Source organism: Streptomyces sp. NBC_00775 (assembly GCF_036347135.1).
GTDB classification, from domain to species: Bacteria; Actinomycetota; Actinomycetes; order Streptomycetales; family Streptomycetaceae; genus Streptomyces; species Streptomyces lutosisoli.
Genome location: NZ_CP108938.1, coordinates 1 through 57,671, shown reverse-complemented (window position 1 = coordinate 57,671; position 57,671 = coordinate 1). Strand labels below are relative to the sequence as shown.

36 protein-coding genes, 1 pseudogene and 1 CRISPR repeat array (1 of these 38 running past the window's edge) are annotated in these 57,671 nt (G+C 68.1%); of the genes and pseudogenes, 15 read left to right on the top strand and 22 right to left on the bottom strand.

What is annotated here, in order from left to right; genetic code table 11:
- A protein-coding gene (locus OIC96_RS00185; protein ID WP_330309914.1) for an nSTAND1 domain-containing NTPase crosses the window boundary here: on the bottom strand, nt 1–3,878 show its 5' portion. 283 nt of this gene lie to the left of the window's left edge; the window shows 3,878 of its 4,161 coding nt (coding positions 1–3,878); its start codon is at nt 3,876–3,878; the stop codon falls past the left edge of the window.
- Nucleotides 3,879–3,882: 4 nt separating this feature from the next.
- Nucleotides 3,883–4,197: a CU044_2847 family protein gene (locus tag OIC96_RS00180; protein ID WP_330309915.1), complete on the bottom strand. Its 315-nt coding sequence runs from the start codon at nt 4,195–4,197 to the stop codon at nt 3,883–3,885.
- Between the two features lie 256 nt (nt 4,198–4,453).
- Between OIC96_RS00180 and OIC96_RS00175 the strand changes: the two genes are divergently transcribed.
- Nucleotides 4,454–5,041, top strand: a complete 588-nt coding sequence (locus OIC96_RS00175) for an N-acetyltransferase (RefSeq protein ID WP_330309916.1) — start codon at nt 4,454–4,456, stop codon at nt 5,039–5,041.
- Nucleotides 5,042–5,108: 67 nt separating this feature from the next.
- On the opposite strand, the gene OIC96_RS00170 is transcribed toward OIC96_RS00175, so the two are convergent.
- The 3 genes and pseudogenes from OIC96_RS00170 to OIC96_RS00160 all read right to left on the bottom strand — a co-directional run bounded on the left by OIC96_RS00170 (nt 5,109) and on the right by OIC96_RS00160 (nt 11,669).
- Nucleotides 5,109–6,533 (bottom strand): DUF2637 domain-containing protein, encoded by a 1,425-nt coding sequence (locus tag OIC96_RS00170; protein ID WP_330309917.1) that lies wholly within the window; start codon nt 6,531–6,533, stop codon nt 5,109–5,111.
- Nucleotides 6,530–7,057: pseudogene (locus OIC96_RS00165) on the bottom strand (bacterial transcriptional activator domain-containing protein); the annotation flags it as partial. The pseudogene OIC96_RS00165 and the gene OIC96_RS00170, both read right to left, overlap by 4 nt.
- Nucleotides 7,058–7,464: 407 nt before the next feature.
- Nucleotides 7,465–7,796: direct repeats of the CRISPR family, unit length 26 nt; unit sequence GACAGACCCCCACGCGTGTGGGGAAG.
- 171 nt (nt 7,797–7,967) lie between these two features.
- Entirely contained in the window at nt 7,968–11,669 is a 3,702-nt protein-coding gene (locus OIC96_RS00160; protein ID WP_330301547.1) for a hypothetical protein, read from the bottom strand.
- 1,228 nt (nt 11,670–12,897) lie between these two features.
- Here OIC96_RS00160 and OIC96_RS00155 point away from each other — a divergent pair.
- From OIC96_RS00155 to OIC96_RS00115, 9 genes are all read left to right on the top strand, one after another.
- Entirely contained in the window at nt 12,898–15,087 is a 2,190-nt protein-coding gene (locus OIC96_RS00155) for a CRISPR-associated endonuclease Cas3'' (RefSeq protein ID WP_330462111.1), read from the top strand.
- A gap of 167 nt (nt 15,088–15,254) precedes the next feature.
- Nucleotides 15,255–15,779, top strand: a complete 525-nt coding sequence (locus OIC96_RS00150) for a hypothetical protein (protein WP_330462110.1) — start codon at nt 15,255–15,257, stop codon at nt 15,777–15,779.
- A 495-nt stretch (nt 15,780–16,274) separates the two neighbouring features.
- Nucleotides 16,275–17,828 carry a type I-E CRISPR-associated protein Cse1/CasA gene (gene casA, locus OIC96_RS00145; protein WP_330301545.1) on the top strand — a complete coding sequence of 518 codons (1,554 nt, stop codon included), beginning with the start codon at nt 16,275–16,277 and terminating at the stop codon, nt 17,826–17,828.
- 56 nt (nt 17,829–17,884) lie between these two features.
- Nucleotides 17,885–18,595: a type I-E CRISPR-associated protein Cse2/CasB gene (locus tag OIC96_RS00140; RefSeq protein WP_330301544.1), complete on the top strand. Its 711-nt coding sequence runs from the start codon at nt 17,885–17,887 to the stop codon at nt 18,593–18,595.
- A 1-nt stretch (nt 18,596) separates the two neighbouring features.
- Nucleotides 18,597–19,799: a type I-E CRISPR-associated protein Cas7/Cse4/CasC gene (gene cas7e / locus OIC96_RS00135; protein ID WP_330301543.1), complete on the top strand. Its 1,203-nt coding sequence runs from the start codon at nt 18,597–18,599 to the stop codon at nt 19,797–19,799.
- Nucleotides 19,796–20,587: a type I-E CRISPR-associated protein Cas5/CasD gene (cas5e, locus tag OIC96_RS00130; RefSeq protein ID WP_330301542.1), complete on the top strand. Its 792-nt coding sequence runs from the start codon at nt 19,796–19,798 to the stop codon at nt 20,585–20,587. The genes cas7e and cas5e overlap by 4 nt, the downstream gene beginning before the upstream one ends.
- The gene (gene cas6e, locus OIC96_RS00125) at nt 20,584–21,294 is read left to right on the top strand and encodes a type I-E CRISPR-associated protein Cas6/Cse3/CasE (protein WP_330301541.1); all 711 of its coding nucleotides are present in this window, start codon (nt 20,584–20,586) and stop codon (nt 21,292–21,294) included. Before cas5e ends, cas6e begins: the two co-directional genes overlap by 4 nt.
- Nucleotides 21,295–21,334: 40 nt before the next feature.
- On the top strand, nt 21,335–22,921 hold the full coding sequence (locus OIC96_RS00120; protein WP_330301540.1) for a Mu transposase C-terminal domain-containing protein: 1,587 nt from the start codon (nt 21,335–21,337) through the stop codon (nt 22,919–22,921).
- Entirely contained in the window at nt 22,918–23,790 is an 873-nt protein-coding gene (locus OIC96_RS00115; protein WP_330301539.1) for an ATP-binding protein, read from the top strand. The genes OIC96_RS00120 and OIC96_RS00115 overlap by 4 nt, the downstream gene beginning before the upstream one ends.
- A gap of 813 nt (nt 23,791–24,603) precedes the next feature.
- On the opposite strand, the gene OIC96_RS00110 is transcribed toward OIC96_RS00115, so the two are convergent.
- The 7 genes from OIC96_RS00110 to OIC96_RS00080 all read right to left on the bottom strand — a co-directional run bounded on the left by OIC96_RS00110 (nt 24,604) and on the right by OIC96_RS00080 (nt 33,698).
- Nucleotides 24,604–26,712 (bottom strand): KAP family P-loop NTPase fold protein, encoded by a 2,109-nt coding sequence (locus tag OIC96_RS00110; RefSeq protein ID WP_330301538.1) that lies wholly within the window; start codon nt 26,710–26,712, stop codon nt 24,604–24,606.
- Nucleotides 26,713–27,048: 336 nt separating this feature from the next.
- Nucleotides 27,049–29,214, bottom strand: a complete 2,166-nt coding sequence (locus tag OIC96_RS00105) for an HsdM family class I SAM-dependent methyltransferase (RefSeq protein ID WP_330301537.1) — start codon at nt 29,212–29,214, stop codon at nt 27,049–27,051.
- On the bottom strand, nt 29,159–29,923 hold the full coding sequence (locus OIC96_RS00100) for a class I SAM-dependent DNA methyltransferase (protein ID WP_330301536.1): 765 nt from the start codon (nt 29,921–29,923) through the stop codon (nt 29,159–29,161). The genes OIC96_RS00105 and OIC96_RS00100 overlap by 56 nt, the downstream gene beginning before the upstream one ends.
- A gap of 406 nt (nt 29,924–30,329) precedes the next feature.
- A complete protein-coding gene (locus OIC96_RS00095; RefSeq protein WP_330301535.1) occupies nt 30,330–31,817 on the bottom strand; it encodes a UvrD-helicase domain-containing protein in 1,488 nt (495 codons plus the stop codon).
- Nucleotides 31,818–31,900: 83 nt separating this feature from the next.
- On the bottom strand, nt 31,901–32,206 hold the full coding sequence (locus tag OIC96_RS00090) for a hypothetical protein (RefSeq protein ID WP_330301534.1): 306 nt from the start codon (nt 32,204–32,206) through the stop codon (nt 31,901–31,903).
- 180 nt (nt 32,207–32,386) lie between these two features.
- Nucleotides 32,387–33,274, bottom strand: a complete 888-nt coding sequence (locus tag OIC96_RS00085; protein WP_330301533.1) for a DUF6083 domain-containing protein — start codon at nt 33,272–33,274, stop codon at nt 32,387–32,389.
- A 160-nt stretch (nt 33,275–33,434) separates the two neighbouring features.
- Nucleotides 33,435–33,698, bottom strand: coding sequence for a helix-turn-helix transcriptional regulator (locus tag OIC96_RS00080; protein ID WP_330301532.1), 264 nt, complete (start codon nt 33,696–33,698; stop codon nt 33,435–33,437).
- Nucleotides 33,699–33,863: 165 nt separating this feature from the next.
- Between OIC96_RS00080 and OIC96_RS00075 the strand changes: the two genes are divergently transcribed.
- Nucleotides 33,864–34,934, top strand: coding sequence for a hypothetical protein (locus tag OIC96_RS00075; RefSeq protein WP_330301531.1), 1,071 nt, complete (start codon nt 33,864–33,866; stop codon nt 34,932–34,934).
- A gap of 395 nt (nt 34,935–35,329) precedes the next feature.
- On the top strand, nt 35,330–36,757 hold the full coding sequence (locus tag OIC96_RS00070; RefSeq protein ID WP_330301530.1) for an AAA domain-containing protein: 1,428 nt from the start codon (nt 35,330–35,332) through the stop codon (nt 36,755–36,757).
- On the opposite strand, the gene OIC96_RS00065 is transcribed toward OIC96_RS00070, so the two are convergent.
- The 9 genes from OIC96_RS00065 to OIC96_RS00025 form a co-directional block, all read right to left on the bottom strand.
- Nucleotides 36,735–39,509, bottom strand: a complete 2,775-nt coding sequence (locus tag OIC96_RS00065; RefSeq protein ID WP_330301529.1) for a protein kinase domain-containing protein — start codon at nt 39,507–39,509, stop codon at nt 36,735–36,737. The genes OIC96_RS00070 and OIC96_RS00065 overlap by 23 nt on opposite strands.
- Nucleotides 39,510–40,530: 1,021 nt before the next feature.
- Nucleotides 40,531–42,945 carry a CRISPR-associated helicase Cas3' gene (cas3, locus tag OIC96_RS00060; protein WP_330301528.1) on the bottom strand — a complete coding sequence of 805 codons (2,415 nt, stop codon included), beginning with the start codon at nt 42,943–42,945 and terminating at the stop codon, nt 40,531–40,533.
- A gap of 7 nt (nt 42,946–42,952) precedes the next feature.
- Entirely contained in the window at nt 42,953–43,612 is a 660-nt protein-coding gene (gene cas5, locus OIC96_RS00055; protein ID WP_330301527.1) for a CRISPR-associated protein Cas5, read from the bottom strand.
- Nucleotides 43,609–44,640, bottom strand: coding sequence for a type I-B CRISPR-associated protein Cas7/Cst2/DevR (cas7i, locus tag OIC96_RS00050; protein WP_330301526.1), 1,032 nt, complete (start codon nt 44,638–44,640; stop codon nt 43,609–43,611). The genes cas5 and cas7i overlap by 4 nt, the downstream gene beginning before the upstream one ends.
- On the bottom strand, nt 44,637–46,061 hold the full coding sequence (locus OIC96_RS00045) for a hypothetical protein (protein WP_330462109.1): 1,425 nt from the start codon (nt 46,059–46,061) through the stop codon (nt 44,637–44,639). Before OIC96_RS00045 ends, cas7i begins: the two co-directional genes overlap by 4 nt.
- Nucleotides 46,058–46,624, bottom strand: coding sequence for a CRISPR-associated endoribonuclease Cas6 (locus OIC96_RS00040; protein ID WP_330301524.1), 567 nt, complete (start codon nt 46,622–46,624; stop codon nt 46,058–46,060). Before OIC96_RS00040 ends, OIC96_RS00045 begins: the two co-directional genes overlap by 4 nt.
- A gap of 714 nt (nt 46,625–47,338) precedes the next feature.
- Complete coding sequence (locus OIC96_RS00035) at nt 47,339–47,494, bottom strand: hypothetical protein (protein WP_330301523.1); 156 nt, start codon at nt 47,492–47,494, stop codon at nt 47,339–47,341.
- Between the two features lie 951 nt (nt 47,495–48,445).
- Nucleotides 48,446–49,705, bottom strand: a complete 1,260-nt coding sequence (locus OIC96_RS00030) for a helicase associated domain-containing protein (protein ID WP_330301522.1) — start codon at nt 49,703–49,705, stop codon at nt 48,446–48,448.
- 178 nt (nt 49,706–49,883) lie between these two features.
- On the bottom strand, nt 49,884–50,303 hold the full coding sequence (locus OIC96_RS00025) for a hypothetical protein (protein WP_330301521.1): 420 nt from the start codon (nt 50,301–50,303) through the stop codon (nt 49,884–49,886).
- Between the two features lie 744 nt (nt 50,304–51,047).
- On the opposite strand from OIC96_RS00025, the gene OIC96_RS00020 reads away from it, so the two are divergent.
- The 3 genes from OIC96_RS00020 (at nt 51,048) to OIC96_RS00010 (ending at nt 55,698) form a co-directional block, all read left to right on the top strand.
- Nucleotides 51,048–51,719, top strand: a complete 672-nt coding sequence (locus OIC96_RS00020) for a hypothetical protein (protein WP_330301519.1) — start codon at nt 51,048–51,050, stop codon at nt 51,717–51,719.
- The gene (locus tag OIC96_RS00015; RefSeq protein ID WP_330301518.1) at nt 51,716–53,665 is read left to right on the top strand and encodes a hypothetical protein; all 1,950 of its coding nucleotides are present in this window, start codon (nt 51,716–51,718) and stop codon (nt 53,663–53,665) included. Before OIC96_RS00020 ends, OIC96_RS00015 begins: the two co-directional genes overlap by 4 nt.
- Before the next feature lie 62 nt (nt 53,666–53,727).
- The gene (locus OIC96_RS00010) at nt 53,728–55,698 is read left to right on the top strand and encodes a hypothetical protein (protein WP_330462108.1); all 1,971 of its coding nucleotides are present in this window, start codon (nt 53,728–53,730) and stop codon (nt 55,696–55,698) included.
- Nucleotides 55,699–56,681: 983 nt separating this feature from the next.
- On the opposite strand, the gene OIC96_RS00005 is transcribed toward OIC96_RS00010, so the two are convergent.
- Nucleotides 56,682–57,017: a hypothetical protein gene (locus OIC96_RS00005; RefSeq protein WP_330462107.1), complete on the bottom strand. Its 336-nt coding sequence runs from the start codon at nt 57,015–57,017 to the stop codon at nt 56,682–56,684.
- Nucleotides 57,018–57,671: the final 654 nt, after the last annotated feature.

Sequence of the window (57,671 nt, the reverse complement as noted above, 5' to 3'; positions counted from 1 at the left end):
TCTGCGCTGGCGGAGGCGAGGGTGCGGCCGTTGGGACTGAAGGCCACCGCATCCACAGCGCCGGTATGCCCGATCAGGACTGTGTGGAGCTTGCCAGTGCCCACGTCCCACAATCGCACCGTGTGGTCAACGCTGGCGGTGGCGAGCGCGCGGCCGTCGGCACTGAACGCCACCGAATCCACTGCGCCAGTGTGCCCCGTCAGGGCAGTGGTGTTAAGTCTGCCAGTGCCCAGATCCCAGAGCTTCGCTGTCTGGTCGGCGCTGCCCGTAGCGAGGGTGCGGCCGTCAGGACTGAACGCCACCGCATCCACGGCGTCGGTGTGGCCGGTGAGGACGCTACGGGTTTTGCCCGTGCTGACATCCCACAGCCGAACTGTCTTGTCAGCGCTGCCCGTGGCAAGCGAACGCCCATCGGGACTGAACGCCACCGCATCCACGGCGTCGGTGTGGCCGGTGAGGACGCTACGGGTTTTGCCCGTGCTGACATCCCACAGCCGAACTGTCTTGTCAGCGCTGCCCGTGGCAAGCGAACGCCCATCGGGACTGAACGCCACCGCATCCACCCTGTCCGTGTGCCCGGCCAGTGTGACGCGGGTCGCACCGGTGGCGACATCCGAAAGCCGCACTGTGAGGTCGGCGCTGCCGGTGGCGAGGGTGCGGCCGTCGGGACTGAACGCCACGGCATCCACAGCGTCGGTATGCCCGGACAAAATGGTGCGGGTCGCTACAGCGCCCAGGTCCCAGAGCTTCGCTGTCATGTCGGCACTGCCCGAGGCGAAAGCGCGCCCATCAGGACTGAACGCCACCGAGTACACCTCGCCTGTGTGCCCGGCCAGGGTGGTGCGGGTCGTACCGCTGGCGACATCCCAAAGCCGCACTGTGAGGTCGGCGCTGCCGGTGGCAAGCGTGTGGCCATCAGGACTGAACGCCACCGAGTACACCACGCCCGTGTGCCCGATCAGGGCTGTGCGGGTCGTACCGCTGGCGACACCCCAGAGCCTCACTGTCTTGTCGGCGCTGCCGGTGGCGAGGGTGCGCTTATCAGGACTGAAGGCCACCGAATACACCGGGCCGAAGTGCCCGATCAGGGTGCCGATGGGCTTGCCAGTGCCTACATTCCACAGCCGCGCCGTGGAGTCGGCGCTGCCGGTGGCGAGGGTGTGTCCGTCGCGGCTGAACGCCACCGAGTACACCTCGCCCGTGTGGCCCCTCAGGATCCTGATGAGCCTGCCAGTTACAACATCCCAAAGCCGCACTGTGTGGTCGGCGCTGCCGGTGGCGAGCGTGTGGCCATCAGGACTGAACGCCACCGAATTCACTGCCCCGGTATGCCCTTTCAGGTTTCTACGGATCTCGCCAGTGTGGCCATCCCACACGCGTGCGATGTTGTCCCAACCGCCGGTAGCCACCGTCCCATCGCGGTTGAACGCCACCGAAAGAATCCCACTCGGGTCTCCCATCAGACTGATGACGGGCTTGCCGGTAACCACATTCCGCAGCCGCACCGTGTCACTGACGGTGCCGAGGATACGGCCGTCCGGACTGAATGCGACCGAATCCACCGAGTAGTCGCTGCTCAAGGGCCGATTCGGCGGGAGCGCCGCGGCAGTTTGCAGGACTGAGATGGCTTCGGAAGTGGGGCTCGTGCGGTAAGCCTGAATGGCCAGCAGCGAAGCGAGCTCCGGGTTTGTACTGATCAGCCCAGTGGACTGGGCGGCAAGCTGTTGGGACAGGCGGTGCAGGGCGGCCTGTCGTTCGTCGACTGCCGTCCGCCATTGCCAGAGGACGCCCGCTGCGGCGATGAGTGCGATGACCAGGAGGGACGCAAGGACCGAGTTGATGCGTCTGGTGCGCCGAGTGACGGCCTGCTGGCGTTGCTTGCTGGCTGAGAGGAACGCTGCGACGTCGCCCGGTACTCGACGCTGCCGTGACCAGTCAAGGCCTTCCGCGAGTGCTGTTCCGCCGAGCAGGTCTCCCGGGTTCTTTTCCGCAGCCCAGCGGGCCTGCCGGTCGCGGGTGCGGTTGAGCCAGTCCTGGAACCGGTGGTCCTGGTCGACCCAGGCGCGCAGTGCGCCCCAGTCACGGATAAGAGCCTCATGGATCAGTTCAGCCGCCGGCCGCCCGCCAGGCTCATCGACGTCCTCGGACGTGCGGAGGGTTTGAGTGGTGATGATGCGATGGTGTGTGAGGGCGGCGATGACGTCGTCGACGGCTTTGGCGCCGCCAGGTGTGTGACCGGGGTCGGTGGCCAGGTCGCGCAGGTCGTTGATGGGGACCTGCGCACGTACGGGGGGGACGTTGCGGCTGGGGTCGGCCGGGTGCACAAGTGAGATCAAAACCCGCCGGGCGATGGGCCGGTGATCGGGAGCAAGTTCAGTCAGCGCGCTGTCGCACCAGGTGGTAATGCTGCCGCTGACCGCTCCGATGCGCCGGTAAGCCTCGTGAGTGAGGAAGCCGTCCTTCCGTCGGCGCCACAACTGGCGGAGCGTCAGCTCCAGCAGGGGCAGCGCGGTGACGGAGGCCTGACGGGTCACGGCCGCCTCCGGGGCGCTGGCCAGGACGTCGGTGATGATCTGTTCGGGTAGTCCTGGCTGGAAACGAAGTCCCACGTCGCGGGAGGGCAGGGTGATGATGTCGTGCAGGTCGTGCTGGCTCAGGGTGCCGGGTACGTTCAGCAGCCCGGGCATTGCCAAGTCCAGCAGCTTGGGTGCCAGGGCGGCCAGTTGGGGATAGAAGTCGTCGCGCATGACCAGGATCACGCTGAGCTTGGCGTCCGATTCGGTCGCTGCGGTGATTTGGTCGGCGGCGGCCATGCGGAGCTGCAATCGACTGTTGGTCGTCTGGATGAAGAGTTCTTCAAACTGATCGATGACCAGCAAGATGCGCTGATATGCAGGCTCGGTCGCCAGTCTGCGGGTGGCTGCCGCGGCGATCCCGTCGGCGGCGGCCCCGGGGAGTCCGGCGCGCCCGACCTCGGCGAGCAGATCCTGCCTGGGCCGCACGAGGACGGGCAGCCACAGGTCGCTGCCCGGCAGCTCCCCCTCCGCCAGGGCACGAAGCACCCCGGCCTGAATCAGGGACGATTTGCCCGATCCGGATGGCCCGAGCAGCAGAGTCAGCCGTCGCTGCAGGGCCAGGTTGGTCACAACCTGCCGTACTGCGTCCTTCCGGCCGTGGAACCATTGTGCGTGGTCGGCGGTGAACGGCTCCAGTCCCAGGTAGGGGCATACCTCCTTCTCGGCCAGTTCTGGGATGATCTGCCGCAGGACCTGCGTCGGAGTGACGTAGGCAACCCCCTGTCCCCGCTCGTATGCGTCCGGGGCGGTGATCTCGGTGAGCATGCCGAGGACCAGGCCAGTCACCTCATCCAGCACCGGCCCGCCACTGAACCCAGTCGTGAGGTCATTGGCGTCGGTCAGCTGCAGATGCGCGCCTCTCCTCGCGGAGGCCGGCAGCAGTTCCCCCGCCTTACCGAAGCCGTAGTGTCCGTCCGACGGGGCCTGGGCGGGAAACCCGAACGAACGCACGTCGTGACCCCGGCACCCCTTGGCCGAGCCCAGCGGCAGCGTCCGCATGCCGGGCAGCGTTCTGCTCAGTCGGACGACGGCGACGTCCTCGTCCTCGGGGACACGCCAGAGCCGGTCCACAACGAGCCCCTCCAGCCCGTCTGCACCCTCCACGTGAGGGAACGCCAGCCGCACCTGCTGCCCGGGCCCGCCCCCCGCGGCCTGGACGACGTGCGCACAGGTGACCAGCACGCCCTCGGCCACCAGAAACCCGGCACCGGCCGCTCTGCCGTCCGGCCCGAGGACCTTGGCCACGGCAGCGGGCAGATCCGACGTCATGCCGTCGTACGAACTCTCTTGCGCGCCGTTCATGGGATCAGGCCGGGCTCTTCCAGGACACGGTCACCTTCCGGTGGCAGCCGGCCTGGCTCCTAGTGATCACGGCCCCGGCCGCGAAGGCGAGGTCGACCCCGAACTCGACCGTCACGTCGTCGGGCCGGGCCTTGCGCAGCCGGTCCAGTGCCGCGCCCGCAGCCTCGGTGACCGGTTCCAGGGCTTGCTGCAGAGTGCCCGTTGCCTCGTGAATGGCATCGCCGATACGGCCGGCCTTGACCGGCCCTTCCACTGCTGCGGGTGCCTCGACCAGAACGCAGCCGCCGCCCTCCAACGGAATACGCATTAGCGGTGCCAAGACGCCTCCTCCGCCTGTCGTGCTGGGTCACCAGCGATCCCGGCCACCAATCTCATGTCTGACATATGCCGCACCGAGCGCTGTACGACAGCAGTGCCGCAACGAAAGCGAGGGCCAGGCCTTGAGTGGGAGTCTGACCACATCGAATGTCTTATCCGATCACGCATGAAACAGCGATGCCTGATCGTTTCTCTGTGGTCGGGTCCACTCCCCTGGCTGCATGACGCCCTGTCTGAGCCCTTCTGGCGCCCCGGTTATGACTCGCAAGGAGAATGCCGGCCTCCCACAGAGTCCGCCGCCGAAGGCCGAGCGGCGCCCCGGTCCCGCTCCTCGCTTTCGGCGGCGAACTGTACTGGGACGGCCGCTTCACCGCCTGCCCCTGAGCCGACCACGGCTCGGTGCGGACTTCCACAGCGTCGCGCGGTTCGACGAGCGGCTCGGATGGAACACCGAAATACCCGGCTTCGCCGCTGTCGTCGGCTACCTCGACGACAGCCCGATTGGCTACGCCTACGGTTGCACGCTGCAGGAAACCACTCGCTGGTGGAGCGGCTTGCGCACGCCGGCCGCCGATGGTGCGACCAGCGAGACCGGGGCCCGGACATTCGCGCTCTCTGAGCTCATGGTCGTCGAGAAGGTTCGCGGTACCGGCGCCGCACGACAGATCCATGACGAGCTGCTGCAGGGGCGGCCCGAGGAGCGGGCGACGCTGCTCGTTGAGCGAGACCATCCCAAGGTGCGCGCACTTTACGAGGCTTGGGGCTACGCGTGGCTCGGTGAGGTGCTGCCCTTCCCGGACGCGCCACTGTACGACGCTCTCGTCCTCCCGTTGGTCCACAGATGACGAAGGGCCCCTTCTCGCACACGTGAGAAGGGGCCCTTCGTCCAGTGTCCGGTCGTACAGGGGGAGATCAATATGTGTGTTGGCGGGCGGTGAGTGCCTGCCAGCGTCGTTCGAAGCTGCTGAGGTGTCTTTCGAGGTCGGTTGCGTGGATGGGTTTGTTGTATTGGGCGGTGATGCCGCGTTGGGTGAGTTCTTTGACGAGTTGGTCGATGGATGGATTGTCGGTGATGGTGCGGTGCTGAGCCCATGTTGTGTAGATGCGGAATTGGAGGAAGTAGCGGGCTAGCGTTCTTGGTTTGATCGGCTGGTCTTCCCGGTCCAGAATCCCGTCTTGTGTGAGGCGGGCGGACAGTTCGCTGCCGTCTGGTTCCCTTTGGTGCTGTTGCTGGAAGTCGTGCCAGGCCACGTAGTAGCGGTCGACCGGGCTCAGTTCGCCAGCCTGGGCTGTCTGCTGGTCTTCGCGCGGGTTCTCGATGGGCGCGAAAGTGTCCTCTTTTAGGCGGGGTTGCGGTCTCTGCTGGGCGGGCAGAGCCCGGGCGGCGGCGGGTGCTGTCTGCCGACCATGGGTGTGAGGGGGACCGGCCGTGGCCGGGTTGTTGTGTTCGCTGGCGGGGGAGTGGGGCAAGCGCGGGGATGTCAGGGACAGGTGATGCTCCGCCGGCCGCGCTCGGCTGTTGGTGGGGGAGTGGCTGTGCTGGGGTGAGCTCGCTGCTTCATGTGCCGGGCTGGGCAGGGGGTTGGGCTTCACGGATGGGGTGTTGCCGCCTGCTGTGGGCGGGGATGCGCCGGCAACCAGTACTGGTTCGATGCCAGCCGCCGCCAGGCCCGAGGGGGCCGTCTCCGCCAGGGGGACGCCGTAGCGTGCCAGGCGCAGGGGCATCAGGGACTCCACCGGGGCTTTGCGGCCCCATGCGCGGCCGAAGCGGGAGTGGAGGCGGGCCTGGTAGACGAGACGGTCCTGCTCCAGCTTGATGACCTGCTCGTAGGAGCGCAGCTCCCACAGCTTCATCCGGCGCCACAGCAGGAACGTCGGAACCGGGGAGAGCAGCCAGCGAGTGAGGCGGACACCCTCCATGTGCTTGTCCGCGGTGATGTCCGCGATGCGGCCGATTGCGTGGCGGGCCGCCTCGACCGAGACCACGAACAGGACCGGGATGACGGCGTGCATGCCGACGCCCAGCGGGTCCGGCCAGGCCGCCGCGCCGTTGAACGCGATCGTCGCGAGGGTCAGCAGCCACGCCGTCTGGCGCAGCAGCGGGAAGGGGATGCGGATCCAGGTGAGGAGCAGGTCCAGGGCCAGCAGGACGCAGATTCCCGCGTCGATACCGATCGGGAACACGTACGAGAAGTTCCCGAAGCCCTTCTTGATGGCGAGCTCACGGACGGCGGCATACGAACCGGCGAAGCCGATTCCCGCGATGACGAGCGCACCGGCGACGACCACGCCGATGAGAATGCGGTGCATCCGTGTGAGGCGTACTGGCTTGGTCATAGGCCGTGTGCTTGTCTGCCGTCGGTTGGGTGCAGGACGTGGTTGATGAGTTGTTCGGTCTCGAATTCCAGTGAGACATCGAGCGTCCGGTTGACCTGCTGGATGCGGGAGATGGCCGTGTGCAGCCCTCGCCGGTTTCCGGCCGCGTGTTCGATCCGGAGCCAGTCCCGGTACAGCAGCTCCGCCGTGTCGTCGACGTCGAGACCGGTGGCGACGGCCTGGCGGGCGGCGGTGAGGTCGTGGTGCGGTCCCGCGGGAGTGCGGTAGGTGGCCACGGTGTGTGTCACGTCGATGATCCGCGTGACCATCTCCTGCTGGTAGGGCTCAGCCCACGGCAGGGGTTTGCCCCCGAACGGCTTGCCCCGCACCAGAGTGAGCGCCTTCTCCAATTCGCTCAGGCCGGCCGGTCCTTGGGGCAGCGCGCGTTCGACGAGCTGCAGGAAACGGGTCCAGTCGCAGCGCACGCCGTCGGAGAGCCGGTAGGGGTCCTCGCCGGACCTGCGGCGCGGCACGTAGAGGCCGCCGGCCTGCGGCTTCTCATTTTGGTGTCACCAGTGGTTCTCATCTGGATGTCGTGCATCTCTACTGGTCAGAGCGCAGAAGTGGTGACATCAAGTGAGGAGTCTTGGTGACATCGTGTGAGAATCCCCAGCGCACTGAAATGAGAAGGCCGTAGGAGTGGCTATCTGACCTGCTATTTTGTGCTTTGACCTTGCTAGGTGAGAGCCGTGCGTGATGGCTGAGAAGCCTGATCCCCAAGGACCGCCGCTGGGGGCGAATGAACCCGAGCGCTGTGACCGGGCATTACAGGTTGCTGTGTCCGTCCGCCGGCTGATCAGCCATCACCGTCCCGCTGAGGGCCGGGACGAGCTCACGGGCCGGGACCGAGTGAGAGTACGCAAGCACAGTGCTCCGACGGTTTGTCCGTAGTGACAGACCCCCACCTGTGTGGGGAAGACGACGCCGCGAAGGCAGAGCTCTCCATCGACCCGGAGAGACCCCCACGCGTGTGGGGAAGACGAGCTGCGACTTCAGCCCCATCACGTCGATGTCGACAGACCCCCACGCGTGTGGGGAAGACGTCTTCCCTCTGGGGCAGGGGGTGTTGAGCCGGGGACAGACCCCCACGCGTGTGGGGAAGCCCAGCCGGGCGGCGTCGACCAGGACGTCACCATGGACAGACCCCCACGCGTGTGGGGAAGACTCCTCCTATTCCGGCTGCAGGCCGGCCACGCCGGACAGACCCCCACGCGTGTGGGGAAGACCCTTGCTCACCTGTGGTTTTGGAGACCGGTAGGGCATTTTTTGGTCACTTTACATGACTTGGCCGTGCTGGTGAGAGCCGCTGCCTGGCGGCGGTTGCCTTTGGTGGTTCGGCCTGAACTGCCCGATCGGTAGGTGGATTTGGGATCGCCACTAGCGCGGTAGTTGCGCTCACCTGTGGGGTTTCTTCCGTTGGGCGCGGGTTGACCGGCGGGGTTGCTGGCGGGCTGTAGCCGGCGGCCGGTGCTGAACGGAGGGTGCGAGCTGGAGGTGGACGGATACGAGTCCTGCGGCGAGGAGGCCGTTGTCGCTGGCGCTGTTGATGTGGCGGCCCAGTTCGGCGGGTGAGGCCATGAGTCGCCGGTGCGTGGGGGAGTCGTGGAGGGCGAAGCCGTAGCCGAAGTAGACCACCGCGCTATGGCGGGAGCGGGCCGCCTGTCGCCATTGGCTGGAGGCCTGCACGGTCGCGCGGGCGATGACGGTGCCGTCGTCGTGTTCGAGGGTCAGCTGCTGGCCGGTCAGCATGAGGGTGAGGTGCTGGGGTGAGATGAGGGTGGGCTGCGGTCCGGCCAGTCGGCGCAGGCCCTTGTCGCAGGCTCGGTGGACCTGGAGCTCGATGGACTTGCCGGTGTTGGGGGAGGTGGCGCCGACCATCTTGTGGGGTTGCAGGATGGCCAGAGCCTTCGGGCCGGGCAGGAACTTTCGGGCTTCCGGCAGGAGGAGGTCGATGGTGGAGCGTCCGGCGAGGCTGCCGTAGACCGGATCTGTGGACAGCGACAGCACCGCGTGGCAGCGGGCTGCCTCGTAGGCGTCTTTGACTGTTGGATCCCGTTCGAGCGAGGGCAGGTCGGTGGCCAGGATGGCGTCTCCCTCCTCCTGGTAGTGGCGGTGCACCGTCTCACCCATCACGGCCGCCAGCCGCGGCATCAGTCCGGAGTAGATCCGCTCCCACACGTTGTCCGGGTCGTAGGGTTCGGTGAACGTCTTGTCGTTGAGCCGGCTCATCTGCTCCAGGAACCCTTCGTCCTGGGAGCTTCCGTTCATGGCCCGCCAACTGTCGTGCACCACCTGCAGCAGGATGAACCGGGCCTCATCGGTGGCCGTCTCGAGCGCCGGATTCTCGGCGATGCTGGTTTCCTTCAGCAGCCGTCCCAGCAGTTCCACTGCACGCTGTTCTCCTTGGGTCACCCACGTCCAGGCGCAGTGGCAGCCGACGTTGTGCACCAGGTGGTGCAGGGCGAATCCGTACAGTGTGCGGGGGCCGGCATAGGGCAGGAAGTCGCTGAGCGCGGCATCGGCCTGCTCCCACTTGTCCTGTAGGACGAGCGCCTCGATGAGGAGGCGTTTGAGGTCGGCCGTGGCCCGCGACCATGGATCGGTGCTCCTGGTCAAGGCTGTTGCTGCGGCGTGTTCGGCGCGTTCGCCTTTGCTGTGTCCCAACAGGTCCTGGATGGCGAGGAGGTCTTTCGTCGCCTGCGTTGACTCGGTGGGGGGCAGTGCATCTGCCAGGACACGGAAGTCCTCCAGCAGCTGCGCGAGCGCAGGGTCCGGCTCGTCGCGCAGGTGCCTCTGCAGGATCCGCGATGCCTCGGCTGCGAGGTGGGCGACGGGCTCGGGCGGCGGCCCGTCGAGCCGGCGGAGGTAGGACAGCACGGGCAGCAAATGGGCAGAAATGCGGTGGCCGGCGTCGGCCTGCTTGCGCAGCTGGGTGAGGTGCGCGAGCAGGGTGTGCGTCTGGGCGGCCATCCCCTCGTCCGGGTCGCCAGCTCGTGCCAGCCATTCCAGCTCAAGCTCCAGCAGGGCGTGGGCGGCGTCGTACTGGCCGTGAGCATGGTGAAACGCTGCCAGATTGCCCATGAGCAGGGCCGTGTACCCGTCGGCCGTGTGTGTTGAGCGGATGTGCCCGACCAGCGCGGTGGCGTGCTGGGCCAGTTCCCAGGTCCGTTCGGCCTGCCCGGAGAGCAAGGCCCCGCGCAGCCAGCGGTCGGTGTGGCAGGCCACGTGCGCCAGACCCGCAGCTACGTCTGACTGCGACAGCCCCAGGTGTCGGGCCAGGATGTCCTGCAGCACCGCGTTCATCGACACGGTGTCCTCACTGCCGGGAAATGCCTCCTTGCGGGCTGGTAGCGGCTCGTCGTACCGGACAAGGGAGACATCGGTCAGTTCGCGGATGACCTCGCGCACCGGGACCTGCGCCTCGTCGAACACCACCCATCCGGGAGCCGGCGGCAGGTCTGTGGGGCCGACGAACGTGCTCGCCAACGCTAGATGCACCGGTGCCCGGCGCGGGGCGAGCCAGCACAGTGCGGCCACCGTGGCCAGGGTTGGCTGTAGCAAGCCACGGGAGCGGGCACTGCTGATCAGACGCTCGGTGCTCAGCGCGACGGCCGCCGCCAGCGTCCGCGGATACCCGGCAGGCACCAACCGCTCATCGTCCGCGGCCCGGTGGATCAGCGTATTCGTGTAGGCGGGAAGCCGGTCCAGGCCGATACCGCAGGTGACCAGATAGCCGCAGGCCACCTCGATCGCCAGCGGCCAGCACTCCAGGACCTGGGCCAGCCCGGACAGCGACGACGCGTACTGCTCAACCTGGCCCTCACTCAAGTCCAGCCGCAGCTGCACCAAGCGGAGTGCTTCCTCGCTGCTCATCGGGCTCAGATCGATGCGCCCTTGCACACCGTGCCAGTGGCCGCCCAGAGTGGTGACAATGATCCTGCCCCGCCCGCTACGTGGTATCCAGGCACGGGCAACGGGCGCACTGGCGTCGTCGAACACCATTAGCCACGGCCCCGGCAGGGACTGCAACTCGGCATGCACCCGCTCGCGCACCAGCCGCGGATCCCGCACCTCGGCCGGTTCCTCACTGCCGGTCAGATGTGCCAGCACGCGGGCAAACGACGCGACCAAGGCCTCCTCGCTCTCGGCGTCTACCCAGAACACCGCGTCATAGCGGAAGGCCTGATCAGCGATGTGTGCCGCGGCCAGGCTCGACTTGCCCAGTCCCGACAGCCCGGTGATGACACACGTTCGGATGCCCACGGCGCCGTCCCCACCGGAAGAGAGGATCTCTCCGATTCCATCGACGAGATCCGCGCGCTCAACCTCAGGAAGGGGCGGCATCTGTCCGTAGACGATCCCGAGCTCGTGCCGGCCGACAGCTGAGGTCAGTTCCTCGTCGCTGACCAGCACCGACCGGCGAAACTCCCGCACGTCCCAGTGCGCCAGGTCAGGGTCGGCCGCCCGGCGCATGACCTCGGCCACCAAGTGGCCCAGCACCAGCCCCCCGGCCCTGTGCGACAACCCCTGCCCGGCATGCTCCCGTTCGGTGCGCAGCGCATTGTGGAGATCCTCACGCAACTGCCCGTCGCTGCGGCCATCGAACTCGATCCCCGCACGCCCCAGACGTTCCCAGTGCTCCTCGGACAAAGCCTGACAGATACCCCACGCGGTCGGCGCCCGAACCAGAAGCTCCCGCAAGTCCGCTTTGAGCAGAGGAACATCACCGCCATGACGGCGCAACACCTCAGCCAGCCGCAGACATCCTTCGTCCGGCGCAGCCGAGGTGATCAACCGGTACTGCTCGGCCTCGAAACCGGTGACCAGATGCACCAGCACCGTCACCGCCTCTCGCGCCCTCACAGTCCGCCCCGCTCCGGCGCTCTTCACCTGTACCGCCATCAACGAGCGGCCAGCGGCGTCGGCCAGATCGAAATCGACCGAATCCACATGCTGGAGCGACACCGCGTTCCCAGGCCCCTCGATACGGCACCCAGCTGCTTCGCCGTTCCGCACACTGGCCAGCAGCGCTTCCACCGTGCGCAGATACTGGTACTGGAATCCGCGAGCAGCAACCCGCCCACCGTCGAACGCCACGCAAACCCCCTGCGCTGAAGCCGACTTGTCGCCGTAAGACTAGGCACGGGGTCTGACAACGGGTGTCCACACAGCAGGATCTGCGACGGCTTTCGGCCTCAGGTCGCTGCAGGCTCACGCGCTATGGATAGGCCCCCAACTGTGCGGGGAACACGCGGTGGGCTGGATTGGGTGGGCCCAGTTCACCGATAGACCCCCACGCGTATGGGGAAGACGGCGTGAGGGTCAGCCGGTAGGGACCGGCGTACGAAAAACCCCCACGCGTGTGGGGAAGACTAACGACAACTCCCGATTCGTCGACGAGGCCACGGAAAGACCCCCACATCTGTGGGGAGAGCAACTCGCGCAGGCAGGTGTTGACGGCCAGGGTCGACAGACCCCCCACGCGTGTGGGGAGCCCTCGCTGCGGCCACACGGACGGAGGGGTCTGGTGGAAAGACCCCCACGCGTGTGGGGAACCCCAGTTACCCGCCCTCACGCCGTAGATGGCCGGGGAAAGACCCCCACGCGTGTGGGGAACCCAGATCGTGCCGGCCGTTGAGCCGGGCGGCCTCGAAAAGACCCCCACGCGTGTGGGGAACCCCCTCATTCACCTGCGAGTTTGAAGATCAGCCAGCCGATTTTTGCCTACTTTAGCCGAGTTGGCGGGACGACAAGTCCCTGGACTGTCTCCCACGTGCGTGGGGAGAACCTGAAGAGCGTGCTGCTGGCCTGGGCCTTCGTGGACAGACCCCCACTGGCGTAGGGAAGGCCGCGCATCGCTCAGCTCGCCGCCCTGCTGTACGGCTGACCCCCACGCGTGTGGGGAGCGCCCTCGCCCGCCTGCAGGTTCAAAGATCTACGGGACGAGTTGCTCGCTTTACCCGGGCCGATGATACCGGGGTAGCGCGCCTGTGAAAGTGCTTTGCCCCGAGCGGTTGCAGTGCGAGAACGAGGTTTCGGTCGAAAGTCTTGTGGCGTTCGCCTATGAGTTCGCATGCCATGCCGCCGCGCGCGGGCCTCCTATGGGGCAACCGCTCGTACGTGGGGAACGGTGGGCACATGCACGATGGCGTCATGACCAGCAGTAATAGATCCTCACGGAGTGGGGACGTCTCGCCCCGGAGAGACTCCGGCACCGTGGTCGAAGAGCCCGCCCGGGCGGCCGGTGGCCGGGGTGGTGATCACAACAGGGCAGGATGTCTTAACGCAACGGTTCTAGGCGGTAGTTGGAGTGCGGAGGGTGATTGTGGGGGTACGGGAGGACGCCCGGTTCGGTGGGATTGACCTGACGCCGTGGGGCAAGTTCGACCGGGGTCTGCTGGCGGTGTATCCGCTGTTGTTTCACCTGCTGGATACCGCGGCGATCGCTGGTGAGGTGTGGGACCGGTTCTTGACGTGCGGGCAGCGGCAGTTGATTTCCGCAGGGCTTGGGGTGGCGGTGGCGGAGGCCCGCTGCCTGGTGATGTTCATCGCTGGCCTGCATGATCTGGGCAAGCTCTCTGCTTTCCAGGAGCAAGAGGAGCATCCGTGGGCGCGGGTGAGCGAGGCGCTGCGCGCGGACACTGCTGGCTGGCGGCGCATGCGGCATGAGCGGGCTTCCATGCACGGTGTGCTGCAGCTCCTGGCGGAGGCCGGTTACCCGGTCGGCACCTCGGACAGCCCTGGGGTGCGGGTGGCGCAGATGCTGGGCGGCCATCACGGCCGGTTCCTTCAGCTCGACCTCGACGGTGCGGCCCAGGCGGCGCGGGTCAATGGCGCGTTGGGCGGCCCGCTCTGGCAGGACCTGCGGCGCCGCTACTTTTTCCTCCTGCGGCACCTGACCGGTGCCACCGCGGTGCCCGCCAGGGTCTCGGTACCGGCCGCGGTACTGATCACCGGTGTCGGAGTTGTCGCGGACCGGCTGGCCAGCCAGCGCCACTACTGGCTGCCCAAGGCGCAGGCGCCCGCCTTCGGTGCCGGCGAGCACTACGCCCAGGCCGTCAAGGATGCCGCGGCCGTGCTCGACCAGTCGGGTCTGGCCCGCATCACCCTGCCCGACACCTCGTTCGCCCAGGCCCACCGCGGTGTCGCGCAACCGAACGACCTGCAGGCCTCCCTGATTCGGCAGCTCACCGCCGTCGTGGGGGAGAAGGGGCCGGGCATCGTGGTGGTCACCGATGCCACCGGTGGCGGCAAGACCATCACCGCTCTGGAAGCCGCCCGTATCTTCAACGCCGGGGGCGATACGGCTGGCATCGTCTGGCTGCTGCCGACGACCGCCACCACGGACGCCGCCTACGACGTGCTTGAGGCGTATGTGGCCGCGCACCGCCCCGAGCATGCCCCGGTCTCCCTGGTGCACAGCTACGACTATCTCAACACCGCCTACACCGACCACCGCCTCGCCGCCCACGAGCCGTCCACCACCGACGAGTTCTGGCCCGACGATCTCGGCGGTGGAGAAGGCGACGGGGAGGGGACGGCGCAGCGGCCCGAGAAGCGGGTGACCGTGCCGGACGGCTGGCTGCGCGGCTGGGACCGCGCGCTGCTGGCCCAGTTCACCGTCGCCACCGTCGACCAGGCCCTCATGGCCGCGCTCCCAGTCCGCTTCAGCATGCTGCGCCAGCTGGCTTTGTCCGGGCGGACCGTCATCGTGGACGAGGTGCACGCCCTGACCCCGTTCATGCAGCAGATGCTGGGCCGCCTGCTGAACTGGCTGGGGGCACTGGGCTGCCCCGTCGTCCTGCTGTCCGCCACCCTCCCGGCCCGCACCAGCAACGAGCTGGTGCGCAGCTACCTCGCCGGAGCAGGCCACTCCCGCACCGTGCTCGCAGACCGGGACTGGACGCCCGCCTACCCGGGCTGGCTGTTCGCCGCGGCCGCCGACGCCTCACTCACCCGCATCGACCCGCAGGCGGCCGACGAGCATGCCCGGCGCTTTCGCCGCACTGCTGAGATCCGTCTCTACCCGGTACGCCACGACACGCAGACCGACCCCGGCAATGCGCCCGCCCGCGAGAGCCGACTCGAGCGCATCACCGCCGAGATCGCGCCCGTCGTTGAGAACGGCGGCTGCGCCGTCGTGGTGTGCGCGACCGTGGCCGACGGACAGCGCACCTACCAGCACCTCCACGACATGCTGGACTGGCAGGGCGGACCTAACGACCAGCTGGTGCTGCTGCACGCCCGCCTGCCCGGCCACCAGCGAGAGACCCTTACCCGCCATATCCGCAGCCGCCTCGGACGCACCGGCGAACGCCCCGCCCGCCTCGTCGTCGTGACCACCAGCCTTCTCGACATGAGTCTCGACGTCGACGTCGACGTCATGGTCAGCGACCTCGCCCCCTGCACACCCTCCTGCAACGCCTGGGCCGCCTCTGGCGCTTCGAGCACCTGTGGGGCCCCGCGTCCAGCCGCAGACCCGCCTGGCTGCGCCGGCGCACGCACGCCCGGCTGATCGTCCTGCAGCCCACCGGCCATGAGGGCGACACGCTCCTCCCGGCCGCCTGGCGCACCCTGGACCCTCCCTTCCTGCCCCACGCCACCGCCGCCTACCTGGCCCGCCAGCCCGAGGGCACCCTCACGCTCAACCTGCCCGACGACGTCCACCACCTGGTCGAAACCGTGCATGGCGACGCCGAAGACCTCGCCCGCACCGCACCCGCCCTCGAACACCGCTACCGCGCCTATCAGACCCGACGCCGCGTCGAGGAACACCGCAGCGCCCTGCACCTCATCCCCACCCAACGACACACGCTCGCGCTGGCCGACCTGCACCGACAGCGCCTTAACGCCCGCGACGCCGCCACCCGCCTGGGCATCATGCCCCGCCGCCTCCTGCCCCTCTACCGCACCCCGGCCGGCCGCTTCGCCCTCGATGCGGACGGCGCCCAGCTGCTCTCCCTGGACCGGGAGCCGACCCTCGCGCAGATCCGCACCATCCTGCGGCACACCCTGCCCGTTCCCGCCGCCTGGGTCGCCGACCTGCGCCGCGAACATCACGCCCCCACGGCCTGGCAGAAGCACGCCCTGCTCGCAGACCTGGTGCTGCTGCCGCACACCGCCGCCCACCCCCACGAGGCCGTGCGCTTCGGCCGCCACACTCTGCGCCTCGACCCCGTGCTGGGACTGGTTCACGGCAGGGAATGAATGCCTCGTCGCCGGCCGTGCGAATGTGTCGTCTCTGCCAGACAGCTGACCTGGACGTCCCACCCCGTCCGCCCCGTTCTGCGAAAGCACGTGCGGTCAAGTGCGCACGGAGCCAGGCAAGTTGCGCTCTTGAGCCGGTGATGACGACTCAAAAGAGGTGGACCCGCCGGTAATTAAAAGGTGAACGGTGTGGTTCGGAGAACTGTCGGCGCTGGCTAATATGGAAATGTGGCAACGGGGCGCACGTTTGAACCCGTCGTCACGCATTCCCTCCTGCGCTGCCGCGTTGGTAAGCACCGCACCCCCTGGTGCTCTACCGGCGGCAACTCCGGTCTCCTGGGCGCGACTTGACCGTCGCCTGCATCCTTACCGGACCGGCGGCCTTCTGCTGCTGCCTGGTTGCCGTCACACGACGGACCAGCCCCAGTACTGACAGGGAAACCCTCTCCCTCACCGTTCCCGCCATTTCTTCTGCCCGGCATTTGGAGCGCCTCTGTGCCTGCGCCGTTATACCCAACGGACAAAGAGCCCTGTATTCCCGCCCTGTTCCTCGACGGGCACCAGGAATACCTGGGATGGCGCGAGCTGCTGCTGCGCGCCCACGAAATCGAGGATCTGGCACTGCCCCTGCCACCGGCAGCCTCCGCGGTGCTGCGCCTGCTGATCGCGATCGTGGCCCGCACGACGGGGCTGGACGATCCGGAGATGGGCGTGGGGGAGTGGGCCGCCCGCCGCCGCGCGCTGCTGAAGGAACCCGACGGCTTCGACGCCGACGCGATCCACGGCTACTTCGAGAAGCACACCTGGGACCTGTTCGATCCCGCACGGCCCTTCCTGCAAGACCCCAGGCTGGCCGTGCAGTGCAAAGACCGGGCCGGAGTCAACAAACTGGTCTTCGGCCGCCCAGAGGGCAACAACCTGGCCTGGCTGAGCCCACACACCGACACCGACCCGCAGCCCGTCCCCAGCGCACAGGCACTGTGGCACCTGCTCATCCACCACTACTACGGCGCTTCCGGCACATGCTCCGTGCGCGCCATCGGAGACCGGCGCCTCGGCAACGCAACGGCCGGCCCCTTACGCTCCACCCTCTCCTTCCACCCCCTGGGCCGCACCCTGTACGAAACGCTCCTCGCGGGCCTGCCCAAACCCGCCGACCACTGGCCCGACGCAACAGACCGGTGCCCGTGGGAAGAACCCGAACTGCCGGACCCACTGGCACCGCCGCCCGCAGTGACCTGGCCGGGCCGGCTGCTGACCGGCCGCTCCTGCCACGCCCTCCTCCTGATCCCCTCCGCAGACGGCCGACAGGTCACCGACGCCTACGTGACCTGGGCGACCGAGACCAAACTCCTCGCCACAGACCCGTTCCTCATCCACCACCTCGACACGAACAAACCCGTCAATGAACGCCACAAGCCCCGCCGCGCGGACGCCGACCGCGCCCTGTGGCGCGACCTGGACGCCCTCCTGCTCGCCGGCGACGAAACCTCCACCGTCCAACGCCCCGACGCCTTCACCACTCTCAACGACCTGCCCCCCGACCTGCGCGCCCGCCTCCGTGTCCGCGTCCACGGCTTTGACCAGGAAGGCCGGACCAACAACCGCACCTGGTACACGGCCCTGACCCCGCCGATCTGGCCCTGGACACAGGAACACGACCCGGACACCGCGGAGAGGATCGCCGAATGCCGGATCGCGGCCGAAGACATCGGCACACGCCTGGACGAGGTCTCCCGCCAGGCCTGGCGCACCGTCACCACACCCTCCACCGCAACCCACCGCAGCTCCAGACCCCCCAAACGGCTGCCTGCATGGACGAAGCAAGCCCGCGCCGCGTACTGGCCCCGCGCCGAGACCGTCTTCTGGCGCCTGCTCGAGCACCCCGACCACAACGCACGGGCAGCGTTCGCCGCCGAGGCCGTCGCCGTGCTGCAAGACGTCACCCGCCCGGCGATCACCCAGCACTTCCTCACCGCCCGCGCGGTCGCCGCAGCGGTAACCGAACTGCGCCGCCCGCCGCACCCCACCCCCCGCCGCACCTCCTGACACCCCCTGCCGGCCACCGCCTTCACCAGACGCCCTCCGCACCGAGGAACTCCCCTTTGCCCACGCTCACCACCGCGCAACGCCGCGCCCACTACGACGACTTCGTCGCCGAGGTCATCGAGCTGTGCTCCCTCAACGGCGTCCGAGCCGACCTCGCCTCCGGCCGGGGACGCCCCGTCGAAGAATGCGAGCGGATGCAGAAATACCTCTCCGCCCGGACCGCCCGCTTCGGTGCCCGCCGCGCGCACTACACCGTCGCCAGCCTCATCGCCATGCAGCGCCACCTCGCCCACGAAGACGGCCCCTACACCCCGGAGTCCGCTCACCCCGCCCCCGACGGCCCAGCCGACGATCCGCTTCTGCCGGACATCGAGAACGCCTCCCAGCGGCAGGAACCGCTCCGGGCGCCCGCCCCGGGCGCCACGGCGGCAGACGATCCCGCACCAGGGCAGAAGACACCCGGACCGCACTGGCGGGCCCGCCCGAATCTCGGTACCACTCTGGCCCTCGCCGTGGGCCGCCACGGCTTCAAACAACCCCGCATGGACGACCGCGTCAAAACCCTCACCCGGCTGTCCACCCCGCTGCTGCACCCCCGGCTGTGGACCCTGGCCGCCCACCTGAGCAGCCGTCATGCCGCCCGCCTCGACTTCGCCGTCCTGCTGGAAGACCTGGCCTGGTGGGACGACGACCGGTTGCACACCGCCGCCCGCTGGCGCGATTCCTACTTCCAGACCCTCGACCGCCTCGCGTCCCAGGAAGACTGACATGACCCCCTACGCACCCGCCCGCTACATCGACCTGCACGCCCTGCACCCGGTACCCGCCTCGCTGCTCAACCGAGGGGAGGACGACGAGCCCAAGACACTGCTGCTGGGCGGCGCCGTCAGAGGGATGGTCTCCTCGCAGGCCTGGAAGCGGGCCATCCGCCTCATGCTGGAGGAGGAACTCGACGAACACGCCGCCCGCACCCGCATGCTTCCCCTGCGCGTGGCCGACGCCCTGAGCGAGACCGGCTGGCCGGCGGAGCTGGCCGCCTTCGCCGGCGCCCAGATCGCCCGCTCAGCCAGCAGAGAGGGCCTGAAGACCGAAGAAAACCAAGGCGGCATCACCTCCGCCCTCCTCTACCTGCCGCGCGACACCCTCTCCGACATGGTCGACCTGTGCCAGGAACACCGACCGCAGCTGGAAGAGGCCCGCACCCAAGCGGTCGCCGCTGCCGCCGAGTCCAAGGGCGGCCGCAAAAAGCCCAAGGACAGCACCGTGCCCGCCGTCCTGCCCACCCGCACGGTCGCATCCCTCATCAAGCGACGGACGGCCACCATCAACCTGTTCGGCCGCATGCTCGCCGAGCTCCCCGGCGCCCACGTGGACGGCGCCGTGCAGATGGCCCACGCCTTCACCGTCCATCAAAGCGACCCGCAGCCCGACTACTTCACCGCCGTCGAGGACTGGGCCGCCCCGCACGACACCGGCAGCGCGCACCTGCAGACCGGCTTCTTCACCACTGGCATCCTCTACCGCTACGCCACCGTCAACCTCACCGAACTCACCCGCAATCTGGACGGCGACGACGACCAGGCCCTGTGCCTACTGGCCCTGTTCACCGAGGCGTTCATCGAAGCCCTGCCCCAGGCGAAGAAGACCTCCACCGCCCCGCACACCCTGCCCCACCTGGTCCACTACGCCATCCGCGACCGCCGCCCGGTCTCCTACGCCGCCGCCTTCGAACAGCCCGTCAAACACGCTCGCGGCGGCGGCCACACCCAGCCCGCCGTCCACGCACTGTCCCAGCACGCCGACGCCCTCAACCGGCTACTGGGCGACCGCCGCCGCATCACCCATGGCTACGCCACCCTGCAAGACACCCCCGTCGACCACATCGGTACCGCCCACACCTCCTTCCAGGACCTGACCGACGCCCTCACCAAAGCCGCCGCCCAGCCGTCCCCCTCACGGTCGGCCGCATGAACGGCATCCTGCTGCGCCTGGCCGCCCCGCTCATGGCCTTCGGAGAACACGCCGCCTTCCGCTACCGCGACACCGTCGCCTTCCCCACCCGCTCCGCCCTCATCGGCCTGTTCGCCGCCGCCGACGGCCGCCCTCGCGAACAGGCCCTGACACCCGACCCGGCCACCGGGACTGTCCCCTACGCCGACCTGCGCTTCACCGTCCGCATCGACCGACCCGGCCACCGCCACACCGATTACCACACCGCCGGCGGAGGCCGCCCCCACAAACAGGGCCTGTCTACCAGCAGCGGCAACTACCGCAGCCAGAAGGCATCCACCTTCATCAGCCACCGCGTCTACCTGGCCGACGCCGTCTTCACCGTCGCCGTCCAAGGACCCGACCCGCTCCTGGAAAAGATCACCAGCCGCCTGGAGCAGCCCGCCTTCGCCCCCTACCTGGGGCGCCGCGCCTGTGCCCCCGACGAACCCCTCGTCCTGCGCGGCCCGCATCCCGACCCCGTCCACGAACTCCTGACCCGGGCCCCGCTCAGCCTTCCCGCCCCACCCCGCCCCGAACAGGACACCGTGCCGGCCGACTTCGTCTGGGAGCACCCGCCTGTGCACACCCCTGCCGCCAACGTGCACCGCGAACTCGCCGACGTACCCGTCGACTTCACCCCCACCCGGCGCTTCCACCACACCCGCCGGGTCTGGCGCACCACCGAACAGCTGCCCGCCACCCTGTACGCCGCCCAGCCCACGATCAACGCCCTGGCCGCCTACATCCAGCAGGACACCCCCCGATGAGCCTTCAGACCGAACCCGACACCAGCACAACAACCCTGATCCGCATCCACCTCAACCTCCGCAACCCCGACGTCCGCCGCGACCTGGCCCACCCGGGCAGCCTGCACAAGACGATCATGCTGCTGGCCCCCGAAGGACTGGGCGAACACCCCCGCCAGCAGGCCGGACTGCTCTTCCGCCTCGAACACGCCACCCGCCACACCCCGCCCACCCTGCTCGTCCAGTCCCAGCTGCCGCCCGACCTCACCCGCCTGCCCGCCACCTACGGCAGCGCCGAAACCCGTGACCTCACCCCCATGCTGACGGCCCTCACCCCCGGCCGACGCGTGCGCTACCGCATCACCGCCAACGCCAGCGCCCGCCGCCAATGCACCGACAGCGACCCCTTCTTCGACACCGAGACCAAACCCCGCCACACAGACGTACCCCTGCACGGCGACGACGCCCTCACCTGGTGGAAGCGCAAAGCCACCCACGCAGGACTCGCCCTGCACAGCACCGCCCTCACCCCTGTACGCCGATCCCGCCACCCCGTCACCAGACAGCACGGCGGCGACAAGCAACCAGACGTCTTCCGGCACGCACTGACCCGCTTCGACGGCCTCGCCACCATCACCGACCCCGACCAACTGCGCCACGCCGTACTCACCGGCATCGGCCGCGGCAAGCCCTACGGCGCCGGCCTGCTCTCCCTCGCCCCCGCCTGACCCACCCCCACCCACCACCCCAAGGAAGATCCCGGACCCCGTGCCCGCCACGCCCTCACCCGACGGCCCCTACGACACCACCTCCCTCCGCGCCGCCGCGGTCCGCCGCCTGCTGCGTCTGCGCGACACCGAACGCCTGACCCACCACGACGTACGCACCATCGCCGACGCCTTCACCGTCCACTGGCGCACCGTGCGACGCTGGATGGACAACGCCGGCGCCCACAACGGCACCTACACCCCCCAAGGCCGTCGCCACTTCACCCTCACCCCGGCCATGCACGAAGCCCTGGCCCAATGGCACGGCAACGTGGCGAGCGCCTACCTCGCACTCGTCGCCGACGGCCACCTCGGCACCCCGCCCCGGGCCTCCCAGGCCACCTTCTACCGCGCCGTCAACCGCGAACTCAGCGCCGGGCAGCGCGCCGCCCTCAAGAACGGCGAAGCAGGCCGCCGCCGACACGACGTCCACGCCCTACGCCCGCACGGCAACCGCAACGACGTCTGGGAGACCGACCACGTCGAAGCCAGCGTCTTCGTCAACGTCGACGGACACCGCAGCAAACCGTGGATCACCTGGTTCATCGACCACGCCACCGCCGTCATCTGCGGCCTGGCCATCACCCCCCACCAGCCCAGCCAGGACGCCATCCTGGCCGCCGCCCGCGACGCCATCCTCTGCACCGATCACCACCGGCCCTTCGGCGGCATCCCCCGCAAGGTGAGAGTCGACCGCGGCCGTGACTTCCTGGGCAAGTGCGTAGCCGAGGCCTTCCAGAAGTTCGGCACCGAACTGATCGTCCTGCCGCCCTACAGCCCCCACCTCAAAGGCACCGTCGAAGCCATCAACGGCGCCGCCAAGCACATGCTGTTCAAGGGCCTGCCCGGCTACGCCCACACCCCCCGAAGCCGCCGCGACCGCCGCGGACAGCCCCTGTGGGCCCTTAACGAACTCCTCGACTACGAAACCTTCGTCACCGTCGTCCTCGACTGGGTGGACTGGTGGAACAACGACCACACCATCGCCCGCCTCCACCGGCGCACCCCCGCCCAGGCCTGGCACGCCGACCTCACCCCCATCGACACCCTCGACCCCGGCGACCTGCACACCTACACCCTCAACGACGCCGGGCCACCCCTGAAAATCACCAGCAAGGGCGTCCGCTGGAACAGCGCCTACTACGTCGGCGAATGGATGCACGGCCACGGCAGCGCAGGCGAGATGGTCCGCCTGCGCCACGAACCCCACCACTACCACCGCGTCGAGCTCTACGACGCCGACACCCTCACCTACCGCGGCCCCGCCTTCCGCAGCGACGAGATGAGCCCCCGCCAAGCCCGCGCACTGCGCAACGCCCGCCAGCGCGAAGCCGACCGCTACGCCGCCAAAGCCCGCCGCGCCCGCAAGAACGCCAAACCCCGCTACGCCGCCACCAGCGTCGCCGCCACACCCGAGCCCCTCAACCGGCTCACCGCCAGCCAAGCAGCCGCACAGCTACGTCAGTTGCAGACACCGGAAGCAGACCTGCACATCGAGGCCCGGCCCGACCTCCTCAACCGGCCCACACCCTCCTCCACCCGCTGGACCAAACCCCTGCCCGACCCCAAGCCCCAGGACACCGAGTGACCCACCCGACCACCACGCCCGAAGGCCAGTTGGCCACCGGCCCCAACTACCACTACATGGGCCTGCCCGGCGCCCGCGCCATGCTGACCGACGCCAGCGCAGAGACCTACGCCAACCTCGTCACCACCCTCAACGCCGACGCAGGCAAGGGCGCCATCATGTGCATCCACGGCGGCGTCGGCCTGGGCAAGACCTTCGCCGTCAACAGCCACCTCGACGACCTCGCCCCCCACACCACGCTCCGCATCAAAGTCGGCTCCGCCAAAATCCAGGCCCTGCGCGCCGCCCTGTACAAAAAGCTCGACCTGCCCGGCGAGGCCCCCCTCAACAGCACCCGCTGCGAAGCCATGCTCAAAGAAGCACTGTCCGACACCTCACGCGTCCTGGTCGTCGACGAAGCACAGTGGCTGGACACCCGGACCTTCGAATTCATCCGCGAACTCTGGGACGACGAGGACACCCGCCTCGCCGTCGTCCTGGTCGGAGCCGAAACCTGCTACCAGAAAATCAAGAACCGGCCGGCCCTTGACTCCCGCATCCTCATCTGGCAGCGCTACAAGCCCCTCACCCCCGCAGAAGTCCTCACCGTCATTCCCCAGTACCACCCGCTCTGGGCGGACGTACCCACCGACGAACTGCTGTGGATCGACGACGCCGCCTGCCACGGCAACTTCCGCCAGTGGGCCAAAATCACCTACCTGCTCTGGGAAGAGCACGGCGGCCCCGACACGAAGGGGCACACCGCAGATCCGCCACACCAGCCCACGCCACACGACGCGGCCGCACCGTTCCCTGCCCCTGCCTACAGCCGGAACCTAGTGCGCGCCGTCCTCAGCCGCCTCGACCCCACCCAACGCCACACTGACTGAACGGGGCCAGGGTTGATGACCCCGGAATTCTGGCTGCACCAGCGGTACGGGAATCCCGCGACGCTGACGGCTGCCACGCTCATGCCCCCACTCCCGGTGGCCGTCAGCGTGGGGGGAGTGGCCAGCACATCCATCCGCGGTGCCGGGCTAGGACAGCCCGTCACAACCAGCGCGCTACACAGGCCGGTTGATGCAGATGTCCGGGTGCCGGGCATCAACTTCACTCCTAGTGCAGCGTTTTGACCGACTCTCGCCTTTCCTGTGTTGAGGACCGCCAGTGGGCGGGTGCCGTAACCGGCGGATGGAGACGGTGTGGGAACACTGACTGACGTGACACCAGTACTTGCCGCCGCAGCTGCCGGTCTGGCAGCCCGGCATGTCGGCGGAGCGCACGCGTGAGAGCTTCTCAAGGAAGCGGTCCGCTTCCGCGAAGCGGTGCGAGCTGAGCGGGAACGGCATGCTGGGCTGGTGGCCTTGGTGGAGCGCCTCCCGCCGGGCAACCGTCTCGTCGTGCGACAGGAGCTGGGTGGCCGTCACAGCATGGAGATCCGCACGGAGCCTCGCCCGCCGGCGCCCACTTCGAGAACGGCCTCCTCGTTGAACGAGACGAGACCCTCGCAGTGTGATCCACCTCAACTGATCCACAGGTTTTGACAATTACTCCGACACCAACGCGATGCGCTCTTCTACCGTAGGCCGTCGCGCTGACGGTGCCTTGTGAAGCCGGTGCAAGACCTCAACGGAGCACGGTGAGCAGGCAGTCGGTGACAGGAAGACGTGGCTCGCAAGCCACCACCCGCACATGGTGCGCCGTCACTCCGGGCGCCAGCCTGTCGCGTACTTCTCGTACAGAGCCAGAGCGGCCGCAAGGTCCTCGTTCAGCTCGACCGTCCCCTCCTGCAGGGACTGGTGCAACAACGCGACGGCTTCGGCCAGATACACCTCCCCGCCATAGACACTCACCAGGGAGTCCCACACGAGCCGCTGCTCGGTCCGCACGGCCACACTACCCATCGTCTGGCTGTGCACCGGCGCCACTCCGCTTTCCAGCAGGCGCGCGACCACGCGGGCATCGAAGACCGGCTCAAGGACGGGAGAGCCGTCTGTGTCGGCTGTTGCCACAAGGACCGTCCGCAGCAGCATCCGCTCGTCGGCAAGGTTCTCGGGACGGGCCGCGTGGAGCTGGGAAAGAAGTTCCCGCTTCAGCAACCGGGCGGATTCCTCCGGGATCAACCCCTGCTTGTCTGGACGGCCCGCAGCGATGTCGAGCAGAAGGACCTTCCCGTACAGGCTCGGGATGCCGTGGAAGAGGCTGCGGACGGTGTGGTCGGCCACGTCGCTGCTGAGGTTGCGCAGCAGAACGCTCACCGGGCTCAGCACCGCCCATTCACCACCGAGGGAGTACATGCCCGAGGAGCCCAGCCGGATCCGCGGCAGCTGCCGCACCAGAGCCGCGGCCGTCGGCAGCACCGTTTCCTCAGGTACGTCGCGACAATGGGGCACCAGACGCTTGAGCGTGTCGTCCAGCAGGGCGTCCGGTACCTGCCCCAATGCCTCGTCGAGCATGCTTTCGTTGCCGATGCAGGCCACGACCTGGTCGGTGAATGCAGCGGGTGCCCGTCCGGCCGGCAGCTGGCGATGGAGATAGAAGTCCAGCACCGTGCTGCAGGCGACCCGCCGGTCCCGTTCCCAGGTCGGGATCCAGTCAGAACCGTAATTCTGGCCGCCGAAAATCCTGTCGGCGGCGGGGAACAACAGGCGGATGACCGGCTGGGCGTGGCCGTTCAAGAGGCCGGTGAACTCTTCCACGAACGCTTTCTCACGCGTTGGCCGGTCCGTTCCGGGTCGGTACATCGTCTTGGCTGGCGTCAGCAAATCCGTGGCGGTATGCAGCATCGCGTGCGCTGCGGGGTAGCGCACGCGAAGGGCCTCAAGCGCCAGAACGTCGACCAGATTCACCTCCAGACCCAGGCTTCGCACGGTCAGTGGCACCGATGCCAGGTACCGCTTCACATCCCGGATGGTGGAGAACATTGGGAGAATCACCTGTACGAGTACGTCCGGCCACCGCGCCGCGTGGAACGGTCCGGACTCGATCCCGTCGAGCGCCTCGGTCAGTCCTTTGGCGATGACCGGTGAGAGTGCCTGCGAGGGCAGCGGCGGCACCTCCATCGACATCTTCACGATCTTCTCGAGGTACGTGGCCCCCCTGACCGCCTCATCCGTCAATGCCGCCTCCACCACTTCGCGGTCGAAGCACAAGACGTAGACGATATTTGGAAACGAGCCGGTCAGACGCACCAGACGGAAGAGGTCGCGGATCTCCTGCTGCGACAGCCGGTCAATGTCATCGATGAACACCACAATCCGCCCCGGCAGCGCGCCCAGGAGTTCAGTCAGCTGCGCTCGTTGTTCATGGACGGTTCCCTGCTCCTCACCAAGGAGCTTCGACGTCCCCGTGGCGACAGCGCCAGCGCCGTCCAGGACGGCGCTGGCCCCGGGGACGAATTTCAGCGGCGACAGGGCGGCCGAGTACTTGCCCAGCCGTTCAGCGACGGTGCGGCCCGCGCTCTTGAGTTTGTCCTTCAGACGGCGTCCGTCCCGCAGCTGCGCGGCAAGTTCATCGAAGAAGAACCGTATGAGCTGGTCGGTGCCGGAGAAGAACCAGGGGTTGAACTTGACGACTTGCACGTCGTTGACCGTGTCCAGAGCGCTGCAGGTGAGATTCGCCAGCGACGTCTTGCCCGAACCCCACTTCCCCGTCAGAGCTACAACTGCGCCGTGCTTCGCGGACGTTCGACGGATTTCCGCCGCGAACGCATCAGCCAGGTCTGTCCGCTGCAGCAAGTCCTGGCTGGCGTCATCGATCGGTTCATCTCCGTTGAGGAGACTGCCGACATTGATCGATGCGTTGTCCGTCATGCCCCACCCGTTCTTGGTCCTGGAGCAAGCGAGCGTAACGTTGTCCTCTGACAGCGAGGCGGTGGCCAAACACGTCGATGTCCGGGATCACTGCCTTGATGTTGCGTCTGCCCAGGTGGGCGCAGGTGGCGCGGGAGGAGTACGCGGCACTGTCATCGAAGCACAGGACGCAGACGATATTCGGGAACGAGCCAGTCAGACGGCTGCTCTGTCGCCACTGAGGTTCATCCTCCGGGGCCGGCGTCGGCGTAGTGGTTCGCTGTCACTTCGCCTCTGCTGATCCGGCACCGCTTCACGCGGGACTGCTCCTGGCTCGTGGAGGAACTGGCCGTAGGTTCACGGTGTGCCCCACTCGCGCAGCGCCTTGAAAACGGAGTCACTGTCGAGTTCGTGGCCTCGGTCCAGACTCTTGAGGAGAGCTGTGGAACTCGTCATGCGGTCGGGGTAGTACAGCTCGGGTGCCAGGCACGCGGGGCAGTCGCTCAGGAGGCAGAACGGCGAGAGCGGGAGGGGTTCGTCGTTGGGGGAGATGAGGTAGAGCCGGTCGTCTGCCAGAGGGTGTGCCGTGTCGAAGGAGACCGTTGCGAAGTCGGGATGGTCACCCATCAGGGCCAGGCCTGATACGCGGAACTTCCCGGCGGCAGGCATCCATTGGAGCCGGTCGGTGTGAACCCATCGGGTGTGGGCGAGGAATGCGCATCCCGACAGGCTGCTGAGCATCAGCGGTTCGATGCGCCCAAGGCTCTTCTCCAACTCGGCTCGTGTTCGGGGGCCCGCACCGTGCCGGATCTTGTTGCGGAGCTCGACCAGTTGGTCGAGATCGGCGACCAGGCCTTTCCTGCCCTTCTTACGAGCTGTTGCCTCGACGAGGCCAGCGGCGGGGTCACCGTGCTGACGTGCGTCTTCGGCCACTGCCCTGACCACCCCCACCCAGTGGCCGAGGGAGACACCACCCCGCTCAACGGACTGGCTCCACTGGGCGATGGCCGGCAGATCCTGACGGCCGCGATCAGCAGCCAAGGCAAGGGCCATGATGCCCAGAGAGAGGATCAAAGACTCGGCGCACTGGATGGCCGCCTCGTGTCTTTCTGCCAGGGACAGGGAGTGCCGGAACTTGCGGACCGCACGGGCTACAGCGTAGGGGTAGGAGTCCTGGAACAGCTTGTAGGGCTCGTTGTGTCGGCGCAGGTTCTGCGCGGTCAAGGAGCTGATCGCGGCGGCGTCATCGAGCCGCCCGCGGCGGGTTGAACCCGTTCCGCTTTCGAAGATCCGCATCCGCATCCGGTGGAGGTCGTCCTGGATGCGTGCGGCTTCTTGTTCCCCTTCGTCGAGCATGGCGAGGGAGGCGCGGATTTCCGACAGGTCGCCGTCACACTTGGGAATCCAGATGTCGGCCATCTCGCGGGCCTTGATACGCGGGATGGTTCCGTACTTCGGCAGCTGCTGCTCGGCCAGGGGACTGGACAGGTAGGCGATCACGTACTCGTGGGGCAGAACCTCCTCGGTGAGCCGGATGACGATCAGGCCCTGGCCGGGCTGCACGCCGTCGTATTGGCTCGGCACGCACGTCCAGTAGCGGATACCGGCGAGATCCCGTCCGACGATGTCGCCCTGCCGCAACCGGCGAGGGGGTTCGCGCTGGTCCGCACGCAGGGGCAGGTCTGCCACATCCGGCAGCGTGCTGGTCAGCAGGGTGGGGGGCAGAATCCGTCGGCGCCCCTCTGTGTCCGTCGCATCCGGTTCCTCGTCCAGATCGGATCTGCGCACAGACCCGGGAAAGATCTCAGCGAAGTCCCCCAGACGAATGCCTTCTTGAGCTGCCCGCTGCATCTCATGTATCTGACGGAATCGCTCCAGCGACAAGTTGTAGTCCTCCGCGGCGATCTCCGCGCTGGTCACGCAGAAGCTCTGCTCAGACCGGGCACGCCGGCGCTCACTGCTGTGCCGCAGCCGCCAACGCCGCATGAGATCCGGGAGGTTGTTGCGCGTGTGATCGACGGTATCCAGAACACTGTCGGGAGCCAGCCCGAGCTTGTCCTGCGCCAGCAACGGCTCACGCCGGTCGTCCAGGCTCCAGCCGTCCGCCGTGAGATCGTAGAACCACACGCTGTCTGCCTGCCCGGCGTCCTTGGTGAAGAACAGGATCGCCGTCGACACACCCGCATACGGCCTGAAGGTGCCGCCGGGCAGCTTCACCACAGCCTTCAGCCCGTGCTGGTCCACCAGCAGGCGCCGAAGTTCGATGTGCGCGGAACTCGAGCTGAACAGCAGCCCGGCAGGGACAATCACGGCCGCGCGTCCCCCTGGCCTCAACAGCCGCAGAATCATGGCGAGATGAAGAAGCTCGGCCTTCTTCGTACGAACCATCCCGAGCAACTCCGGTGCGACAGCCTCGTAGTCGAGGCTGCCTGCGAACGGGGGATTGGCCAGGACAACCGAGTAGCGCTCACTCTCCGCTCCCGGCGCCTTCCGCCAGGTTGTCCCGGTACCGCAGGTCAGCACCCTCGAAGCCCTGAAGAGCCAGCCGCATGCTGCTCAACCGCAGCATGGTCGTGTCGAAGTCAGACCCGTGGATCCTGCCGCGCTCTGCCGCGCTCCGCTGCGCGATGTCCGGCTCGGATCGGTGGATAAACCGAGCCGCAGCAGTGAGCAGACCCCCCATGCCGCAGGTCGGATCGCACACCTCGTCGGCAGCTCCGGGCTCAGTCATCGCTGCCATCAGAGCTGCCAGATGAGGAGGCGTACGGAAGGCGCCGAAGGGACCGGCCGTTGCGACCCGGGCGAGCAGGTGCTCGTACAGACCGCCCGCGTTGGCATCCCCGGCCGTGAGCACCTCCTCGAGAAGGCCCACAACCTTGGCGAGGAGACTGGGGGTCGGGATCGCGAAGCGAGCATCGTTGACGTGCTGCGAATAGGCCAGCTCGGCGAAAGCGTGGCTACGCAGCCAGGGAAACACCTCGTCGGTCATCGACGTATACATGCGTTGAGGCGTCAGGCGGATGAGACGGGACCAGCGCAGATGCTGCTCGTCCTGAGCGAAGACAGGCGCCCTCTCCGGTGCTTCCTGCCGAACTGCCTCCAGCTCCCAGAGTTCCTGCACGCCGTCTAGCTCACGGAGATACAACAGATGGGATATCTGCTCCACGATCTCCAACGGACTGGAGACTCCCGCTGCCCAGAAGGCGTCGAAGAGCCGGGTGGTGGTACGCATGAGACCGTCGTTCATCACCTACCGGAGACTATCCGCCGGGTGATTGCCGTCTCTACGACGGCTCTACCTTCAGCGGCCAGCCGAGAGCGGCAAGTCCTGCCGGCCCGGCAATGTGCACACGCTGCCTGTTGCCGGTGGTGTGCACGATGTTGGTGACTGGTGCCGCGGTGAGTAGGAAATGCACGAGGCGTCCCGGAGGGGGGGGGTCCCACAGCCGCATGCCGGCGACCTGCTCTCGTCCTGGGGACGCAGCGAGCCTGCCCCACTACCTCGGCAATCTCAGCCCCGCGAGATTCATTCAAAGATGGCGACGTTCATTTGCGGTGGGTGCGTGGACAAGGAACGGAACGAGTACGAGGAGCAGTGGACGGTCCTCCAACAGCCCCGGCCGGACTGCTCTTCGAAGTCAAGCGTGCCCAGGCGGCAAAGACGAGTTCGGTGCGGTGGGGTGGGTGTTGATCCATGAGAGGCCGCCGAGGTCGAGGTGCTGGCGGGCGCGGGTGACGGCGACGTAGGCGAGGCGGGCGTCGGTGTCGTTGACGGGTTCCGGGATGGGGTGTCCCTGGTCGTCGTGCTGGTCGGTGTCCTTGGGCGGTGGGAAGTCGTTGCCGATTTGGACGGTGGGCCATTCGCGGCCTTTGGCGGTGTGGGCGGTGGAGACGGTCACATCGGCGTGGGTCTCATCAGAGAGTTGGTCGACGGCGGTGAGGATGGCGTCGGGGCCGTGGGTGTCGACGAGGTCGACGAAGGGCTGCAGGTCACGACCGGCGGGATCGTAGACGGCGTAGTCCTGCAGTTCGCCCCAGGAGGGGAAGAGGACGAGTTCGGGGTGGGTGGTGCGGCGGCCGTCTTTGAGGTCGCGGGCGGCGAGGGCCAGCGCAGCGAGCTGCTGTCCGCCTCGGGTGAGGGCGACGCGGTGGCCGGTGGCGAGCAGGCGCATGACTTCGGCCATGGCGCCGATGTTCGTGCGGCACAGCACCGCGTCCGGCCGGTCGAGGTTGCCGACTTCGGTCGCGATGGTGTCGGTGCCGGTCAGGCGGATGGGCGCGTCGGCGAGCGTGAGCCAGCGGTTGGCCTCTTCTGCGATCGGGGGGCCGAAGCGGAAGGAGCGGGTCAGGGTGAGGGGAGTGGCGTCGAAGCCGGTCATCACGTCCCGGGCGCCGCGCCAGCCGTAGATGGCCTGGGCGGAGTCGCCGACCATGACGAGCTGGACGTGGCCGCGCTGGGCGGCGAAGACCTCCTCGAGGACCGGGTTGGTGTCCTGGGCCTCGTCGAGGAAGAGGAAGTCGGCTTCGATCGTGGGCTCGGTGAGGGCCCACATTTTCAGGTAGTGGTCGTGTTCGAAGCGGACCACGCCCCGCTCGGGGTTGTGCAGGTCGGCCCAGGCTTTGAGGGCGAACGGCAGGACCTGGTGGGCGAGTTGGGCGTGCCCGGCAGGTGTGTCGAGGCCGCGCATGCGCGGCACGTGGTGGCGGGCCAGGGTGCGGTCGGCGGAATAGCAGTAGTGGGTCACGGTGCGCACCACGGAGTGGGAGAGCGCCCGGGGGCTGATCTCGTGATCGCCGATGCGGACCGGCCGGGTGATGCCGAGTGCCTGGCCGGTCTTCCATGCGGGCTGGCGGGGGCTGTTGAGCCGGTTCGTGAAGCGGTGGCCGAGGGCGGCGTAGGCCGTGGCATGGGCGGTCTTGCACCGCACTGTGCGCGGGAAGCGGGTGGCGGCATCCCGGGCGATGTCTTTGTTGAAGGCGAGGTAGCGGCCGCGGCGGCGGGTGCTGTCGGCGAGCAGGCCGAGCGTGCTGGTCTTCCCCGTCCCGGCGCCGGCCTGCAGGACGAGATGGTGACCGGCCCGGAAGGCATCGACGGCATGGGCCTGTTCGTCGGTGGGCGTGTGCAACAAGGGCTCCGAGGCAAAGGGATCGAGGAACGGAAAGTGGGATCTGCAACCGCTGTGCCGGGGGTGTTGCGGGGGAGGAGGGGTTACGGCGCTGTGCGGGTGGAGTGGTGCTGACGGCCGTACAGCAGGCCGGACACGCAGGCCAGTACTTCGTCGGGCGTGTGGTGGGCGAGCAGGCTCTCCAGCCGGCCCTCCAGCCGCCGGGCGCGTTCCTGCTCGTCCCGAGCGAGCGCCGCGGTCACGCGACGGCGGAGCACGTCCTGGGGCCTCCGTCCCAGGACCGCCGCGGCCTGGTGCAGGGCTCTGTCGGCGGCGTGGGTGAGCGTGACGTTGAGCAGGACCTGACCGCGCCCGTCTGGGTAGTGCGTGGTCAGGAAGTCGATCGGCAAGCGTGTACCCAGTTGACGCCGAAGCGCATGCAGAGCGCCGCCGGGACGGCGTGTGCTGTGGACCGCCATCAGCCGGCTGCGGTCCGCGTTCGCGGCCAGGGGCACGCCGCAGCGCGCATGCCGGAGTTCGCCGGGGGGTGGCGGGTCTGGTCAGGGTGATCTCGACGGCGTGGTGCGGCGTCACGGCCGGGCCTCCTGCCGAGCGCGGCCCGTAGACCCGGGGCGCCGGGCGGGGGCGGGCAGTCGGCTGTGGATGTGCTCGTGGTGGCGCAGTGGGTCGAAGGGCTCCCACTCGGCCACCGCCAGGTCGGCGGCCGTGGGCGAGGCAGCGTGCTGCGGGCAGCGCTGGGCGCGCCAGCGCAGCTGCTCGGCGTAGGGAACGCGGCCGAGGTCGTAGACCGCCATGACCTCAGCGGGCAGGGCCAGTTGGCTGCTCGTCGCGGTGGCGGGCATCAGCATCCAGGTGCCGCCGGGGGTATCGGGGGCGAGCAGTGGGCTGGTGCAGCGGTGGCGGCGCCGGGTCTGGGCGACACACTGGATCTCATCCACCGGCCGGGCAGCGAGGTAGCGGACATACAGCAGCTGCACGATGGGCCGGGCCGGGCGGCAGGCGGACGGCTGGGGCGCCGGGCTCTCCGGCGAGGCCGGGGGAGGGGTGAAGGCGCCTGCGTCGATCAGGCGGCGGGAACGCACGGCCAGAGACCGGCGCAGCCCGGCCAGCTCGCGGGGGGACGGGGGAGTGTCTCGGGCGGGACAGACGACGGCGTGCGGCAGACGGCACCAGCTGCTGCCGTCCCCGGCCGGGTGGGCGACACCGGAGCTGACGTGCCAGCGGCAGGCGACGGGCACCCTGGCGGCCGGCAGTTCGTGCGGATGGAGGCGTACCGGCCGGCGGTTGCCGCAGTGGTACCACTCGATCCGGTTGCCGCACTCGCGGCACCGGTCGCTTTGGCCGCAGCGCAGCAGCCGGCTGACGCCGTCGGGGGTGACCTGCAGGGAACGGCGCGTGCGGTGGGCGAGGACCGGGCTGCCGTCCCAGTGGCGGGAGGCGGGAGGTGTGGAGCGCATGCGCGTGAACCTGCCAGCCAACACGCCGCATCCGGGGCGGCGCTGCCGCCGGATCCCCCGCCTGGCCGCACGCAGTGGAACTGGAGCGCGAATGGGCGGTCGCGTGTTTGAGATGGTCTCGCCGGTTCGGGTGATCCGTGGCGGCCGCTCGGGCGGGGTGTCAGTCTCCGCCGGACCCCGGTAGGTCGTGTCTGCGGCACAGGGTGCTGAAGAGCTCGTCGAGCGGGGTGTCCAGGGCGTGGGCGAGGGCGTGCCAGGTCTTCAGGGTGCCGATGGTGCGGCCCTGTTCGATCTCGATGACGGTGCGTCTGGCCAGGCCGCTGCGGGCGGCGAGCTCGTCGTAGGTCCACCGGCGCGCGGCCCGCAGACGCGCGAGTTCCAACCGCAGCGCGTCGAGGTCCGGATCGGGCGGCAAGATCGTCACCCGTCCATCCGACGGTGCAGACCCCTGCCCTGTCAGTGCAGACCTCTGCCCTATTTTCCCAGGTGGCAGCGGCCATCGGAGGGCAGAGGTCTGCACTACGGTGGGCGGTCGCCCCCACCACCAAGGACGAGACCAGCGCGGAAGCAACCGGAGGAACACGCGCCCATGAGGCTGCGCACAGCATGTCCGGCGACACCACGCGCCTGGAGCGTGGAACTGCGCTCGCACCCCAGCGGGCTCGTCCTCGTATGCCAGCACTGCCCCCACGGCACCACGCCAATCACCGCAGCCTCCGCTCGCTCGGCTGCCCTGGCCCACCTCGCACGGCACGTGCGCGGCGACCTGCGCCCCCCGCACCTGCGGATCTGCCAGTGCCACGAACGCGGCTGCCGCTGGCACTCCCGCCACCGCGGCTGCGCCGGCCCCATCCGCCTCCTCCTCGCATGCGAACACGGCGGACGGCTATGGCGACTCGTCGACGCCTGCAGCGCCTGCGCCGCAGCGACAGCCCAGGCCGCCGTCGTACCCGACACGGCCCTCGCCCGCGCACCTCTGCAGCCGACAACCGGCCGGCGACGCGGCAGACGCCGCCCCAAAGGCCCGGGTGAACGGGTCCGGGTCCACGAAATGCTCAGCTACCTCGCCACCGCGCTCCCGCAGGACACCTCGGCCGTCGCGCGCCTGCTGGCGCTGCAGTGCGCGCTCCGCATGAACGCCAGAATGCAAGTCCGGCTGCCCAAGGGTGTGTTGCGCAGCCTCCGCCTCAACGCCGCCTCGGGTCCATGGCGCGAGTTGGAGCACGCGCGATGGCTGCGTCCAGATCCCGGCAACGCGCCCAACGAGATCGCCGCTGAACTGCTCGACGTCACACTGCTCGGCCAGGCCTCAGCCCGCCCCGACCGGCGGCGCGCCGCGGACTGGGCGCTGCGCGCCAGCTCCTCCGCTGCAGTAGGGACGATCGAACCGCTGCCCCAACTGGCAGGCGTGTACCTTGCGGCGCACACGGACCCGGAATCCGGCAGCGGCCTGGGCGAGCTCGACCAGATGGCGCGCGCCTGCGGTGCCCGGCCCGCGGAACTGGCCGGCGCGCTTGACCATCTGGAGGCAACAGGACTGCTGGGGTCATGGCAGGCCTGCCCGGACTCGGGAGATCTGCAGTGGACCCTTGCACGCGGCGCGGGAATTCGCGCCAGCGATCGTCGGCGAGGAACGGCCGAGGAATCTCGCGTGGGGTAGACCGATACCCCAGGACATGTGACGGCTGCTACGACGGACCAGGCTCCGGGGCATGTAGCCGTCACGCGTCTCCGCCAGCGCCCTGACGTAGGCGAGTGGTTCTGGATCTGTGACCGGCCTGATGGAGTCCTCTTGCCTGCCAGGGAACCGGTCGATGACGACGGCTGGCCGGGAATGGAGCCCTGTCTTCCGGGCGCTCCTGGTGCGCCGTGTGTGCTTCTTTCACGCCCTGCGTGCGCTGCAACTCCCTCTGCCTGTAGGTGCTTTGGGATTCGTACGTTGGTCTGTTCGCCTGCAGGGGGCGGGCTCCGGTGCTCGGTGGGCCGGGTTCGGTGGACGGACCAGCCAAGGGGTGACTTGTGGATGCCATAGTGCGGCATGCTCGTCGGGAGAAAGTGGCGGCTGAGGCGCAGCAGTGGGCTGATGCGCTGGTCGATTTCGGGCCCTACAACACGCTGTTGCACTTCAAGGACACCAAGACCGCGTCGCTGGATGTGACCGACGCTCCTCCGTCGGCCCTGGCCTCGCTCCTGGACGGCCGTAAGACCCGCCTGATCGGCCTGTTTCCCGATACTGCCGACCACGGTGCTGCCTGCACCCGGGCACGAAGCCTGCGCCGCAGGATGGTGGAGCTGGATGAGGAGCAGGGCATCGAGGCCGGTCGCCTGGCTCTTGGTCTGTTGCGTGTCGACCCGCCGCCCACGCGCGGGAGTACGCCGGTGCCGGCGCTGCGCGCCCCGTTGTTGCTGCAGCCTCTGGTCATCCAGCCGCGCACCGCGTCCGAGAACGACTTCGTCCTCGAGACGGCCGGTGAGGCGGAGATCAACCCGGTGCTGCTGTACGCGCTCAGCCGTCAGTACGGCATGGACGGCGACACGGAGGCTCTCGCTGACAAGGTGTCCGCCGCCCTGGAGGAGTGCGCGGATCCGGCCGGTCGCCTCCGCATCGCGTACGGGATCCTCGAGGCCGACCTCGCACGCAGCAGCCTGACGGCCGAGCTGGAAGAGCGCATCGTGGCGGGCGTCTTCAGCTTCGACCGGCTCCCTATGGTCCAAGACCTGCGCAGCGCCACCGAACTGCTGGCCGGCCACCCGGTCATCGCCGCTCTGACCGGTGACCCGGAAGCAAACCGGGCCCTGGCCGAGGACGACACCGGCTATCGTGCTCCAGCCGGCGCCGACGACATCCCGCCCCAATCGGAGTACCTGGTTCTCGACGCGGACGCCTCCCAGCAGAAAGTCATCAGTGCCGCGCTGGCCGGCTCCCACCTGGTGATCGAAGGACCGCCGGGAACGGGCAAGAGCCAGACCATCGCCAACCTGATCGCCACCTTCTCGGCCCTGGGCAAACGCGTCCTGTTCGTCGCCGAGAAACGCGCCGCGATCGAAGCCGTCACCGACAACCTCGTCACCGTGGACCTGGACGGCCTGGTCTTCGACCTCCACGGCAACAAACTCAGCCGCCGCCAGATCGCCCAGCAACTCCACGACGCCCTGGAACAGGCTGGCCAACAAGCCCCGCCACGCCCGGCCGACCTGCACACCGGCCTGGCCCACTACCGCGAGGAAACCCTCCGGCACATACAGGAGTTCCACCAGCCGCTTACTCCCTGGCAGGTGAGCCCGCACCAGGCGATCACCCACCTGATGGGCTGCCCGCCCGCCCACCACACCCGCCTGCGGCTGCGCGGCCCCGCACTGGGCCGCCGGTACCCCGCGGCGTCCCGCAGCCGGGCGCAGCCACGGCCAGGCCGCCACCCCGCAGGACTGTGCGGACTGTCGCCGCGTCGGCGGCCCCTGGTCAGTTGCTGGTCGCAGTCTTGATGGCGCTACGGATGGCTATGTCCACGGACCGCTCGCCGATCAGCTCGTAATAGAAACGTGCGCTGCCCGGGTGTTCCCGCAGAACACCGGCAAGGATCTGAGCGGCCTGGCCGTGCACCTGGCGCAGCCAGTCCCGGGTCGCGTTCTGCTGGTCGAACTCGTTGAAGGCCTCGTCCCAGGTGCACATGCCGCGGGCCGCCTCCTCCAGTAGGTCCCACTCCTCTTCCTGGGCGGCGTGCCGGGCGACGCGGCGCAGCCACGCGATGGCTCGTTTGGCTTCGCTGTAGTGCGGCCAGCCGGTGCCGTCGCCGTGCACGTGCCCGACCATCGCCGCGACCAGGGTGAGGGCCCGCTCGGTGTTGGCGAGCAGGAGCGGCGCGGCGAGGTCCATGTCCAGGCGCGGCAGGACATCCAGGTATAGCTCGTAGTCGCCGTCATGATCGGCGACCAGAGCGAGCAGCCGGCGGGCCGCCTCGGTGTCCCCGTCCTCGACGTCCTGCACCAGCTGCTGGGCCCGCGCGATGGGCAGGTCCAGGTCCGCGGAGGTCGCGTGTTCGACCAGATCAAGGAATTCGGCGATGGTCTCCGGACGGTTCGACGGCTCATGGAACGTGCACTGCCGCACCACCGCACGCCAGGGACCGGGTGGCGGCAGGAGGGGGACGTTCGGCTCGGGGTCGGTGCCCGTCAGCAGCCAGCCGATCACTCTTCCCAAGCTGTAGATGTCGCTCGCGAACGTCGCGTTGTGAGGATCAACGGACAGTTCGGGGGCACCGAACTCGAGCGTGCCGATCATCCTGCCGGTGCGTCCGGGGGTCGTTGTCTGACCGCGGGGACGACGCGCGATGCCCCAGTCGCCGAGGACCCACCGGCCGTCGAGATGCAGGATGTTGGCGGGCTTGATGTCCCGGTGCAGGTAACCGAGACGGTGGGCGTCTGCCAGAGCGGCCGCCACCGCGTCCACCAGGGCCCGCAGTTCCTTGCCGTCGCGCTGCAGTTCCGGCTGGCGCTGTTCGGCGGTGGCCTGGGCCATCGGCATGACGAACCACTCGGCACGGGGACTGAAGTCGAGGACCGGCATGACGTGCCGGTTGTCCCCGAGTGCCTGGGCGACTTCGATCTCACACAGCATCCGCGCGGTGAGCTTCTCGCGCAGCGACTTGGCCTTCTTGAAGGCCACTACGGTCTGCGTCGCCTTGTGCACGGCCTCGTGGACGATCCCCATGCCGCCCTCGCCGCCCGGCAGCGGGAACGTCTCCAGGGCGTAGTCCTTCTTCACGCCGCGGGCCTGCCGGCGCACCACGGTGTACAGATCGGCGGCGGGCACCGGCGGCTGCTCCTCTACCGCGGCCGAGGTGGCAGGGAAGTGGCCGGTGATCTCCATCAGGACCGGGTGGAGCATGCCGATATCGTTCGTCGGCAGCGCACCCAGCAGATACGCGGGCCCGCCCTCCGGCCTCTGCGCCAAGCCCAGCACCTCGCCGAGCTGTACCTCGGCGACCGGGTAGTTCGTGCGGGTGGCCGCGTTGACGGTATGCAGTTCCACGCCGATGCCGGAGCCGGCTCGCCCGGCCACCAGGACGACACCGCGGCCGCCTCGGGCCACGTGCCCCGGGTAGGACACCGGGGTCACCACCCAGTCCTCTCGTCCGCCGGCGCTCGTGCCGACGTCGAGGTCGACGACGGCGCTGTGCCCACTGGCCGAAAGGAGAAAGCGCCGACCGTCCAGCCAGACAGCCGACCGCACTGCCGCGTCGAAGGCGATTGAGAACCGCTGCTGATCGCCTACCTGGTCGCCGAGCCGGGTCAGCGCCAACGTCGAGCCGGTGCCGGCGCCGAACGTAGCCCCGGATCCGGACAGCACCCACACACTCTCATCGGGGCCGCTCAGCAGGCTGGCATTGGCATCGAATCCTCCGCCCACCGCCTGCAGCACGCCGTCATGCCACATGACCACCGCCGGCCCGCACAGCACATACACCGCTGCGTCCGGCATCACGACGGCGGCGCCGTGCACGCCGGGCAGCGGTAGCCGCCACCGCAGCCCGCCCCGTTGCAGATCCACCTCTGCAAGCCCCGACTCGGTGGTGACCAGCGCCCTGTTCGGCGTCTCCCAGGCAAGTCCGCTCGGCCGCAGCGGCCAGTCCTCCCCGGCCAGAACCACGGAGGCCGCGATGCCCGGCTCCGTCCGAGTCGGCACAGTAGCCAACCCCGCCGGACGCGTGCGCAGAGACAGCGGTGGCGCCGACTCCTTAGGCTCCTGCAGCAGGAATTCGTGCAGCGGCGTGTACGGCGGCCGCGGCGTGCGGAAGGCAGCACGGATCAGCGTCGCGAGCGGGACAAGCCCGCACACAGCTGCTTCCAAGTGGTCCTGGTCGAGAAGCACGCCCTCCTCACCCAGCGCCGCACGCAGGTCATCGTCCACCGCACGACCGGGAGTTCGCGCGCACACCAGCACACGACGCACCCCTGGCCCAAGACCCTGTTCATCGAAGGCCCGCACAGTAGCCCGGGCCGTGGCGACCACATCGGGTCCTGATGCAGCGGTCACAGTGATCACGTAGTCGCGTCCGGCGAGTTCGGAGAAGACAGCCGGCTCGTCCGGCGCTCGCTGGTCCACAGTCGCGTCCGCGTCGGTGCGCCGGATCAGTGCCGTGACCACCTTGACGAGGAGCTGCTGCCGGACCTGCTCCGGCAGCTCGCTGTTGTGGCACTGACCGTACTCGGCCAGCAGTTCCCGTACGTCCTCCATCGCCCCACCCGAGCATCGTGCCCACCGGGCACAACGCCCGAAGGACCGATTGTTGCGCACAAACAGGACACGACGCGTACCGATCGCAGAGGCCGCCCGGCCGCCGACGCAGACCGCGCCGCTCCGCCCGATGCCGGGGCAGAGGCGCGGAATGTGACGTGCGCCCTTCCACGCCCAGCGCATGCCGATCGCGGGCAGTTTCTTCGCCTGTTGGTGGAAGTCGGCGGCACGGCCCGCGGAGAGCGCCTGCTTCAATCTTGACGCGGATAGGCAGCGCTTTGGGCCCCTCGTTCGACTCCATGGCGTGAACACTCTTCTGGAGCGCTGGACAGGCAGGCTGTGGATGGCCCTATCGCAGCCCAGGGTCTGGTTGGGGGACTGTCTCCTTGCCGTCCTTGCCAGCGGTCGGCTGTGGTGGCGGAATGGCAGCGGCGAACAACCCTGATCGCCCTGGTGCGCAACGCGCCTGCCGGGACGGTGGTGGTGCAAGAACGCGGACGAGGTGATCGCCGCTATCGGCCCTCCACCGTGTTGCGAAGCCCTCCAGGGCCGATGACGCCCACCGACCTGGGTGCTGCGTGGGTTGAGGTATCCGGGTTGCAAACCCTTCTGGGTTGATGACGACCCCCACGGACTGCCTCTGGTGGCTCGGCACCATCAAATTGTGAACCCTACTGGGCTGATGACGACAGTGAGTGGAGGGCGTCCTGGTGCCCGGCTACCTGGCGTTGCGAACCCTCCTGGGCTGATGAGGTGCAGTGCCGCTGGAAACGCTGACGGTGCCGTTTCCGATGATGTTGTGAGCCCTCTTGGGCTGATGATGATCACGCCGGGTGCTCCTGTCGAGTACGACGTGTGGGAGTTGCAATCCCCCAGTGGGGTGATGACGACTCGAGGCCCGCTGTGCTTTCAGGAAGGCCTGGCGAGGTTGTGATCCTTTCAAAGCTGATGAGGATGTACGAGGGCAAGGAAAAGAATCACGACGGATACATCTTGCGATCCCTTCGGGGATGATTTGGGGTCAGGCTATTTCTTCTGGCTGGTACTTGGAGCCTGGGCCTCTCACGGCCATGAGGCCGTGTTCGCTGTTGTAGTCGCCTTCGATGACGTGAACTTTGAGGCGGGTATCGAAGCGTGATCGTGGGACGGCGCTAGCGGGGAGGGGGATGAGGTAGTCGTCGGCGAGGAGTCGGCTGGCGTGGCCGTCGGCTTGTTGGAGTGCGGCGGCGTAGTGGTTACGGTCTTGGGCGAGGATGGCTTCGGTTCCGTCGAAGAGTTCGTCGAATCGCTCGGCGAGGTCGGTGCGGTTGTCGTACGGGTAGGTGAAGTCGAGGAACGTGGTGCTGAATTGGTCTCGGTGGCGCAGCACTTCTTCCCGCCATGTGGCGCCCCAGGGGGTTGCGTAAATGGTGTCCAGCCAGCCGTTGATCTCGTTTTCGTCGACGGGTTGTCCGTCGTGGGCCGTGAGGATGCGCCACGCTGCTGCGGTGGGGGCTTGCGGATAGATACCGTCGGCGAACCACTGGCCCGGGGCGTCTTGGCGAGGGGTGTAGCGAGCGGCGTGCACGATCACGTCGGCGGGCGGCCTGGCAGCGATCCGATTGGCCCGACCGAAGCGCTGGGCGAGGGCTTCGAGGTCTGCGGCGGCGGTGAACAGGACGTCGAAGTCGACGTCCATGGAGACTTCGAGGACCTGGGTGGAGATGACCAGGCCGGGCAGCCGCTCGCCGACCCGAGTGCGGTCGGTGCTGTACCGGGCGGTGATGTGCTGTTCGATTCGGGAACGGTCCCGGCGCTTGTATCGGGAGTGCAGCATGGTCGCCGCCTGCAATCCGTGCAGGGCGCGCGCTGTGGGGGCGAGCTGGTCGTAGAGCTGCTGGGCCTGGCGGATGTTGTTGGCGATGACTAGGAGGGAATCGCCCCGGTGTAGATGGTGGGTGATATCGGTGATGGTGGCGGGGTCGGTGATGTGGTGGGGGCGGGTGCGGATGCGATGTCTGGCCGGTGGGTGGCTGTCGGCGTCGTCGGTGCGGGTGACGGGCTGGGCGAGGGTGTCGGTGATCAGGTCGGCGAGGGCGTTGGGCAGGGTCGCGGACAGGATTGCGAAGCGGCCGCCGAGCCGTTCGAGCAGGCCCATCATGGCCAGGATGTAGCCGAGGCGTTTGGTGTCGTAGGCGTGGAGCTCGTCCATGATGAACACGGAGTTCGTCGCGTCCACCAGTAGCGAGGCATGGGCGGGGCCGACCAGGGCGGCGCGCAGGAGCTGGTAGGGCGTGGTGACCCGGACGGTTTCTTTGAAGAGCCGGGTGGCGGCTGCTCGGGCCACCGCTTTGCGTGCGGCGGTGACCCGTTCTTCGTCGCCGTCTTCGGGGCAGGCTGCGTTGGCCAGGTGGTAGGCGGCTGCCCGCCCGTGCGCCACTCCGACCTGTTCGGCCGTGCCGAGTTCCCGGGTGGTGCGGTCGGCGTTGGCGTTGATGGAGGCGAGGTAGGGCAGGGAGTAGAAGACGCGGGGTATGCCCTGTCCGGCGGCCTGCATGGCGGCGGTCTGCCGGCAGGCCCACAGCCAGGAGGCTTCCGTTTTGCCGCTGCCGGTGCGGGAGCGCAGCAGCAGGTGGCCGTCGGTGGCGGCGGCGCGCTGCTGGTGTGGCCGCAGTGTGTAGCCCTTGGCGGTGATGGTGTTTTCCAGCCGGGTGGCGAAGGCCGGGCCCATGGGCTGCACCAGGTGGGGGCGAGTGCGGGCGGAGGAGAGGTGGTCGGCCATGGTGACGGCGCCCTGCACCAGCACCGCTGCCAGACCCTCGTCCGGGTCGGTGCCGTACTCGAAGCGGTCCAGCAGCTCACCCAGTTCGGCGTGCGCCTGGGCGACCCAGTCGGTGCCGGCCTGGAGCGGTGTGACCGGCAGGCTGGCTGCAGCGGCGGTCTCGTACAGCCACACCGCCAGCTCATCGGCGGTGGATTGCTCCAGCGATTTGAAGCGTGCCCGCCACTCGTCCAGTGCCGCCGTGCCGTACAGCGCGGCCAGCGACCGGGGGGAATTCGTCAGCGGCCGGTGATGAGTTGCCACCCCGGCCGCCACCCATGCCCGCAGTTCCATATTCGGCACCAGCGGCATGAAGGCCAAGGACAGCACCTCGTGCCGCTCGCCCCACATCGGGCCCCCGGCGAGCATCTGCTGGAAGCCGGGCGGGATCTTACCCGCGTCGTGCAGCAGATCGGCCAGGCACACCGTGTCCCAGAACTGGGGGAGGATGCCGGCCACCGCGGCGATCCGCCCGGTGCGCCGGGCCACGAGCCCGGCCGCGTCCAAGGCCGCGCTGAGATGGGCGGTGAGCTGCTCGGCCGGTCGGCTCCGCCGGGCGCTCTTGGCCAGGACCGTGTGCAGCACACCCTCCCTTGCCGTGGTCGGTGCCGTCGACGAACGTGGCTGTGTCGGCATGAGGGGGCTACGCCTCCGCGGTCGCGGGGTGGGTGGGGGGCAGCAGGCTGGCCGCTTGCCCGGTGGGGGTGCGGTAGCTGCCGGGCACGACGGCGGACGTGGCGCCGGTGGGGTCGTGGCGGTAGGTGCCCCAGACGGTGCTGGTCCGGTCCAGCCGGATCGCGGTGGGCAGGCGCAGCGCGGTGCCGGCCGTTCCGGGTGCGTCCTCGACAACAGCGCCGCGCTGCTCGCCGGCGTAGTGGGCCAGTTCGATGGTGTCCAAGCGCAAGCCGACGAGGTCCTGGCTGCGGCCGAGGCGGAGCGGCCAGACGGGGCGGCGCAGGATGCTGCGCCACCGCTCGGGTTGGTCGGTGATCCAGACCGTCAGGGTGGGGAAGACCAAGAACTCCCGCTCTTTGGGCACCGGTGTTGTGGGCCGTCCCGCGGCGTCCAGGGGGTGGTAGGTCTCCAGGTCGACGCCCTGGCCCTGCGCGTGGAAGGCCATGCCGAACTGGAAGGTGTGGGGGATGTGCTGCCAGCCGCCGGCTGCGGCGGCGAGCATGCCGCCGACCGTGGACGGCGGCGGGCATGGCAGTCCGACCTGCACCCCGGAGTACAGGGGGTTGCGGAAGCTGGCGACGGGGGCCGTGAAGGTGGCTTGCAGCGCCGTGACGGTTCCCGCGGTCATGCCTTGGCGTCCTCGAACCAGGCGTCGTGGGCGCCGTCTTCGATCTCCTTAGCCAGGCCGTTGAGGATGGTGCGCGGGTGGTCGATCACCACGGTGCCGTCCTCGATCAGGTTGGCGAGGTCGCGGCGGGCGCGGTCGCGCTGGTCGCCGAGGAATCCGGGCGCCCACCCGATCCGCACGCCTCCGTCGAGTTCGTCGCGCCAGGCGGCGATCTCCTCGGCCAGGGTGTCCGCAGAGAAGACGGGCTTGCCGTCCTGGTTGGCCAGGACCCGGGTGAAGGGGTTGACGCCGCCCTTGACCGGTGCCAGGAGGATGAAGGCCGGGGTGCGGTCACCGTAATGCGAGGCGGGCTTGGCCCCGCCGCGCAGCGTCGCGAGCGCGCGCAGCACCAGCGCGGCCCGGCGGCGCCGCTCCGCGATGCCCAGGACCAGGGCCGATACTCCGCGGAAGGTGGCCGTGGCGGCGCCCGCGGCGGCGGCTTCCTCGGCGGCCTGCGGGTGCAGGGCGATACGGATGCCCTGTCCGTCGGTCTCGAAGGTGCCGATGCGGGGCAGATCGAGGTTGAGGTCACCGGCGCAGACGGCAGTGTAGAACTCGTGCTCGTGGATGACGGGACTGTCGTCGGCGGCGAATCCGCGGGTCATGGTGCCGAAGTCGGAAGCGGGCCGCTGGGGGGTGACACTGACGAACGTGCCGGTCGCTAGGACGGTGTCCCGCTGGCAGGAGCTGTCCGATCCCTTGACGGCGACCATATAACCGAACAGGTCGTCGTCGGCGTACAGGTCGGGGCGGCCCTTGGTGTAGGCCTGCTGCTTCTTGCCCTTACCCTCCCGCAGGACGGGGGAGACGGGCTCGTCGGCGGGGAAGCTGTTGCGCAGCCAGCGGCGTACGGCCTGGGGCGAGATGTAGGGGTAGGTGTCCCGGCCGACCTGCATCCTCTTGACGACGCCGACGTTGTCCTGGCCGCGGCCGTTATTGGGCGCGCCGGCCTGGATGTCTAGCGCGAGCTTTCCGGCAAGGTGCGTCACAGGGTGATTCCTTCCTCGAGGGCGTCGGTGTCGGCAGGGTCGATGGCGTCGGGATCGAAGTCCTCGACGATGCTCTTGGCGTCTTTCGGCTGCCAGCCGCGGCGGTGCAGCTCAGCCAGCACGGACGTCAACAGGTACTGCCGGAAGAACCAGGCATTGCCGTCCTGGCTGGGGGAGAACAAGAGCTCGAACCCGCGCTCGGTGATCAGCGGTGCGCCGTCCTCCGGCCGCGTCAGGACCCATTCGACACCGTGGCGCTGCAGCCAGCTGCGCAGATCCGCGCCGCGGCCGGCGCGGAACAGGGCGTGGAAGCCGGTCAGCTTGCCCCCGGTGTCATCGCTCTTGAACAGGGCGGCGATCCGCTGGGCGGTCCCACGGATCTCCGTCAGGTCCTTTTCTTCCATATGCATCACCTCGTGCAGGTAGGAGCCGGTCAGTTCGGCAACGGCCGGGGACTCGGGTGCCGGCAGGCCACAGGCCTCGGTACGGGCGACCAGGTGGGATGCGAGGACACCAGGCAGGCTGTCGGACCGGTGGAACACCCGCCAGGCCAGGTTCTGCGCGCCGCTGCCCTTGTCGGTGCGGCAAGCACGCAGCAGGCACGCGAACCCGGTACGCCGGGCGGGCAGCCGCGTCGTGGTGCGCAGCCACTCGGCGAGCGGCTGATCTACGGCATGCGACGTGAGGACTTGGTCCTGGTTGTTGTTGGTGAACACCAGCAACTCCACTCCGGCCGCGACGCGGTGTTCATAGCCGCGCAGCGCCGCCAGCGCGGCCACCTCCGGTTGCGGACTGGACGGCTTCGCTCCGGCCGTGATCAGCAACCCGTTGCGCTGCACCTGCCGGCGAGTTGCGTGTGCCGCCAAACGCTCATCCCAGGTGTGCACAACCGTGCTCGGGCCACCGGACAGCTGACTGCCGAACGGAATCGCGTGGAAGGAACAGACGCAGGGCCAGCACAGGGCAACACCCGAGTGCCCGCGGGGAGTGCTGTTGCGATAGGCGATCGACTCGGCGAGAACGACATCGCTCTTCCCGTAGAACCCGACCGCCGCAGCACCACATAGAACGCACCCGGCCTCGGGCCAGCACTCCGGCGCGGGAATGGTGCGCCAGGCTCGGACCGCCGCGCTGACCTCCGCATCGGAGAGCTTCTTGTTCCGCGGGTGATTCATCTTGCTGTTCGGCCACAGGCTGTACGAACACTTCAGCAGGAACCCGGCCTCGGCCTTGGTGTCCCGCACGAGCGCGGCCTGCACCGCAGCCTCGGTGACCTTCTCGGTGGCCGCTGCAAACAAAGGGCCCGCAACCATGTCCGGATGCCCCGCTCCGGCGAACGCCGCGAGAGCGAAGGCCCCGACCCTCTGCAAGGGGTGAGGGGTCAGTCTCAGCGAGGTCTGCTCGACGGGAAACTCGCTCATGCCGTCACCCAGCCGAACCCGGCCCCGGTCTGCTGGCCCAGCCCCGCAGACCACAGCGCGGACAGCCCGTCGGCACTGCCGCTGAGCTCCACCTCAACCGGCGCACCCGTCCGCTGCCCCGAGCGCCCCTGGCCGGTCACCCGGAACGAACGGCGCACACCCACCCACGTGATCCCCTCAACCGTGATATCCGAGGCGTGGCCGAAGGTCTCGGCCCGACGGTTGAGATTGCGTTCGAGGGCCACCGGATACGCCGCGTCCTCGGGAAGCAGCGCCCGCACGGGGGTTTGCTCGCCGCCGGGTTCGGGCGCCCGGTAGTCGGAAAGGTGCAGCGGGTTGGTTGTGCGCAACCGGGCCCGGCCAGCGGTGAAGTGGGGCGGTTGCAGAACGGTGATGCTGCCGACCTGCAGGGCGACCCCGCCCCAGTCCAACAACGAGCGGGCAGGGTCCATGAAATCCAGGGCCAGGGCCTGTATGAATTCGGGCAGCGGACTACCGATCTCCAGGTAGCCGGCCCCGCCCGCCGCATACTTCCCGCGAACGCGGCGCGCGTTCGGGAACATGGGCGCGCTGTACCCGAAGGGAGCCATCCCATACGGACCCCATCCGTTCTCATGGATCTTCTCGGCGAGATCGGGCGCAGTCCGGCGCAGCGCGTCATATACGATGCCCCGCCCGGGAGCAAGGATGTTCTCCCATGGGATCTCCCGAGCCCGTGTGCTGATCTCCAAACGAAGGCGCACGATCCCCCTCTCCCTCTCCCCACCCAGGGCAAATGAGTCCACGTCAGGAAACGCCAAAAACGCCCCAGAACGGGGGTGTTGGCCTACCGAGGAGCAACGTACACGGGGGGACTGACAACGACCGCCGAGCTGGAAATAGCCGCGCATTGCGGCCAACATCCGGTGCTACGGTTCCACAGGTCGTCATCAACCCAGACGGGTTCGCAACACCGTGCCTAGGTGCACACGCCACGCCGCCTGGCTGGTTGTCATCAGCCCAAAGGGTTCGCAACATCACGATGAATTCCGCCGGGGTTGCGAGGGCGACAGTCGTCATCAGCTCAAAAGGGTTCGCAACGCGGTGACCAGGTACATCCCGACGGCCTTCTGCGGCGCGTCGTCATCGGCCCAGAAGGGTTCACAACAAGACGATCTCGGCGAGTTTGGCGCGTGCGGCCGTGGCCATCATCAGTCCCGGAAGGGTTCGCAACGTGATGGTGGAGCCGCAGTCGGGGCTGTCCCACCACGTCGTCATGAGCTCAACAGGGTTCTCAACTACCCGATGGCGGCCACCTCAATGAGGGCGGTGGGGTCGTAGAGGTCGGTCGTCATCGGCCCAGAAGGGTTCAGGAACACGTCCTCGAAGAACACCACCGCCGTCGCGTACAGCTCTCGGTATGGCCAGGAAGGGTTCGCAACGCGAGCAGCCACTTCGACTCGAACACTTCCGCCAACGTCGTCGTCAGCCCAGAAGGGTTCGCAACATCATCGGGAAGGGGACGCGCGCCGAGTCCATCGGGGTCGTCATCAGCCCATAAGGGTTAGCAACACGATCTACCACGCCCACGAGCACCAGCTGTACCGCGTCGTCATCACCTCAGAAAGGTTCGCAACATGGTCTGGATCGCGGCTTCGCGCACGTAGATGCCGGTCGTCATCAGCTCAGAAGGGGTCACAACATGTCCTCGAAGAACACCACGGCCGGCGCGTACAGCTGTCGTCATCAGCCCCAGAAGGGTTCACAACTGCGAGAGGACCGCGGACACGGACAGCTCGCCCGCGTCGTCACCAGCCCGAAAGGGTTCGCAACTCGAGGTCGCCGACTCACTCGAAGGGGATCCCCACCTCCCCGGTCGTCATCAGCCCAGAAGGGTTCGCAACTGTTTGGTGAGCGGGATGAGATCGGCGTCGGTGTCGGTCCTCATCAGCCCAGAAGGGTTCGCAACATCGTCTCCAACCAGCTCTCCCCGGGCACCGCAGGCGTCGTCATTAGCCTAGAAAGGTTCGCAACAGCGCTCGCTGGAGTATGAGGACGTGGCTAGTGTCATCGTCATCAGCCCGAAGGGGTTCGCAACGTCTCCCAGTACGGCGGGGCGCAGTACATGTGCTGCACCGAGGTCGTCATCAGCCCAGAAGGGTTCGCAACCCGCTCACCTCAACCCACCCGGCACCCAGGTCGGTGGTCGTCATCAGCCCGGAAGGGTTCGCAACGTGTAGCGCTCCACGTCGAGCCAGTGGCAGAAGCCCGCCGCGACCAGCCCAGAAGGGTTCGCAACACCATCAACGGGGCCGCGGACACTGCGGCGGAGAGCGGCCGTCATCAGCCCAACAGGGTTCACAAGGAGGGAGATTTAGTCAACGGGTGTAGTCACCCGTACTCGTCTACCAGCGCATGCCGAGTTGGCTGAGGTCGGCGCGGCGCTCCGTACTCAGTTTCCCGGCACGCCTGCGGGTGTTGCTGATGAACGAGCCCAGCCCAACCGGTGTGCCGTCGACGTCTTCTACATGCTTCCTCGGGACTGTGAGGTGGCCTTCGCGGGCGTGGAACTGCCGGGCGGCCGCGATGTTGAGCGCCCACTTGTCGTCCTGGGTCCGCTTCACCGGCCGCTCTTCCGGCGCGGCGGGCTCGAGTCCGAGGGTGCTCTCCAGGAGCCATTGCTGGGCGGGCAGGAGATCGTCCCAGTCCAGTCGCGGCGCGTGCACCCATGCTCCGAGGTCTTCGCCCTGGACGATGACCTCGCCCGCGGCCGCCGGTAGCGGGCCTCCGGCCGCCACGCGGGCGAGGCGGAAGCGGCGTTGCCAGGCGATGTCCCATCCAAGCGGGCACCATCCGGGGTCGATGGCTTCGAGAGCCTCCATGCGGCTGGGCGCAAGTTCCCCGGTGCTGGACACGCGCTCGCCCGCCGCGCGCCGTTCCGCGTTCTGCAGCGTCCGCCGCGCCGCGGCCCGCATATTCTTCGCCCAGATGCCGATAGGGAACCCGCCCTCGCCGACCGCGTTGGCCGGCGGGAGCAGCATCCCGTCGTGCGCGGCCGCCCACGCCCTGGCCGCCGCGAGGCCTTCCTCGAAGGCGACGTCATGGTGGGACCACACCATGCCCAGTGCCTCGAGCTGCTGCACGCGCGCAGCCTCCAGCATCGCGCTGTTGTAGTACTTGCGCTGGTCGGCCAGCCACACCCCCAGCGGAAACGCCCCGGCCCGGTCTTGAGGGGTGACGTAGTCGTAGGGGACCCGCAGTTGGTCGCTGCCCGTCTCACGCAGCCACCTACTGGCGGCGGCGATGCCGCGCCGCCTGTAGGTGTTCTCCGGGTCGATCACCCGCAACTGCACGAACTGGGCCAGCAGCGCCGCATCCCGCGGCTCCGAGAACCGAAGCAGCCCGGCAGCCGACTGACTGACCCACGCCTCCCCAGCATCCTCGTCCGCGCGCGCCTGCTCCTGCTCCTCGCCGCCGACGGTTTCCGCCTCGCCTCCGGGACGCTGGGACCGGCCGCTGCGGACGCGAGGGTCGGCAAGCGCCTCGATCGTCTCGGCATCGTGCGCCCTGAGCCCTCCGAGGATCTTCGCGAGGGTGCTGTAGGCATTCGAGGTCAGAATTTCGCCTGTGCCTTCGCCAGGTCCGAGGAATACCGGAACGACCAAAGACGCGATTTTCCCTCCCCCGGGCTTCATACGCAGCGCCCTGCCGACCATTTGTGGCGTTAACGGTCTGAACTGGCCCCACTTTTCCGGCTTGGGTTCTATAGGTCGTTGCAACACCAGTCCTGAGGGATGTTGCGATGACCAAGCCGCGTCGGAAAAGTGGGGCCAGTTCAGACCGTTAACGCCATTCCACCGCGTTGAGTGGATCGCGCATCTGCCCGCAGAATCGCTGGGCGGGCTGCTCGCTCACCCACAATGGGCTCACGGCCGGGCCGTCCTGGCCGGTGTCTTCGGACTGCCGGGCACCCTCGTCCTGCCCGACACCAGCCAGCAGATCCTCGTCGCCCCAAATCCCGAACGCACGCGCAACGACGAGGAAGGCCCTTGGAACATCCAGCCCGCACACATCCTGACCGGAGCGCACGAGCCAGACCTTGACACCCTCGAAGCCGCCGACCAGATCCAGCGGCCTGCCGCTCCCGACGACGAACTCGACCTGTACCCAAGCCTGTTCGAGGACCCGGTGGAGCGCGACCTGTTCCTGCGCGGCACTCTCGGCGTGCGTCCCGTTGCGGCCGCGGACCTGCCATGGCCACACGCACTGGTCCTGTGCGGCCCACTCAGCCTGTTGGAAGCAACTCGCCGCCGCCTACCCCAAGGGTGAGCGCGCCATCCATGTTGCCCACGCCGAGCTCTTCGCGCGCTTGCGGGACCGTGACTTTGCCGCCTGCCCGTATCACCAGGCCAACTGGCAAGCGATCGCGCAGACCGCGCTTGAGTTCGCCGCCGCCCAGGCCACAGGCAATGAGGCAACAGCCGAGAGGAAGACCGTCAGTGGGCACGCGACCTTCTCCACGACCACATCGCCTGGAGCGAGGGGAACACGGCCCTGACCAACGGCCAGCACCGTCTGTGTGCGATGCGCGCGGCTGGCGTCACCCGCGTCCCCGTCTACGGCCGCTACCTGCCTGAAAAGCCGACCGGCGCAGGTTGCGATGCGAAGCAACACGCACGAGCGACGGTGGAGCTGTACTGGGCAGATCGCCTGCCGCCGCGGTGGCGCTCGACGCGCTTCGCCTCCTGGATTGCCCGCCATCCCTTCCTATATCTGGTGCTGTCCAGAAAGGCCTCGCGCGCCTGAGTCCTGTCCGCGGCGTGACGGGCCTCGCACGGCGCGATCTGACGCACGGTCATTTCTCAGACCAACTCGTCGGGGAGGGCGGCCTATTGGCGCAGCGTGGATGTGTTCAACCGGTTACGGACTGCATCTGGAGTGTGCTAAGTCTGGGATCTTCGAATTCACCGGCGGGACCGAGGCGGGGGCTGCGTGGCGGAGTCTGGAATGCGGCGCGCGTCGCGCGTGCAGGACGCGGTGCGGCTGCTGTTTGTGCTCGACAGGTGCGGCGCACAGTGCGGGCCGGATACGAACGGGCGGGTGCCGCAGGGCTCGGTGGCGGTGGTGCAGGGTCAAAAACGCCTGCAGGCGCTGGATTTCTGGTTGCGGAACCCGGACTATCTCGCGGACGAGTTGCTCAATCAGGTCGAGAACGGTACAGCGCCGGATGCCGACTGGTCGCTCACGAAGGCGCGGGCTTTGCTGGAGGGCGATGAGCCGGACATCTCCCGGTACCCGATGCTGCGCTGGCGCTTCGGCGCCTGGGAGGCGCTCGACGACGCCCTGGCACTCCTGTTCTCCCACGGCCTAACCGCGGTAGAGGCCGTCGGGGAACCGCCGGCCAAGGTGGAGCGCTGGGACTACTACCTCCTGGCCGCTGGCCGCGATCTGGCCGCCGAGCTGCGCGCCGACGCACCGGACCTCGCCTGGTACGACGAGCGGGCCGCGATCGTCCTGGCAGTGGCGGGACAGCGCAGCGGCACCCAGCTCAAGGAACTGCAGTACCAGCAGGCCGAGTACGAGCGCACGGTGTGGAAGGCCAGCATCAGCGGCATCACCGAGCGGGTACGTGAGCGGCTGGAGCGCATCAGCGGGCAGAGGACGGGGAGCGACGCATGAGTGACTTCGTTCAGGCAGTGGCCCGCCGGGTCGGCGCCGAAGGGGAACAGGCCGGGGAGGTTCTCGCACGGCACGGTGTGCGGGAGAGCAGTATCCTGCCGCGCCCCCACCGGTTGCTGGTCAAGCGCATCGCCTTCACCGGAGAGAAAGCCGGCAAGTCGACCGGGCCGGTCGACTTCTCCTGGGACCTCGATGCCGGCCTGTGGTGCGTGACGGCGGACAACCTGCGCGGCAAGAGCAGCATCCTGGAGATCATCTGGTGGTGCCTACGCGGCTCCAACGACCTACAAGCAGACGTACGGCACTGGATCCACCACGTGCACCTGAACGCACAGATCGACGATGAGCCGTTCACCGTGAACGTCGACACCACCGGCGACCAGCTCGCTGGCAGCCTCACCATCGGGGCCCAGGAGTACGTCACACCGTTCGCCGGGGAGGCTGAATTCGCCTCCGTGATGGGCGCCTTCATGATGGACCGGCTGGGCCTGGAGTTTCTGCGCGGCTGGCGCAAAGACAGGACCGCCTCCGCCGCCGGCGACGAACAAGACGCTGACGGCCAGGTGATCGTCACGTCCTGGCCCGCCTTCAGCCACGCTCTCCTGGCCCGCAACCGCGAGGGCGACGCGCTACTGGGAGAGACCGCCCAAGGCGGAACCATGATCAGCCTGCTCCAGATGTTCGTGGGCCTGCCCTGGACGACCACACGCCGCGACGCCAAAGCAGCACTGGACCTGCTCCAGCAGTCGGTGAAAGGGCAGCGTCGACGCGCCCAGCAAGACCTCCAAGCCCGCGGCACCTCCCTACAACAACTCGAAGACCAGCTCGCACGAGCTCGGGAAGCCGCCGCCCAGACCGACGCGGCCCCCAGCCTGGAAGCCGCCGCCGCAGCCATCGAACAAGCCGGTGCCCACCTGGCTGAGCTGACGGCCCGGCACACCGACCTGGTGCAGCAGATGCAGCAGACGCGGCAGGCCGAGGACGAACTCCACGAGACGCTCGTCCTGGACCAGGCCCGCCTCAGAGACCTTCGCGAGACGGCAGTGGCACAGCGCTTCTTCGGAGCCCTCAAGCCCACCTGCTGCCCCCGTTGCTCGACCGCACTCGACCAGATCCCCCACTCGGGCCTCGACGAACACCACTGCCGAATATGTGGATCCGCCCCCACCGAGGCACCCGTGGACACGGCCGCGACCGACGACCTCGCCGCCTCCGTCGACACCCTCGGCCAAGCCCACCAGCAGGCCAAGAAGGCGGCCCGGCAGGCCGCCAACGCCGTCACAGTCTCCGAAGCCGCCATGACCCAGGCCCATACCGCGCTCACCGCGGCGCAAGCCGCCATGCCCCGCGAGTCCGCCCTGCGCGCCCACCTGGAGGTCGCCCGTCTCGAAGGCGCCCTCACCGAACGTCAAGCAGCCGAACGCCATGCTCAGCAGCCCCAGACGCAGTCGATGGAAGAGGCCGTCCTAGACGCGGCACACAAGGAAGCCAACAAGCGTGCGACTGCCGCCTCGGAGGCGCTTCTGGGCAAAGTGAGCACCGAGATCTGCCGCTTGGCGATCCGCCTGGGCATGACCGAACTCCAAGCCGTCAAGCTGCAGGGCAACGGAACCTTGAGCGTCACCAAAGGTGACAGCAAGACCACCTTCACCGCTGTCACCCCAGGCGAACACGTGCGGCTGCGGATTGCCACGCTCCTCGCCCTCCTGCGTGTGGGGAAGGAAACCGGCGTGGGCCGTCACCCCGGCCTGCTGCTCCTCGACTCCGCCGGCGCCCAGGAGACCGTCGACGTCGACCTGGCCGAAGTCCTCAGTGAGCTCAAGGTCATCTGTGCAGAAACACCGGACCTGCAGCTCATCACCGCCACCGCCAAACGCGATGTCGCCACCACGATCATCTCCGCCGACAACCTCAAGGCCGCAGGTCCACGCGACTACATCTGGTAGACCGGCCAGTAACCTAGCTGTCCGCTCGCCACCCCACCCGCACTCGAGAAAGGCCACCCACCGTGACCCCACTCGAGACCCTCCTCGCCCAAGACGGAGATCCCCCTACCGTCGCTGAGCTCGGCGGCGAAGACACCCTCTGGCAGCACATGGACGACCTTGCCGCCTCCCGACTGTGGTTCCGCGCCGCCGAGACCCTCCTTGCGGAATGGGACACCCTCAATCACCCCGACCACGCGGCCACCTTCATCACCCGCGCCTTGACCACAACCACCAGCCCAGCAGCCGCCGACGACATCCTCGACCAGATCGTCGAGCACCCCGGCTACCTCCAACACGCCGCTGGCCCCCTCAACAACATCGCGCTGGAGCGCAGCCGCAACCACAGCGCACCCCTCGACGCCGAACTGGCCGGCATCTTCCTCGAAGCGGCCCTCCGCCTCGCCCTGCCCGGCACCACAAGCCGCTACGGGCTCTTCGATCGCCTCGTCGATCCCACCGCCGCCACCGCGCCCCCTGCCTTCGCCCGCCGCACCGTCCGGGCCCTCGGCACCGCCTACGAACACTGGCGCGAGCACGATCTCCTCACCGCGCTACAACGCTTCACCAACACCGCCGTACATGGCGACGCCGCCTACGAGCTCGCCATGTGCCACCTCGCCGACGCCGCCAACGCCCCTGACCGCCCCACCCTCCTGCAGGCATTCACCACCGCGCGCAGCCTCCTACAACAGGCCGTCCACGCCGACGAGGACCGGCCCGACGCCATCGCCTACCTCGCCGCCATCGACGCAGTCCTCGCCTTCGACACCGGCCACACCCCCGCTCTCACCACCGCCACCCAGCAGCTACGCCGCTCGCTAACTGAGCACGCCATGTGGCTGACCGGCACCCGCACCCACTGGCGGGCCGGCCGTTACGACACTGAGGCCGCCTGGTACACCCTCAGCGCCGACCTCGAACACGCTGATGCTCACCTCGACAAGCCCCTCACCACGTGGCCGAACCAGACCATCCAGCACATCCTGGCCGCCTACACCGCCCACCGAAGCGTCCGCCTACAGCCCGCCGACGCCGTCCCAGGCCTGAAAGTCCTGGTCGCCCCACGCATTGAGGACGCCTTCGCCCACCGCGAAGGGCTCCTCCTTCACCTGCGTGGCCTTCTCGCCGACGCACCCCCGGACTGGGACGCGCACGCCGCCCAGAAACTCCTCCAGGCCGTCGACGAACGCCTGCAGACCGGGAACACGACGGCGCCGCCAGGGGGCCTGGGAAAAGCCCCACAGGCGGCCTACCCCCAACTGGCGGCCGTCCTCGGTAACCATCTACTCGCCGGCCTGCCCACGCAGATGCTCGACGCCCTTCAAGCTGGCCTGACCGATGACGAAGCAACCCTGGCCGCCCGCCTCCCGGCAGCCCAGCAGGAGATCTTCTACGACATCCTCGCCGTCCTCGACGACTGCCCCGACTTCCGGCAACCGGTGATCCGGCAGGGCTTCGTACGACTGATCACCCAGACCATCCGCTTCCTGCACAACCGGACCAACCGCGCCCGCGCCCACCACACGCCCCGCTTCGCCTACCTCTTCGCTCCCGAACCAGACAAGAAGCTCCCCCTGGAGAACACCATCCAGGAAGACCTCCAGGACTATCTGGACGGCAACCTGGAAGACGTCGACATCGAACTGGCCGACCGCAGCGGCGGCCGGGCCGACATCGAAGTCCGCTTCCCAGGCTTCACCATCATCATCGAGTGCAAGCGGACCGAAGGCAGAACCACCCGCAAGGGACTACGGCGCTACCTGGGCCAAACCATCGCCTACCAGGCCGGCGGAATCGCACTCGGCATGCTCGTCGTCCTCGACCTCACCCTCAAGAAGGACTGGATCCCGAATATCCGGGACAACATGTGGGCCGAGCACATCCCGGCTCCAGCCCCTGACCAGCGAGACCGATGGGCCGTCGTCGTCCGTGTACCGGGAAACAGAACGTCCCCGTACGACATGGCCACCCCCGCCATGCCACTGCTGTGAGCACTGGTCCTGCGCAGATCTACTGGGATGGATGAGCATGCAGCCTTGCCCTCGCGGCGCAAATGAATAGTGAAAGGGCTTACAACGGCTATAGCCGTTGTAAGCAGCAAAGGCGTCTCATGGACGCAACTGCACTGGCGAGGGTGCCGGGGAGGGCGGCCGGATGAAGTGGCTGGTCCTATCAACAGTCCGATGGCCGCCCCGCGGCTCAGAAGGCCGTTGAGTGTCGGACTGACGGTGCGGAACAGTGGTGGTCCCCTCGATGACGGCGACCTCTCTGGGATGCGCGGGCGCCACGGCGGCCCACACCGTTGCGAACAGCAGGATGAACCCAGCGATGCCGATTGTCACAGTAGCGAGCTCGTAGAGGCGGAACGGCTTCTGTGGTGCTCCATTCTCCGGATTTGCGACCCGACCACGTTCGCATTGGGTAATGAACCATTGCACAGAGAGTCGGGCGAGGCCCAAGAGGGTAGCCGCGGCGATCACGGCGGTGACAAAGGCCACCCGAAGCCACGCGGTGCTCTCCGCGAACGAATCTCGGGCCAGTTCTCCGAAGAGAATCAGCCCAGCGAGCGCGCCCCCGAAGAAGATAATGAGTTCGACCAGCCTCTGACACTCTCGCTTCCCTTTAGGGCCCGGAACTCGCCAATGGCGCCAGATGCGCTTTAACCAACAGGGCTGGTTGGGAGGGCGATTGACGGGTTGTTCGACGGCGGGAGGCCGATGTCCTTCAGCTTGCTCGTGTCTCGCCCCTGCCTGCAAGGCATCCACTCTGGCCGTGGTCTCGGAGAACAGCCGGCCAGCCTGCACGACAGTGTCGGCCAAAATTCGCCAAACTTGCCGGTCGGCGTCCTCGCGCGCCACCTCGGGCTGAGCCTGGCTGGGCGTCCGCCTTCGTGTTGCAGGGTGTAGGCGACGGGGACGCACACGTACTTTCGGCAACCGGCCAGCTGATCTTCGCGGATTCATTGGGCGACCGATCAGTAATGCCAGCCACTGTTGAAGAATCCCTTGAAGAAGGTCAGGCTCTCTGCAACTTCCTTCTGATCCAAAGCAGCCCCATCATCGAAGGTGAACCGACATGCGGCCGCCATAACGACGTTGGCAATGAAGAGATCTACTGCCCGGTCTGGGGGCGGCGATCCCTCTGGAAAGCTCTCGCGGATCACACCCATCGCCACCTCGACGGCCGACGCGACCCTATCGGGTGGTGTATCGAGCCCATACTCATCAAGGTAGGACATCCCACGGCGGTAACCGCTGGCAACGGCTGGCCACTCAACGAAACGATCGAAGTCACTGAAGCCATTTGGCATGCTCCCGCCCTCTCTCCCGCGCACCACTAAGTCCACGCAATGGAAACACTAATCTGGATCACTTCCCCCACACCTAATATGACGCGCCGTTGGACAGCCCCCACGCCGGAGCCTTCGCCGTGCCATCACTCGAGCAGGCTGACGTCTGCTCCGTTCGGTGCGGTCGCGCGCCAGGGCTCTCGCCCGGATGCGGGCTCTCTCACCAGTATCCGGCTCCGGTGCGTGGGGGTGGTGGGTGCGCTCCCGGCCTGCTGGTGCGGGCTGGAACTGCCGGGCGGTGGGTTGTCCACGCTCGTCGCAACCTGTGGCCACAGGTTGCCGGAGAGACCCGGCGGGCGTAATCTCGTCCACGCGTAATTAAATTGAAAATGGGCAGAATTGAGGAATGGTCAAATTCCGTTTCTCGGAAGGGAATTCAAGCAGCCTGATTCAGGAGAGGAGACGTTCGGAATGAGTATATCCCGTAAGGTTATTGACCGATCGTCAGAGAAAGTCGGACACTACGCCTTAGTGCGCTTTCAGGAATTCGCGGAGCGAATTCCTTGGGCCGAATCGCGGAGCGATTCGAGCCGTCGTCACGGAGTGACGACATATCAACTCCCTTGCGAAGCAAGGGAGTTGGCCCGCCGCGTAGCGGCGGCGCGTCGTGTCTGC

What these genes read in the sequence shown, in the direction of transcription:
- cas3 (WP_330301528.1), bottom strand. Translation starts at nt 42,945, where the DNA reads ATGCCGACACAGCCACGTTCGTCGACGGCACCGACCACGGCAAGGGAG.
- OIC96_RS00020 (WP_330301519.1), top strand. Translation starts at nt 51,048, where the DNA reads ATGCGGCGCGCGTCGCGCGTGCAGGACGCGGTGCGGCTGCTGTTTGTG.
- OIC96_RS00045 (WP_330462109.1), bottom strand. Translation starts at nt 46,061, where the DNA reads ATGAGCGAGTTTCCCGTCGAGCAGACCTCGCTGAGACTGACCCCTCAC.
- cas6e (WP_330301541.1), top strand. Translation starts at nt 20,584, where the DNA reads ATGAGCCTTCAGACCGAACCCGACACCAGCACAACAACCCTGATCCGC.
- OIC96_RS00175 (WP_330309916.1), top strand. Translation starts at nt 4,454, where the DNA reads ATGACTCGCAAGGAGAATGCCGGCCTCCCACAGAGTCCGCCGCCGAAG.
- OIC96_RS00075 (WP_330301531.1), top strand. Translation starts at nt 33,864, where the DNA reads ATGAGGCTGCGCACAGCATGTCCGGCGACACCACGCGCCTGGAGCGTG.
- OIC96_RS00085 (WP_330301533.1), bottom strand. Translation starts at nt 33,274, where the DNA reads ATGCGCTCCACACCTCCCGCCTCCCGCCACTGGGACGGCAGCCCGGTC.
- cas5e (WP_330301542.1), top strand. Translation starts at nt 19,796, where the DNA reads ATGAACGGCATCCTGCTGCGCCTGGCCGCCCCGCTCATGGCCTTCGGA.
- OIC96_RS00065 (WP_330301529.1), bottom strand. Translation starts at nt 39,509, where the DNA reads ATGGAGGACGTACGGGAACTGCTGGCCGAGTACGGTCAGTGCCACAAC.
- OIC96_RS00040 (WP_330301524.1), bottom strand. Translation starts at nt 46,624, where the DNA reads ATGTTCCCGAACGCGCGCCGCGTTCGCGGGAAGTATGCGGCGGGCGGG.
- cas5 (WP_330301527.1), bottom strand. Translation starts at nt 43,612, where the DNA reads ATGACCGCGGGAACCGTCACGGCGCTGCAAGCCACCTTCACGGCCCCC.
- OIC96_RS00015 (WP_330301518.1), top strand. Translation starts at nt 51,716, where the DNA reads ATGAGTGACTTCGTTCAGGCAGTGGCCCGCCGGGTCGGCGCCGAAGGG.
- OIC96_RS00005 (WP_330462107.1), bottom strand. Translation starts at nt 57,017, where the DNA reads ATGCCAAATGGCTTCAGTGACTTCGATCGTTTCGTTGAGTGGCCAGCC.
- OIC96_RS00110 (WP_330301538.1), bottom strand. Translation starts at nt 26,712, where the DNA reads ATGACGGACAACGCATCGATCAATGTCGGCAGTCTCCTCAACGGAGAT.
- OIC96_RS00100 (WP_330301536.1), bottom strand. Translation starts at nt 29,923, where the DNA reads ATGCGTACCACCACCCGGCTCTTCGACGCCTTCTGGGCAGCGGGAGTC.
- cas7e (WP_330301543.1), top strand. Translation starts at nt 18,597, where the DNA reads ATGACCCCCTACGCACCCGCCCGCTACATCGACCTGCACGCCCTGCAC.
- OIC96_RS00170 (WP_330309917.1), bottom strand. Translation starts at nt 6,533, where the DNA reads ATGACCAAGCCAGTACGCCTCACACGGATGCACCGCATTCTCATCGGC.